This window comes from Mitsuaria sp. MSU3D (genome assembly GCF_056867975.1).
Genome location: NZ_CP200314.1, coordinates 1 through 57671, shown reverse-complemented (window position 1 = coordinate 57671; position 57671 = coordinate 1). Strand labels below are relative to the sequence as shown.

Here is a 57671-nt window from a genome sequence, read left to right as displayed (position 1 = left end):
CCCCGAGCCCAGGTTCTGCAGGCCGGCCCGCAGCGCATCGGCCAACGCCTGCGCGGTGTCGCCGACCACGTTCGGCGCCGGCAACCACAACGCGAAGTCCGAGCCGTTGAGCCGTCCCGCGAGGCAGCCGCGCACCTGCTCCGGATACACCCGCAGCGCCTGCGCGATCGCCGTCAGCGCCTGATCCGTCGCGCCGTGCCCGAGGCGCTGGTTCAGCCCCTGCAGGTCCCGCAGCCGCACCAGCACGAGGCCCGCGCGCAGCGGACCGTCGTCGCGCTCCAGCGCCGAGTTCAGCTCCGCCACGAACTGCCGCCGATGCGACAGGCCCGTCAACTCGTCGCACAGCAACTGGTGATGCAGCGTGCGCAGCTGCTCGGCCTGGGCCTCGAACATCTGCCGCGTGCGCACCACCATCGTGTTCATGGCGCTCGTGAGTTTGCGCATCTCCGGCACGCGCGGCTCCAGCACGGTTTCGAAGCGCCCTTGCGACACGCCCTCGGCCTGCCGCACGGCGGTGTCCAGCGGCCGGCGCAGCCGCGCCAGCACCGCCGCCGCCGCCACGCCCGTCAACACGCCCACCGCGATCAGCCACAGGGCCGTGCTGAGCGTCGCGCGCCACAGCGCCTCGTGCACGTAACCGGTCTGGCCGCGCAGCTCGATCTCGCCGGCGGCCTTCCAGCCGTCCGACACCTTCGCCACGCCCGGCGCCACGTCCAGCGGCAGCAGCGCGACGAACCATCGCGGCGCGTGCGAGACCTGCGGCGTCTCCAGATGGCGCTCGAACACCTGCGCGCCGCTGCCGTCACGCCAGCGCACGCTCTCGTACGCGCCTGCGTCGAATTGCGCCGAGATCAGCAGCGACATCAGCTCCGCGTCGCCCTTCTGCTGCGACAGCGTCAGCGCCAGTGCATTGGCGTTGTCGGCGTTCTTCAGCTGCGCCTGCGTCTGCAGCAGCTCGCGCAGCGACCAGGTGCTCACCGCGACGCCGCCCAGCGCCGAAGCCAGTACAGCGCCCAGGACCAGCCACCAGATTTGTCTTATCAGGGACATGTCTTGAATTCTCCGTCGCCCATCAGAAGCCCTCCGCCTTCGCCTTCGCCAGCAGGTCGCGCCACAGCGACAGACGGACCAGCGGATTCCCCGCCGTCGTGGCGCCGACGCCGCTCCACAGACCTTCGCCGTTGAAGCTGAACACCGGCGTCAGGTCCGGCCGCAGCGACGCGGGCCGGATCTCCGGATTGATATTGTCCAGAATCAAGGGCTCCGCCTCCGGCTGCGCATAGTAGGCCAGGACCATGTGCGCCTGCGGCCGGCCCTGGAACTGCGCCCGCACGTACACCATCCGCAGCCTGGACTGCGGCACGCCGGCGCTCAGCAGGCTCATGTACTTGGCGATCGCGTAGTCCTCGCAATCGCCGGCGCCCTTGTCCAGCATCTCCAGCGGCGTGGCCCAGTAGTCGACCTGACCCCAGACCTCGATGTCGTCCTTGAACGCCACCCGCTGGTTGAAGAAGCTGTTGACCGCCGTCAACCGGTCGCGTTCCTCGGGCATCGCCGCCGCGCGATCGGCCATCTGGATCATGGCCTTCACCGACGCCTGCGTCTTCGGCGACAGCTTCGCCGCGGATTCGGTCAGCTTGTCCTGGTCCCACCCCCAGGCCAGCGCGGACCACAGGCCCGCCGCGGACACCAGCACGGCCAACGCCCGTTGCGCCGGCCGGATTGTCCGGCCTGCGCGTGACGTTGCACGAGTGACGAAACGTGACATGCGCTGCAATGTATCTGCCCCGACGCGCTCCGGCGGGCGAAGTGCGACATGCGATGCGCCCCCGGGGACGCCCCTTCCGACAAGCGGCAATTTGCCGCATCCCCCGCGCGCCTCGGGTCGGAGAGCGCCGGGATAATCCGGCTCTCACATGAAGACCCAAGCCATCCGCCAGGAACTCGATCAGGCACGCGCCAACGGCCCGCTGCGCCAGATCCAGATTCCGCCCTGCCCCGAGCTGCTGCAGCGCCTGCGCGCGGTGATGGCACTGCCTCAGCCTGACCTCCACGAAGTCGGCCGCGTCGCCGCCGCCGACGTCGCCATGTCCGCGACGCTGCTGCGCGTGGCCAACAGCCCCTTGCATCTGGTGGCAGGCAACGTGCCTTGCACGACCGTCGGCCAGGCGATGTACCGCCTGGGCCTGGATGAGAGTGTCGCGCTGATGCAGGCCTTCCTGGTCCGTCATGCGATCCCCGTCAACAGCCCGCACCTGCTGCGCTTCTGGCAGCGATCGACCAAGCGTTCGGTCGCGATGGGCTTCATCGCCGGCCAGTTGCCCGGCATGCGCGTCGACCTGGCGCAGAGCTACGGCCTGTTCTGCCATGTCGGCATGCCGGTGCTGCTGCAGAGCGTGCGCGGCTATGGCGCGACGATGGTCGAAGCCGCCGCCCGCATCGACCGCCCCTTCATCGCGACGGAGAACGCCAACCACCGCACCGACCACGCCGTCGTCGGCGCGCTCGTGATCAAGGTCTGGCACCTCGCGCCCGAACTGATGACGGCGATCCGCCTGCATCACGACTTCGAGGCGCTGAAGGACGGAAGCATCGAGCCGGAGATCCGCTCGCTGATCGCCGCGGGCCTGATCGCCGAGCACCTGATGCGCCAGCACGAGGGGCTGGACGAGGACGTCGACTGGGCCGCCAACCGCGACGCGGCGCTGGCCTGGCTGCACCTGTCCGAGGACGAGCTCGAGCAGTGGGACGACGCACTGCGTCCGTTGCTGGACGAGGCCTGAGTTCGGCTTGCGGGGCCAGGGGGCCGGCCCTCATACGTCTCGCAGGCTCCACAAATCGGGCCGGCCCCCTGGCCCCGCACGCCTCCAGCTCGTGGTGGGCGTCGGCGTGGCGTGCGACGGTCAGGTGGCGCGTACGGCCACACGGGCAGCCGCGAGGTCCCAACGCGCGCAACCGACACTTTTGAACAGCCGCGTGCGGCCGTCGTTCACGGGCCGTTGGCCGAGCACGAGGTCGTCGAGCGCGTCCTGCGGCTCGAAGCGGCCGGCCGCCATCAGGTCGCCGGCCTCGGCCTGCGCGCCGACCGGGTCGTCGACCCAGATCTGCGCGCCGCGGACCAGCTCCTGCGGCAGCTCCACCATGTCGTCGCGGAACGCGCCGACACCGATCACCACCGCGCCCTCGCCCACGCCGGGACGCAGCACCGGCACGCGACTGGTGGTCGCGCACACGATCACGTCCCAGGGGTGACGCGTCTGGGATTCCGCCGGCAGCGGCTCGACGCCGAGTTCCTCGACAAAACCTGGCACCGTCTGGTGTCCTTGCACGTGGATCGTCGCCTGCGGATGCAGCGCCTGGAGCGCCTCCACATGCGCGCGCGCCTGCACGCCACCGCCGACCACCAGCACGCGGCGCGGCGCCTTGCGGATCAGGTGCTGCAGCGCCAGCATGCTGACGGCCGCCGTGCGGCGCGCCGTCAGCGCGGGCCCGTCCAGCACCGCCAGGCGCTGGCCGGTGCGGCTGTCCAGCACGACGACCTCGCCCGAGATCGTCGGCAGGCCGAGCGCCGCGTTGAGCGGATGCACACTGACGAGCTTGGTGATTGACAGCGTGTCGCTCAGGCAGGGCATCACCAGCAACACGCCGTCCTGGCGCAGCGGCAGCACCTGCCGCGGCGGACAGGTGAGCCGGCCGTCGCGATGCTCGCGGCAGACCGTCGCGATCTCCTCCATCAGGGGGGACCACGGGAGCGCGCGCGAAGTCGCGGCGGCGTCGAGGACCAGCATCCGGGCGCGTGCTCCGTGGACGGCGCTTACTTGCGCGGCGGCGGGACGTCGGTGCACGAACCGTGCGCGACTTCCGCGGCCAGACCGATCGACTCGCCCAGCGTGGGGTGCGGGTGGATCGTCTTGCCGATGTCGACGGCGTCGGCGCCCATCTCGATGGCCAGCGCGATCTCGCCGATCATGTCGCCCGCATGCGTGCCGACGATGCCGCCGCCGATGATGCGGTGGGTCTCCTCGTCGAACAGCAGCTTGGTGAAGCCCTCGTCGCGGCCATTGGCGATCGCGCGGCCGGAGGCCGACCAGGGCAGCAGGCCCTTCTTGACCTTGATGCCGCGGGCCTTGGCCTCGTCCTCGGTCACGCCGACCCAGGCCACTTCCGGATCGGTGTAGGCGACGCTGGGGATCACGCGCGCATCGAAGCGCGACTTGGCCAGCGCCTCGTCGCCGAGCAGCTCGCCGGCGATGACTTCCGCCGCCACGTGGCCCTCATGCACCGCCTTGTGCGCCAGCATCGGCTGGCCGACGATGTCGCCGATGGCGAAGACGTTCGCGACGTTGGTGCGCATCTGCACGTCGACCGGGATGAAGCCGCGATCGCTCACGACCACGCCGGCCTTGTCCGCGCCGATCTTCTTGCCGTTGGGCGTGCGGCCCACCGCCTGCAGCACCAGGTCGTAGACCTGCGGTTCCTTCGGGGCGCCCTCGCCTTCGAAGGTCACCTTGATGCCTTCGGGCGTCGCTTCCGCGGCCACGGTCTTCGTGTTCAACATGATGTTGTCGAAGCGCGGCGCGTTCATCTTCTGCCAGACCTTGACCAGGTCGCGGTCCGCGCCCGTCATCAGCGTGGGCAGCATTTCCACGACGTCCAGGCGAGCGCCCAGCGTCGAGTAGACAGTGCCCATCTCCAGGCCGATGATGCCGCCGCCGACGATCAGCATGCGCTTGGGGCGGCTGGTCAGCTCGAGCGCGCCGGTCGAGTCGATCACGCGCGGGTCGTTCGGCATGAAGGGCAGGCGCACCGCCTGCGAGCCGGCCGCGAGGATGATCTTGCGGAACTTCAGCGTCTGGGTCTTGCCGGTGCGCTCCTGGGCCTCGCCTGCGGTCTCCTCGACCGACAGGTGGTTGGCGTCCAGCAGCGTGCCGTAGCCGCGCACGACCGTGACCTTGCGGCCCTTGGCCATGAAGGCCAGGCCGCCGGTCAGCTTGCCGACGACCTTCTGCTTGTGCGCGAGCAGCTTGGGCAGCTCGACGGTCGGCTCGCTGAACGAGACGCCCAGATCGGCGAAGTGCTTGACTTCGTCCATCACCGCCGCGACGTGCAGCAGCGCCTTGGACGGGATGCAGCCGACGTTCAGGCAGACGCCGCCCAGCGTGGCGTAACGCTCGACGATCGCGACCTTGAGGCCGAGGTCGGCCGCGCGGAACGCCGCCGAGTAGCCGCCAGGACCGCCGCCGAGCACGATCACGTCGTACTCGCCTTCGGCCGGGCCGGTGTAGGTCGCGGCTTGCGGAGCCGGCGCCGCGGGGGCGGGTGCAGGCGCAGCCGTCGGAGCGGGCGCCGCTGCGGCCGGAGCCGGCGCAGCAGCGGCCGGCGCCGGAGCAGCGGCGGCATCGCTCTCCAGCACGACCAGCAGGTCGCCCTGGTTGAGCTTGTCGCCCAGCTTGACCTTGAGTTCCTTGACCACGCCGGCGACGGAGGACGGGATTTCCATCGAGGCCTTGTCGGACTCGACGGTCACCAGGCTCTGCTCGACCTTCACCGTGTCGCCGACCTTGACCAGGACTTCGATGATCGCGACGTCCTTGAAGTCCCCGATGTCGGGAACCTTGACTTCAACTTGTGCCATGTTGTCTTTCACTCATGGATTCTTAGCGCGCCCGGCCGGCGCCGGGCCGCCCCAAGGCGGCCGGGCACCCGCCCGGCGGGTGGCGGCGGTATCCCGCCGCCGGGTGCCCATCACAAAACGATGCGGCGGAAGTCCGCCAGCAGGGACGCGAAGTACACATTGAAGCGTGCGGCCGACGCGCCGTCGATGACACGGTGGTCCCAGCTCAGCGACAGCGGCAGGATCAGGCGCGGCTGGAACTGCTTGCCGTCCCACACGGGCTGCGTCGAGGACTTGCACACGCCCATGATCGCGACTTCCGGTGCGTTGATGATCGGCGTGAAGTAGGTGCCGCCGATGCCGCCCAGCGACGAGATCGAGAAGCAGCCGCCGGTCATGTCGGCCGGGCCGAGCTTGCCGTCGCGGGCCTTCTTGGCCAGCTCCGACATCTCCTGGCTGATCTGGAAGATGCCCTTCTTGTCGCAATCGCGGATCACCGGCACGACCAGGCCGTTCGGCGTGTCCGCGGCGAAGCCGATGTGGAAGTAGTTCTTCAGGACCAGCGTGTCGCCGTCGAGCGAGGCGTTGAATTCGGGGAACTTCTTCAGCGCCGCGACCGTCGCCTTGATCATGAAGGCCAGCATCGTGACCTTGATGCCGGACTTCTCGTTCTCCTTGTTCAGCTGGACGCGGAAGGCCTCCAGCTCGGTGATGTCCGCATCGTCGTGGTTGGTGACATGCGGGATCGTGACCCAGTTGCGATGCAGGTTGGCGCCGCTGATCTTCTTGATCCGCGACAGGTCCTTGCGCTCGACCGGGCCGAATTTCTCGAAGTCGACCTTGGGCCAGGGCAGCAGGCCGGGGAAGGCGCCACCACCGGCAGCGCCGCCGGCAGGCGCCGCCGCCTTCTGCGCGACGGTCTGCGTCGTGCCGGCCATGACGGCCTTGACGAAGCCCTGCACGTCGGATTCGGTGATGCGGCCCTTGGCGCCGGACCCCTTCACCTCGTCGAGCGGCACGCCCAGTTCGCGGGCGATCTTGCGGATGCTCGGCGACGCGTGCGGCAGCTTGCCGGAGGGCTTGGTCGGCTCGTGCGGCGGCAGCGCGGCGGTCGGGACCTGACGGTCCGACGGCGCCGCGACCGGCGCGCTCGCGGCGGCCGGAGCCGGCGCGGCGGCAGCCTGCGCCGGAGCGGGCGCGGCAGCAGCCGGGGCGGCGGCACCGCCAGCGGCTTCGATCACGGCGATCTTCGAGCCCTTGGCGACCTTGTCGCCGAGCTTGACCAGCAGCGCCTTGATCACGCCGCCATGCGACGACGGGATCTCCATCGAGGCCTTGTCGCTCTCGACGGTGATCAGGCTCTGCTCCTGCTTGACCGTGTCACCAACCTTGACCAGCACCTCGATCACCGCGACTTCGTCGAAATCGCCGATGTCGGGCACGACGATGTCCACGGCACCCGCCGGTGCAGCAGCAGCGGCCGGCGCGGCGGCCGGCGCCGCTGCGGGTGCAGCCTGCGGCGCGGGCGCCGGAGCAGCGGCCGCCGGAGCGGGCGCGGCGGCGGCCGGCGCCGGAGCACCCGCGGCATCGCTTTCGAGCACGACGATCAGGTCACCCTGGTTGATCGTGTCGCCGATCTTGACCTTCACCTCCTTGACGACGCCCGCCACCGAGGACGGGATCTCCATCGAGGCCTTGTCGGACTCGACGGTCAGGAGGCTCTGTTCGACTTTCACCGTGTCGCCGGGCTTGACCAGCAACTCGATGATCGCGACGTCCTTGAAGTCCCCGATGTCGGGAACCTTGACTTCCACCAATGCCATTTGTGTTGTCTCCGAGTCCGACGCTTAGGCGTACAGCGGGTTGATCTTGTCGACGTTGATGCCGTACTTCTTGAGGGCTTCGGCCACCTTCGCCTGCGGGATCTTGCCCTCGTCGGCCAGGCTCTTCAGCGCGGCCACGACGATGTAGTGGCGGTTGATCTCGAAGTGCTCACGCAGCTTGGAGCGGAAGTCACTGCGGCCGAAGCCGTCGGTGCCCAGCACCTTGTACGAACGGCCGGCCGGGATGAAGGCGCGGATCTGCTCCGCGTAGTTCTTCATGTAGTCGGTCGACGCGATCACCGGACCCTGCACCTTGCTCAGCTGCTGCGTCACGTAGGGGACGCAGGCCAGTTCGGTCGGGTGCAGCAGGTTCCAGCGCTCGGCGTTCTGGCCGTCGCGGGCCAACTCGTTGAAGCTGGGGCAGGACCAGACGTTGGCGCCGACGCCCCAGTCCGCTTCGAGCAGCTTCTTGGCGGCCTGGCTCTCGCGCAGGATCGTGCCCGAGCCCAGCAGGTTCACCGTCAGCGGCTGCGCGCCCTGCGGCTGCACGGCCTCTTCCAGCAGGTACATGCCCTTGAGGATCTGCTCCTCGGTGCCGGCCTTCAGGCCGGGCATCGGGTAGTTCTCGTTGAGCAGGGTCAGGTAGAAGTAGACGTTCTCCTGGTTCTCGACCATGCGCTTCAGGCCGGAGTGCAGGATGACGGCGACTTCATGCGCGAAGGTCGGGTCGTAGCTGATGCAGTTCGGGATCGTGCCGGCCAGGATGTGGCTGTGGCCGTCCTCGTGCTGCAGGCCTTCGCCGTTCAGCGTCGTGCGGCCCGACGTGCCGCCCAGCAGGAAGCCGCGCGCCTGCATGTCGCCCGCCGCCCAGGCCAAGTCGCCGATGCGCTGGAAGCCGAACATCGAGTAGTAGACGTAGAACGGGATCATCACGCGGTTGTTCGTCGAGTACGACGTCGCCGCGGCGATCCAGCTGGCCATGCCGCCCGCTTCGTTGATGCCTTCCTGCAGGATCTGGCCGGCCTTGTCCTCGCGGTAGTACATGACCTGGTCCTTGTCGACCGGCGTGTAGTTCTGACCCGCGGGGTTGTAGATGCCGATCTGGCGGAACAGGCCTTCCATGCCGAAGGTGCGCGCCTCGTCGACCAGGATGGGCACCGTGCGCGGGCCCAGGTCCTTGTCGCGCAGCAGCGTCGTCAGGAAGCGGACGTAGGCCTGCGTCGTCGAGATCTCGCGGCCTTCGGCCGTCGGATCCAGCACGGCCTGGAAGGTCGCCAGGTCGGGCACCTTCAGCGACTCTTCCGCCTGCGGACGGCGCTTGGGCAGGTAGCCGCCCAGCGTCTTGCGGCGCTCGTGCAGGTACTGCATCTCCGGCGTGTCGTCGGCCGGCTTGTAGAACGGGATCTTCGACAGTTCGCTGTCCGGGATGGGGATGTTGAAGCGGTCGCGGAAGGCCTTGATGTCCTCGTCCTGCAGCTTCTTGGTCTGGTGCGCGGTGTTCTTGCCTTCACCGATCTTGCCCATGCCGTAACCCTTGACGGTCTTGATCAGCATGACCGTCGGCTGGCCGACGGTGTTCACCGCCTTGTGGTACGCCGCGTACACCTTCTGCGGGTCGTGGCCGCCGCGGTTCAGGCGCCAGATGTCCTCGTCGGACATGCTCTCGACCATCTTCAGCAGTTCGGGATGCTTGCCGAAGAAATGCTTGCGCACGAACGCGCCGTCGTTGGCCTTGTAGGCCTGGTAGTCGCCGTCCAGCGTCTCCATCATGACCTTGCGCAGCAGTTCCTGCTTGTCGCGCGCCAGCAGCGGGTCCCAGTACGAGCCCCAGATCAGCTTGATGACGTTCCAGCCGGAGCCGCGGAATTCGCCTTCCAGCTCCTGGATGATCTTGCCGTTGCCGCGCACCGGGCCGTCCAGGCGCTGCAGGTTGCAGTTGACGACGAAGATCAGGTTGTCCAGCTTCTCGCGCGCGGCCAGGCCGATCGCGCCCAGGCTTTCCGGCTCGTCCATCTCGCCGTCGCCCAGGAAGACCCAGACCTTGCGCTTGGAGGTGTCGGCGATGCCGCGGGCGTGCAGGTACTTCAGGAAGCGCGCCTGATAGATCGCCATCAGCGGGCCCAGGCCCATGGACACGGTCGGGAACTGCCAGAACTCGGGCATCAGCTTCGGATGCGGGTAGCTCGACAGGCCCTTGCCTTCGACTTCCTGGCGGAAGTTGTTCAGCTGGTCCTCGGTGATGCGGCCTTCGAGGAAAGCGCGGGCGTAGATGCCGGGCGCGCTGTGACCCTGGATGTAGAGCAGGTCGCCGCCGTGCACGCCGCCTTCGCCGGTGTCGTCGCCGTGCCAGAAGTGGTTGAACCCGCAGCCCAGCATCGTCGCCAGCGAGGCGAAGCTCGAGATGTGGCCGCCCAGGTCACCGCCGTCTTCCGGATGCAGGCGGTTCGCGCGCACCACCATCGCCATCGCGTTCCAGCGCATGAAGGCGCGCAGGCGTTCTTCCATCTCGATGTTGCCGGGGAAGCGCTCTTCCTTGTCGGCCGGGATGGTGTTGACGTAGGCCGTGGTGGCCGAGAAGGGCACGTCGATGCCGGCCTGACGCGCGTGGTCGATCAGGGTCTCGAGCAGGAAGTGGGCGCGATCGCCGCCTTCCTCACCGATGACGGCGGACAGGGCGTCCAGCCATTCCTTGGTTTCGAGGGCGTCGGTGTCATTGGCGGCTGCGCCGAGGAACGACTGGGGCTGCGCGGACATGTCTTGTCTCCTAGCTATCTCAATCACGGCCTTCTGGCGGGCTGGTTGCCGCGCGAGGCTCTCGGTTCGAACGGGTCACTGTGCCCGAACTTGCGAGAACCGTCATGCGTGCGCCGTCATGCGTGCGCACGCGGCAAACCCCACCGGAAGGGCTATGGCGGCGGAGTGTCGCATAAGCCGCTCATTTTCCAAATAGCGCGATGCGTTTCCATATCATGAAATGCAATAGCCTTTGGAGGCCTCGTTTCGTGACGGATGTCTTTCACGATGCGATCCGGGAATGCCCGGATCGGGAATGCCCCGGGGCCGCCCGGCCCGGGGCGGGCTGAACGCGCCGGGATAATCGCGCCCATGTTGTCCCGCCTCGATGTCCAAGGCTTTGCGCGCCGTGCCCTGAATCCCGTCAAACGCCTGATCTCGGCGTGGTGGCGCCGGCAGTCCCCGTCCCGGCAGGACCGCTTCGCGACCTTGGGGCCGCTGCTGTCGGTGGTGCTGTTCCTGGCGGCGATCGTGTCGGCCTTCTGGTACCTGCGCAACGAGGAGATCGAGCGCGAGGCCGAGGCCGTCAAGCGCGACACCGAGATGGCGCAGCAGCAGATCCGCTCCCGCCTGATCGAGAACGAGGACTTCCTGATCCCGCTGCAGCGCGATCTGGCCAACCGCTCGATCGACAACCTCGAGTTCACGCAGCGCGCGATGGCGATCGCGCGCAACCGGCCCGAGATCACCCACATCACCTGGCTGAACGCGCGCCGCGAGAAGCGCGTCAGCGTCGCGGCGATCGGCGAGCAGGCCGAGTCGCTGATGACGCTGGAGGGCAGCGACCCCTCCATGCCCAACGGCCACGCCAACAGCGAGCCCGAGCGCGCCTTCCAGGGCGCGCGCGACCGGCGCACGCGGACGTATTCGGCCTCGTTCGCCGACGCCAACAACTCGACCGTCTTCCAGCTGCAGCTGCCGCTGAGCGACCGCGCCGGTTTCGCCGGCGTGCTGATCGCCGAATACGCGGTCGAAGGCCTGCTGCGCTACTCGGTCCCCAACGAGCTGACCTCGCGCCACGCGGTCGCGGTGCTCGATCCCCGCGAACAGGTCGTCGCCAGCACGGTCACGCCGATGCCGGGCAAACGCATCACGCGCGCCCCGATCTATCACGAGGTGCCGATGACCCCCGCGCCCGGCCTGGTGCTGCGCGGCCAGGGCTATCGCACGTCGATCGGCCTGATCTCCAACACGCTGTTCTGGATGGTGATGGCGCTGTCGGTGCTGACCGTCTGGATGCTGCTCGGCACCTGGAAGCACATGCGCCGCCGCGCGCAGGTGCAGAACGCGCTCGCCGCCGAGACCAACTTCCGGCGCGCGATGGAGAACTCCATGCTGACCGGCATGCGGGCGATGGACCTGGAGACGCGCATCAGCTACGTCAATCCGGCCTTCTGCGCGATGACGGGCTTCGCCGAGTCCGAGCTGATCGGCCGCAAGCCGCCCTTCCCCTACTGGCCGCCCGACCGCTACGAGGAGAACCTGCGCCTGCTGCAGCAGGAGATGCAGGGCCGCAGCCCGGCCGGCGGTTCCGAGGTGAAGGTGATGCGCAAGGACGGCAGCATCTTCGACGCCCGCATGTACGTCTCGCCGCTGATCGACCCCAAGGGCAAGCAGAACGGCTGGATGACCTCGATGACCAACATCACCGAGGCCAAGCGTGTGCGCGACCAGCTGTCGGCCTCGCACGAGCGCTTCACCACGGTGCTGGAGGGCCTGGACGCGGCCGTGTCGGTGCTGTCGGTGCAGCAGGGCGAACTGCTCTTCGCCAACCGCAGCTACCGGCTGTGGTTCGGCGCCGATCCGAAGGGGCACGCGATGCTGGCGGGCTCGCAGCCGGCCGCGCTGGCCGGCGCGACGAGCACGCAGGAGGCGGGCTACGCGGCAGGCGCCGGCGGTGACGGCGGTGACGGCGGCCACGGCGAGGAAGAGGACGTCGACGGCTACGGCGGCCTGCCCGCGCAGCACCTGACCGAGGTCGGCGGCGATTCGCGCGAAGTGTTCATCGCGCAGCTCGACATGTGGTTCGACGTCCGCGCCCGCTACCTGCAGTGGACCGACGGCCGCCTGGCGCAGATGCTGATCGCCACCGACATCACCGCGCGCCGGCATGCCGAGGCCCAGCAGCAGCAGCAGACCGAGAAGGCGCAGGTCACCAGCCGGCTGATCACGATGGGCGAGATGGCGTCGAGCGTCGCGCACGAGCTCAACCAGCCGCTGACCGCGATCACCAACTACTGCAACGGCATGGTCTCGCGCGTGCGCGGCGACAACATCCAGAAGGACGACCTGATCGTCGCGCTGGAGAAGACCGCCAAGCAGGCGCAGCGCGCGGGGCAGATCATCCACCGCATCCGCGCCTTCGTGAAGAAGAGCGAACCGCAGCGCCAGCCCGCGTTCGCGGCGTCGATCGTCGAGGATTCGGTCGAGCTGGCCGGCATCGAGCTGCGCCGGCGCAACGTGCAGATCCACACCTACGTCGCGCAGCGGCTGCCGGTGATGCGCGTCGATCCGATCCTGATCGAACAGGTGCTGCTGAACCTGCTCAAGAACGCCGCCGAGGCGATCGACAACGCGGCGCTGCCGCCCTCGCGCCGGCACATCGAGCTGCGCGTCGTGCCCAAGCACACCGCCGAGCTCGGCGCCAACATCGAGTTCTCGGTGACCGACATGGGACCGGGCCTGCCGGTCGAGGTCATCGAGCGCATGTACGAGGCCTTCTTCTCCACGAAGGCCGATGGATTGGGGATCGGCCTAGGGTTATGCCGGTCCATCATCGAGTCCCACCAGGGTCGGATCCGTGCCGAGAACCTCTACAATGGCCCGTCCATCGTCGGGTGCCGGTTCGCCTTCACGATCCCCGTGGACATTCCGCGTCCGGAGTCTTCACTCGCCCCTCTGGACAAGAGCGGCGACGCAGGGACGGGCACTGCACACAACACCGCAGCAACACCATGAGCTTGATTCCGAAGAAGGGTAACGTCTATGTCGTCGACGATGACGAGGCCGTGCGAGATTCCTTGCAATGGTTGCTGGAAGGCAAGGACTACCGGGTCAAGTGCTATGACTCCGCCGAGAGTTTCCTGAGCCGCTACGACCCGCGCGAAGTCGCCTGCCTGATCGCCGACATCCGCATGGAAGGCATGAGCGGCCTGGAACTCCAGGACAAGCTGATCGAACGCAAGAGCCCGCTGCCCATCGTCTTCATCACCGGTCACGGCGACGTGCCGATGGCGGTGCAGACGATGAAGAAGGGCGCGGTCGACTTCATCGAGAAGCCGTTCAAGGAAGAGGAACTGCTGTCGCTGGTCGAGCGCATGCTGGACCAGGCCCGCGGCGCCTTCGCCACGCAGCAGGAAGCGGCCAGCCGCGACGCGCTGCTGTCGCGCCTGACGACGCGCGAGGCGCAAGTGCTGGAACGCATCGTCGCCGGCCGCCTGAACAAGCAGATCGCCGACGACCTGGGCATCAGCATCAAGACGGTGGAAGCGCATCGCGCCAACATCATGGAGAAGCTGAACGCCAACACCGTGGCCGATCTGCTGAAGATCGCGCTCGGCGCGAACACGCAGGCCAAGGCCGGCTGAGTTCCCTCCGCATCCCCCGAGGCCGCCCTGTGCGGCCTCTTTCATTTCAGAGTTTCGTTCTCGAGTTCCGGAGTACCGACATGACCGCACAACTGATCGACGGCAACGCCCTGTCCAAGCAACTGCGCGCCGAAGTGGCGACGCGCGCCGCCGCACTGACGGCCAAGGGCGTGAAGCCGGGACTCGCCGTGGTGCTGGTCGGCGACAACCCCGCGAGCCAGGTCTACGTGCGCAACAAGGTCAAGGCCTGCGAGGACGCCGGCCTGCACTCGGTGCTGGAGAAGTACGCCGACACGATGACCGAGGCGGAGCTGCTCGCGCGCGTCGACGCGCTGAACAACGACCCCACGATCCACGGCATCCTGGTGCAGCTGCCGCTGCCCAAGGGCATCGACGCGCACAAGGTCATCGAGGCGATCGCGCCGGAGAAGGACGTCGACGGTTTCCACGTCGCCAGCGCCGGCGCGCTGATGGTCGGCCAGGACGGCTTCAAGCCGTGCACGCCCTACGGCTGCATGAAGATGCTGGAGTTCATCGGCTATGACACCAAGGGCAAGCACGCCGTCGTGATCGGCCGCAGCAACATCGTCGGCAAGCCGATGGCGATGCTGCTGCTGCAGGCCAATGCGACCGTCACCGTCTGCCACAGCGCGACGCCGGATCTGGCGCACTTCACGCGTCAGGCCGACATCGTCGTGGCGGCGGTGGGCAAGCGCAACGTGCTGACCGCTGACATGGTCAAGCCGGGCGCGGTGGTGCTGGACGTCGGCATGAACCGCACCGAGGAAGGCAAGCTCTGCGGCGACGTCGACTTCGACGGCGTCAAGGAAGTCGCCGGCTGGATCACGCCGGTGCCGGGCGGTGTCGGGCCGATGACGATCACGATGCTGCTGGTCAACACGATCGAGTCGGCCGAACGTGCTGCGGGCGCCGCCGCCGCCCGCTGATCCTCATCGCACCATGACAAACGGGCGGCCAGTGGCCGCCCGTTGTCGTTGAAGAGCGCGTCCGTACTGCCTCCGCCGCTGGCCCTCCCCCCGCCCTCTCCCGCAAGCGGGAGAGGGGGTAAGAAGAGGTCAGTTCGTATCGGCCTCGCGCAGCGTCTGGACGACCGGGCGCTGCAGCACCCCGCGCAGCGCCCACCAGCCCGCGAGTTGCGCCAGCACGGCGCCGCCGATGGTCGTGCCGATCAGCACCCAGGGCTTGAACTGCCATTCGAAGTCGAAGGCGTAGTGCGTCAGCGCCCACCCCAACGCCTGGGCGGCGATGCCGGCGAGGAAACCGGCGAGCGCCCCGAGCCCGAGCAGCTCGGCCCGCTGTACCGCGGCGAGCAGCGCGCTCGACGCGCCGAAGGCCCGCATCAAAGCGAACTCCCGCGTGCGCGCATCACGTGACCCCACCGCCGCCACCAGCAGCACGACCACGCCCAGCGCCAGCGCCACCGCGAACAGCAGCTGCACGGCCATGATCACCTGCTCCAGCACCTGCTGCACCTGCTTGAGCTCGGCCGAGACGTCGATCAGCGTGAGGTTGGGGAACTCCTTGACCAGCTGGCGATCGAGCGCCGCCGCGGCGCCCTGCCCTTCCGGCGAGCGGTACGCGGAGATGAAGCTGACCGGCAGCTCCGGCATCTCCGCGCGCGGGTACAGCACGAAGAAGTTGACCCGCATCGATCCCCAGTCGACCTTGCGCAGCGAGGTGATCTTCGAATCGACCAGCACGCCCGCGATGTCGAAGCGCATCGTGTCGCCGAGCTTCAGGCCGAGCTGTTCCGCGAGGCCCTGCTCGACGCTGACGCCGTCCTTCTCCTCGGCCGTCCAGGTCCCGCCGGCGATCAGGTTGTGCGACGGCAGCGTGCCGCTGTGACTGAGGTTGAACTCCCGCTCCACCAGACGCTGGGCGCGCTCCTCGGTGAAGCGGCTGGCCTTGATCGCCTCGCCGTTGATGGCGACCAGCCGGCCGCGGATCATCGGGTACCAGTCGTAGTCCTTCACGCCGGCCTTGTCGAGATCGCCGCGGAAACCCGGGCCCTGCTCCGGCTGGATGTTGATGACGAAACGGTCCGGCGCGTTCACCGGCGTCGCGGCGCGCCAGCTCTCGATCAGGTCGGTGCGCATCAGCACCAGCAGCGCCAATGCGAGCAGCCCCAGCGACAATGAGCCGACCTGCAGCACCGCGAAGGCCGGCCGCGCGGCGACCTGCCGCGTCGCCAGCAGCAGCCAGCGCGGCGCGCCCGCCTGCGGCACGAGCCGCCGCAGCGCCAGCACCGCGCCGTACGCCAGCAGCGCGAAGAGGCCCAGCGCGACCGCGAAGCCGCCGGTGGCGAACAACCCCAGGCGCCAGTCCGCCGACAGCGCCGTGAGCACCGCGGAGAAGCCGATGACACCGGCCAGCAGCACGGCGATCGACCCCATCTTCGGTCGGCCCAGTTCGCGGCGGATCACGCGCAGCGGCGGCACGGCCGCGAGTTGCAGCACCGGCGGCAGGCCGAAGCCGAGCAGCAGGCTCATGCCCATGCCCAGGCCCAGCAACACCGGCCAGAGGCCCGGCGCCGGCAGATTGACCTCGATCAGTCCCGCCAACATCGCGATGAAGCCGTAATGCAGCAGGAATCCGAGCAGCACGCCAATCGCGCTGCCGATCAGGCCGACGGTGGCGAACTCCAGCGTGAACACCCAGGTCAGCCGGCGCTGCGGCTGGCCAAGCACGCGCAGCATCGCGCAGTCGTCCAGGTGACGGTTGGCGAATTCCCGCGCCGCGAGCGCGACCGCGATGGCGGCGAGCAACGCGGCCAACAGCGCGACGAGGTTCAGGAACTTGGTCGCGCGGTCCAGCGTCTGGCGCATCTCGGGGCGGCCCGTCTCGAGCGACTCCAGCCGTACGCCGCGCCAGTTGCCATCCTTCATCTGCTGGCGGGCCTGCGCGTTGAACTGCTGCACCGAGGTCGCCTGGCCGATCACCGCGAAGCGGTAGGTGATGCGGCTCGCGGGCTGGATCAGCGCGGTCGCGGCGATGTCGGACTGCGCCAGCATCACGCGCGGCGCGAAGTTCATGAAACCGGCGCCGCGATCGGGCTCGTTGGCGATCTCGCCGGCAATCTTCAGCGTCGCGTCGCCGAGCAGCAGCGGATCACCGACCTTCAGCCCAAGCGCGCTCAGCACGCCCGGATCGACCCACACCGTGCCGGCGACCGGCGCACCCACCTGGCGGCCGTCCTTCAGCGCCAGCGCGCCGCGCAGCGGATAACGCGGGCTGACCGACTTCACCGCCACCAGCCGGCTGCCGCCGCCCTGGTCCTCGTTGGCGCGGGCCATGCTGGGGAAGTTGAGCGTCTCGACGCTGCTCAGGTTCAGGCGCTGGGCAAGTTCCTTCAGCGGCGCGGGCGTCGGTTGATCGCTGGCGACGACCGCGTCCCCGCCCAGCAGCTGCGCCGCGTCGCGACGCAGGCCCTGGTCCAGCCGATCCGACAGGAAGGCCACCGCGCACACCGCGGCGACGGCCAGCATCAGGGCCAGGATCAGCAGATGGAGTTCGCCCGCGCGGAAGTCGCGCCAGGTCTGCAGTCCCATCTGCCGCCATAACGACGGCGGTCGGCGGCCGGTGGGAGAACCGGAAGCCGGCCGGGCCGAGGGGGTCCCGGCCGGCGTGCCGGCAGGGGCGCCGGCGGGGGTGGCGGACGGAGAAGACGGGTGCGCGCTCATGCGCGGACTGTAGCGAACCGCATGCCCGCGCGCTGGCACGGGGGTGCGGCCATGCAATCGGCTTGAACAGTCCGTGCAAGCGGTTTTGACGATGCGGCTCCCGCCCGGGCGTTCAATGGAACGCATGAACACCCACTTCCCTCCCCTGTTCGTCTCCCATGGCTCGCCGATGATCGCGCTGGAGCCCGGCGAGGCCGGCGCCTTCATGCAGCGCCTGGGCCGCACGCTGGACGCCGTCTGGGGCCGGCCGAAGGCGGTGCTGGCGATCTCCGCGCACACGACGGCGCGCGAGGCCGTCCTGCTCGGCACCGACCGGCACGAGGCGGTGTACGACTTCGGCGGTTTCCCGCCGGCGCTCTATCAACTGCGTTACGACGCGCCGGGTGACCGGGCGCTGGCGACGCTGCTCGGCGAGACGCTCGCGCTGCCGGTGGTCGATCATGGCGGCCTGGACCATGGCATCTGGACCGCGCTGCGCTACATCTACCCGGACGCGGATGTGCCCGTGATCCCGCTCACGCTGACGCCGCACGCCTCGCCGGCGCAACTGATCGAGCTCGGCGACAAGCTGCAGGCGCTGTCGCGCGAGGGCGTGTTGATCCTGGGCACCGGCAGCATCACGCACAACCTGCGCCTGCTGATGCGCGCGGCGTCCGAGGACATGCCCGAGATGGCCGAATCGGCGGCGTTCAGAGGCTGGTTCGCGGAACGTTCCGCGGCCCGGGACTGGGAGGCGCTGGCGGCCTATCGCACGCAGGCGCCGGCGGCCGCGCTGATGCACCCGACGGACGAGCATCTGCTGCCCTGGTATGTCGCCGCGGGCGCGGGTGGTCGCGACGACGCGCCCATCCGCATCCACGACGGCGTCACCTTCGGCGCGCTCGGGATGGACGCCTATGCGTTCGGCCCGCAGGCCGAGCGCCTGTCCCAGGCGCTGGCCGACTGAGCCTTCAGCGGGCGGTCTGCGCGGCGGTCAGAGGAAGATCGCCGCCAGGATGCCGAGGATCAGCGCCCACTTGACGACGTAGTAGCCGGTGCGGGACTTCGCCTTGAACGCCTTGAAGAACAGGCGCACCTTGTAGGCGTGATAGAAGAACTTGTTGAGGCCGCCGATGGGCTCGCTCTCCAGGTTCTGCGTCGCGGCGGACGTCATCACCAGCTTGCCGAACGCGCGGTTCAGCCAGCGGATCGGCGCGAAGTGGACCGGGCGCTCCACGTCGCAGAACAGGATCACGCGCTGATGCGTCGTGGTGTTCTCGGCGTAATGGATGAAGGTCTCGTCGAACATCACGTCCTCGCCGTCCTTCCAGTGGTACTTCTCGCCGTCGACGTCGATGTAGCAGCCGGGGTCATTGGGCGTCGTCAGGCCGAGGTGGTAACGCAACGAGCCCGCGTACGGGTCGCGGTGGCGCACGAGCTTCGCGCCCGGCGGCAGCGAGGCGAACATCGCCGCCTTCACGCCCGGGATCTGCTTGAGCAGCTCGACCGTCTTCGGGCACAGCGCGTTCGCCGAGGCCATGTCCCGGTCGTACCACTTCAGGTAGAAACGCTTCCAGCCGGTGCGGAAGAACGAGTTGAAGCCGATGTCGTTGTAGCCGGACGCGGCCTTGATGTAGCCCTCGTCGTTGAGCTTGAGGGCTTCCTCGCGGATCACCTGCCAGTTGTCGCGCAGCAGGCTGAGCTCGGGGAATGCCGAGGTCTTCAGGTAGGGCGTGGCGGGGGCGCGGGAGAACAGGTACATGACCGCATTGATCGGCGAGATCAGCACGGTGAAGTCGGTCAGCGCGCGGGCCAGCTTGAAGCGGACACGCCCGCGGAAGTGGGCATACAGCGCCGAGGCGATGAAGATCGCCAGCACCCAGTAACGCGTGGGCGGCAGCCAGTCGGCCATGTGCGGGACTCCAGCAAGAGAAGCCGGCGATTATCGACGATCGAATGCGAGCGACACCGCCCAGAACATCAAGCCCCCGAACGCGAGGGCGACCCCCACCCATCCGGTGGACGTCCAGCCGTGGCCGGCGGCGATCGCCAGGCCGCCCAGCCAGGGGCCGAGCGCGTTCGCCGCGTTGAAGGCCGAGTGGTTCAGCGCCGCGGCCAGCGTCTGCGCCTCGCCGGCGACGTCCATCAGCCGGGTCTGCAGCACGGCGCCGAGACCGCCGCCGCAACCGATCAGGAACACCACCGGCAGCAGGGTCCACAGGCTGCCGGCCGCGAACGGGTACAGCGCCAGCGATGCCGCGCTCCACAGCAGCAGCCCCCCGATGGTGGGCATCAGCGCGCGGTCGGCGGCCCAGGCGGAGACCAGCGTGCCCGCGGTCATGCCCATGCCGAACACGCTCAGCACGACCGGCAGCATGCCGGGGCCGGTGCGCGTGACCTCCAGCAGCGTGGAGCCGAGGTAGGTGTAGACGGCGAACATGCCGCCGAAGCCGATCGTCGCGATCCCGAGCGTCAGCCAGACCTGGCGACGGCCGAGCGCGCCGAGCTCGCGCATGGCACTGGCGCCGGGCTGGACGCGATCGCGCGGCGCATGCAACGCGACCAGCGCGGCGGTCAGCAGCGCCAGCAGCGTCACGACGCCGAAGCCCCAGCGCCAGCCGGCCCACTGCCCCAGCGAGTTGGCCAGCGGCACGCCGACGATGGTCGCCACGGTGAGCCCCAGCATCATGAGACTGACCGACTGCGCGCGGCGCGCCGGCGCGACCAGCGAGGCGGCGACCAGCGCGCCGACGCCGAAGTAGGCGCCATGCGGCAGGCCGCTGAGGAAGCGGAACAGCAGCATCGCGTGATAGCCGGGGGCGAGCGCGCTCAGGCCATTGCCGACGGCGAAGGCCAGCATCAGCGCGATCAGCAGCGTGCGTCGCGGCACCTTGGCGCCGAGCACCGCCAGCAGCGGCGCGCCGACCACCACGCCCAGCGCGTAGGCGCTGATCACGTGGCCCGCCGTCGGGGCATCGATGCCGAGATCGGGCGCGAAGAACGGGACCAGGCTCATCGCTGCGAATTCGGTCGTGCCGATCGCGAAACCGCCGATCGCCAGCGCGAGCAGGGCCCAGCCCGTGTGGGCGGCCGGCGTCGGGTCGTCGGAGAGCTGGGGGGAAGCGATCGGAGAGGCGGCGGACATGTCGGACGGCTGAAAGGAAACGCTCAGGGAGCGTTCAGGAAACGTTCAGCATTGCAACACGGATCGGGTCGCCCCACCGGTGGCGGGGACTGGAGAGCGCCCTGTGGAAGGGGCTGGGGCCGCCTGCCTGGAGCGGGCGCCGAAGGCACTCGTCGCAGGCGTGTCTCTGGAGCGGGCGAAGGGAGTCGAACCCTCGTCATTGGCTTGGGAAGCCAAGGTAATAGCCGTTATACGACGCCCGCGGAGGAGGCGCATTATGGCCCAAGCCAGCGGCGGTCCAGGGCATCCAGGGCCGCCGCTCAGCGGGTGCGCTGACCGATCAGTTGAGACAGCAGGCGTTGGAGTTCTGCTTCGGCCAGCGGGTTCAGGCCCACGAAGCGGCAGCCGATGTGGACCTGTTCGCCGGCAAGGAAGGACCGGAAACTGCGCCGGATACGCACCTCGAGATCGGTCACCAGCACGAGCTGATCGCCAACCATCACCCTCGCCTGCGAGACCTTCTGGCCAAGGAACAGACCGCGCCCCTCCTCGACCGTGCCGCGCAACCCGAGACCGCCCAGCGACACGTCGTCCACGCTCAGGCTGCGGGCGCGGCCCAGCAGCACAAACTCGACGCGCACCGCAGGCCCGAGCGGCACGTCGCGGCGCGGGGTGCTGCGACGCTCGTCGCCGTCGTCGTCGCCATCGACATCCTCGGAAACTGCCTCAGCGTCGGCGTCGGCCTCGGCCGCAATCACATCGACGGCGTCGACGTCGGCGATAGCGGGGGCGATGCCTTCGGCGGCGACTGGCGCTTCATTGGCCGCGGGCGGTTTCGGTCGGAATCGGAGGCGGAACATGGGAAGGTCGGAAAGCACAGGCCCCCGGGTTGTATGCGCTCCGGGTGAACGCCTTCATGTCTGGCCGACCTAGAAACGTGACCGATTTCACGCCCGAGAACATCCGCTTACAGGACCCACCCACCGTCGATCGTGAGGCTGGCGCCGGTCATGTAGCCCGACTCGGGGCCGGCGAGGTAAGACACCAGCGCCCCGATCTCGCGGGGCTGGCCCATCCGGCCCAGCTTCAACTTGTCCTGAAGGTAGTCCGCGAACGGCGCGGTCATGTCCGTGGCGATCGGCCCCGGCTGCACGTTGTTGATCGTGATGCCTCGCGGCGCGAGATCCAGTGCGAGGTTCTGGACCATCGAGGCCACCGCCGCCTTGGTCATCGCGTACACGCTGCTGCCCGGCGACCCGGTGCGGATCGCCGTGTTGCTGCCAATGGTGACCACCCGCCCGCCATCGCGCATCTGCGCCACCGCGGCCTGGATCGCGAGGAAGACGCCACGTACGTTGACGCTCAGAGACAGGTCGAGGTCTTCGAGCGACACGACGTCGATCGTCCCGTGCCGCAGCACGCCCGCGTTGACGACGACCGCGTCCAGCCGTCCCAGCCGCTCGGCCGCCGCGGCGACCGCCGCGCGGATCGCGACCGGATCGGCGCTGTCGGCCTGGATCGCCAGGCCTCGCCCGCCGGCGGCCTCCACCACGCCGAGCGCCGCTTGCGCCGCGTCCGGCCGCGACACATAGGTCAGCGCGACGTCGAAACCATCCTTCGCGAGTCGCTCCACGATGCCCGCGCCGATGCCGCGCGAACCACCGAAGACCAGCGCGACACGTCGAGTGCCCTGCTGATCCGGGTTCATGTTGTCATGCTTCATTGCTTCCACTCTTTTCTGGAACGATCGTTCCATAATTGGTCAAAAAAAACAGACTCACTTCAGAGCCTGCAGGGACAGTCGCGCCAACGCGCGCAATTCGGTGTCCGTCGCGCCTCCGCGCGCAGCCAGACGCAAGGCGGCGATCTGCGCGAAGACGAAGGCCACGGCGTGTTTCGCTTCAACCACCGCGGACAGCTCGCCCTTGGCCTGCGCATCCCGGAGGCGTTCCAGCAGCGCCGCCTGCATCGCCCGGCCGCCCGCCTCGCGGATCTCGACCAGCGCGGCGCTGCCTTCGCTGTCCATGCCGAACTCCTGGACCGAGCCCACGCCCAGGCAGGGCAGGTGTGCCTCGTTCACGACGCGCTTGAGCAATCGCTCGATGCCGTCCAGCGCGGTCTTGCCGCTCTTGAGCGCCTCGATGTGCCGGCTGGTCTCGCTCTGCGCGTAACGCTGCAACGCCGCGCAGTACAGGGGCCACTTGCCGCCGTAGGTGCTGTACAGGCTCTGCTTGCCAATGCCCATCGAAGCGGTGAGCATCTCCGCGGAACTGCCCGCGTAGCCGTGCTCGCGGAACACCGCCACCGCGGCGTCCAGCGCTTCGTCGGGATCGAACTGCTTGGGTCTGGCCATGTGGCGGACTGTAGCGATTCTGGAATGACCGTTCCACAAATGAGGCTTTCACCTCGGACCGGTGCCAGGATCGAACCGACCTCAGTCCCAGGCGGGCGCGAAGTCCGGATTGGCCAGCCGTTCGCCGCGATCGAGCGTGGCGATGCGGGTCATGTCGTCATCGCTCAGGCGCAAGCGCAGCGCCTCCAGGTTCGCGGCCTGGTTGGCGGGCTTCGTCGACGACGGGATCACCGCGAATCCCCGTTGCAACAGCCAGGCCAGCGACACCTGCGCCGGCGTCGTGCCATGTCGCGCGGCGATGTCGAGCAGTACCGGCTCGGTCATGACCTTGCCGTAGGCCAGCGGCATGTAGGCGGTCAGGGGCAAGCCCGCCGCCTTCGCATGGTCGACGACCTGACGGTTCTGCAGGAACGGGTGGATCTCGACCTGGTTGGTCGCCAACTCGCCGACGCCGACGAGATCGATCGCTTCACGCATCTGCGCGACGGTGAAATTGGACAGGCCGATCGCCCGCGTCAGGCCGAGGCGCTTCGCTTCGATCAGCGCGTCGAGCGTGTTCTTCAGCGGCACCGCGCCGCCGGGCGACGGCCAGTGGATCAGCGTGAGATCGACAGCCGCCATGCGCAGCTTCGCGAGGCTCTCACGCAGGCTGGGGATCAGGCGGTCGCCGGCCAGTTGCTCGGTCCAGATCTTGGTCGTGACGAACAGCTCGGCGCGCGGCACGCCGCTCTCGGCGATCGCCTGGCCGACCTCGGCTTCGTTGCCGTAGATCTGGGCGGTGTCGATGTGGCGGTAGCCGAGCGACAGGCCGCTCTTGACCGCATCGATGACGACCTGGCCCTTCAGGCGGAAGGTGCCGAGGCCCAGCGGCGGCATGGGGATGGCGACGGGGTGGGAGGTGGGGTGGGAGGTGGGTGTGCTCATGAGGAACTCCGGAAGATGCGGGACGGGCGCAACGAGCGTGCGCGATCAATGGCCGACGGCGATCGGCGCGGCGCCGGCGGCACGCGCCGGCAGCGGGAAGCGGCGGTCGAGGCGCCCTGCCAGCACGGTGAGCGCGAAGGCGCCGAGCACGACGATCGCGCCGATCCAGGGCGTGTGCAACAGGCCCAGATGCTCGACGATCAGACCGCCGCCCCAGGCGCCGCCGGCGATGCCGAGGTTGAACGCGGCGATGTTCAGGCCCGAGGCGACGTCGACGGCCTGGGGCGCATGCGCTTCGGCCTGCTGGACGACGTAGAGCTGTAGACCCGGCACGTTGCCGAAGGCGAAGGCGCCCCAGGCGAGCACGGTCAGCACGGCGAAGACCGGCGACTGCGCGGTGAGGCTCAGCACGAACAGCACGGCGGCCAGCCCCAGGAAGATCAGCTTGAGCGCGCCGATGGGGCCGCGCTTGTCCGCGAGCTTGCCGCCCCAGACATTGCCGACCGCAACCGAGAGGCCATACACGAGCAGCACGAGGCTGACGCCGTTGGCGGAGATGCCGCTGACCTGCTGGAGGATCGGGGCGAGGTAGGTGAAGGCGATGAACGAACCGCCGTAGCCGACCGCCGTCATCGCGTAGACGAGCAGCAGGCGCGGCTGACGCAGCGGCTCGAGCTGGTGAAGCAGGCTGGCCGGCGCGGGCTGGGCGAGCTTGCGCGGCACGAAGGCCAGGCTGGCGACGAAGGCGACGAGGCCGAGCGCCGCGACGGCGAGGAAGGTTGCGCGCCAGCCGAAGTGCTGGCCGACGAAGGTGCCCAGCGGCACGCCGGTGACCAGCGCGACGGTGAGCCCCGAGAACATCGTCGCGATGGCGCTGGCGGCCTTCTCGCGGGGGACGAGGCTGGTGGCGATGGTCGAGCCGATCGAGAAGAACACCCCGTGCGCCAGGCCGGTCAGCACGCGGGCGACGACGAGCGCGCCATAGCCCGGCGCGAGCCATGCGAGCAGGTTGCCGGCGGTGAACAGCAGCATCAGCGCGAGCAGCAGCCGCTTGCGCGGCCAGCGGCCGGAGAGCGCGGTGAGGACGGGGGCGCCGATGGCGACGCCCAGCGCGTACAGCGAGACCAGCAGGCCCGCGGACGGCAGGCTGACGCCGAGGTCGGCGGCCATGGTCGGGATCAGGCCCACGATGACGAATTCCGTGGTCCCGATGGCAAAGGCACTGACGGTCAGCGCCCACAAGGCGATCGGCATGAGGGGCTCCTGCAAAGCGTGGAAAGTGAGGGAACGGTCGCCAGTGTTCCCTGTTCCAACTTGCAGAAAAAGCCGTCAATCTTCAAAACATTGTTGATTAAAAGGCAAGTTTCAGTGAGCCAACCGATGCGGCGCACCCTTCAACTGGCGAACCAATTTCACGGGCGCATCACTGCGAAGCTTCCTTCCTGCAAGAGCGCCCGCCATGCCCCTTTCATTTCCAGCTTCATTCCGGAGCATCCCCTCTTCATCCGCTCAGATTCAGCACCCGACCACTGGACAGAGCCATTCGTACGGACCAGACCCCTACAAGCTGCAACGCTTCCTCGATGCGCAGAAGCAGAGGGACAGCGGGCGTGACCTGATCGACGTCGACATCAACTCAGGCCAGGTGCAACACGACTGGATGTGGTACGTCTTTCCCCAGGTCAAAGGCCTCGGGAACTCAGCGCTCTGCAATGACTACGGCATCAATTCATTGGCGGAGGCTGAAGCATTCTTCAAGCACCCCGTCCTTGGCAGGAAGATGATGGACCGGCTCGACACGATTGACCATGCCCTCAGGACTCAGTACTGCATGAACGCCGACATCTACCTCGGAAAGCAGCGTGCCCCGAAGCTCGCGGCGTGCCTGACGCTCATGTTCCAGGCGACCGGCGACAAGAAGATCGAACGCTTTCTGAAGGACCACTTCGGCTCAAACCATGAGCAGACCATGAAAGTCCTGCGCGGATGGCAAGACTGGCACTACCGCCAGACGAGCGTGGACCCGTACAACCTCGAGCGATTCTTCGATCGCGATCCAAAGCGGTTTGACCGGATCGTCCAAAACCTCAGCAGAGGCTCGATGGAGCTTCAATCCTTGCCTTACATCTTTCCGCGGATGCGTCGCGCCGGCGAAACGCAACGGATGGATCGAGCAGGCATGACCTGCGAGGATGAGATGTGGACCTACGCGTACCGTCCCGAACTCCGCCGCAACTTGAACTTGGCCATGGATGCGCTGCTCGCCAACAGGGCGGGCGTCACCGCGCAGGACATCTTTGGCAAAGCCGGTGCCACGCAGGTCGAGGCGTCGATGAGATTCATCAACAGGAGCGTGGATTTAACGGACTTGTTCGACAAGTCAAAGGAGATTCTTGAACGATTCTTCGGCGCGGAGGACCGCCGAGCGCCCAAGGCCTCGCCATCCGTCGCCGACGCCACGACGGCACGTCCACACGCGCAGCCTGATCGGAACCAACGCGTCAACGCGCAGCGACTCCCGGCTGCTCATATCGGCACTTCCAAGGCGGCAAGCTCGCACGCCACGCTTGGGCAGACCGGTCCTTTCAACCCGGAACGCTTCCTGAAGACCCACGGTCGGACGATCGACAACTTCGTCAACGAGTTGCGGGCAGGCCGCAAGCAGACGCACTGCATGTGGTACGCGTTTCCTCAGCTCGAAGGCCTGGGCAAAAGCAAGGAGGCCAGGACCTACGCGCTCAGGTCGATGGACGATGCCCGTCTCTACCTGGCTGAGCCCCTCTTGAGACGGAACTACGAGCGCTGCCTCGATGCGTTGATGGATGACAGGAACAAGGGCCGCGACGCCTTGTCGATTCTGGTGAATCCGATTGACGTGCAGAAGCTCCAATCCTCGCTGACCCTCTTCCGGTATGCCGCTGACGACGACACCTTGATCACGAAGATCGACGACGTCCTGGCGCGCTACTTCGGCCACCACCTCTGCCAGCGAACGAGGGACGCCTGCTTGAATCAGCCAAGGGCGCACTGACGCAGGCGCGGCGCCATCACGCGCCTTGCGACCGTCTGGCGCGGGGCCGGCTCTATCATCCGGCCCTCCCCGCGCCCTCACGCCGTCGATGAAAAGCTCCCTCGATGAACTCGCCGTCCTCGCCGCCATCGTCGATGCGGGATCGATCAGCGCGGCGGCGGAGCATCTGGGGCAGACGGTCTCCGCTGTCAGCCGCTCGCTGAGCCGCCTCGAGCAGAAGCTGGGCACGACGCTGATGCGGCGGTCCACGAGACGTCTGGAACTCACCGAGGAGGGCCAGTTCTTCCTCGCCCGCGCCCGCAACGTGCTGGCCGCCGTCGAGGACGCCGAGGAACAGCTGGCGCTGCGCCGCGACCAGCCCGCCGGGCGGCTGCGCGTGAATGCGGCCTCGCCGTTCATGCTCCATGTGCTGGTGCCGTTGATCGGCGGCTTTCGCGAGCGCTATCCGCAGATCGAGCTCGAACTCAACAGCAGCGACCAGATCATCGACCTGCTGGAGCAGCGCACCGACGTCGCGCTGCGCATCGGCACGCTCGCCGATTCTTCGCTGCATGCGCGGCCGCTCGGCAGCTTCCGGCTGCGGGTGCTCGCGAGTCCCGCCTACCTCGCCGCGCGCGGACGTCCGACCCAGGTCGAATCGCTCGCGAACCACTCGCTGCTCGGTTTCACCGCGCCGGAAAGCCTCAACACCTGGCCCCTGCGCTGGTCCGGCGGCGAGGGCTATCCGATCAAGGCCGCGGTGAGCGCGTCCTCGGGCGAGACGCTGCGCCAGCTGGCGCTCGCCGGCCAAGGCCTCGTGTCGCTGTCCGATTTCATGACCGCACGGGACCGCGCCGACGGCACGCTGGTGCAGGTCCTCGCGACGCACACGGTCGACACGCGCCAGCCGGTGCACGCGGTCTATTACCGCAACACCGCGCTGGCCTCGCGCATCAGTTGCTTCCTCGACGACCTCGCAGCCCAGATGGCGAACCTCACTGCCTGACCCACCCTGTCGTGCCCGCGTCGATGCGCGCCGGACCGCGCCATGCGACCTTCACTTGTTCAGGTCGCCCATGCACAGGTACTTCGTCTCGACATATTCGTCGATGCCCTGGTGCCCGCCCTCGCGGCCCAGGCCCGATTGCTTGACGCCGCCGAACGGCACCTCCGCCGTCGAGATCAAGCCGGTGTTGATGCCGACCATGCCGTACTCCAGGCCTTCGGACACGCGCGTGATGCGGCCGATGTCGCGGGCGTAGAAGTAGCTCGCCAGGCCGAACTCGGTGGCGTTGGCCAAGGCGACGCCCTCGGCCTCCGTGCCGAAGCGGAACACCGGCGCCACCGGACCGAAGGTCTCCTCGCGCGCGCACAGCATGTCGGCCGTCGCGTCAGACAGCACCGTCGGCTGGAAGAAGCGGTCGTGCAGCCGCGCGCCGCCGACCAGCACCTTCGCGCCCTTCTCCACCGCGTCGGCGACGTGGCGCTCGACCTTCTCGATCGCCGCGTCCTCGATCAGCGGCCCCTGCGTCACGCCGGCCTCGAAGCCGTTGCCGACCTTCAGCCCGCCGACCTTCTCCGCCAGCTTCGCCACGAACGCGTCGTACACGCCCGCCTGCACGTAGAGCCGGTTCGCGCACACGCAGGTCTGGCCCGCGTTGCGGTACTTGCTCGCAATAGCGCCCTCGACGGCGCTGTCGATGTCGGCGTCGTCGAAGACGAGGAACGGCGCGTTGCCGCCCAGCTCCAGCGACAGCTTCTTGATCGTCGGCGCGCATTGCGCCATCAGGATCCGGCCGACCTCCGTCGAGCCGGTGAACGACAGGTGCCGCACCACGTCGCTCTCGCACAGCACCTTGCCGATGGCGATCGAGTGCTCCCCGTCGCCGGTGATCACGTTCAACACGCCGGCCGGCATGCCGGCGCGCTGCGCCAGCTCCGCCGCGGCCAGCGCGGTCAGCGGCGTCTGCTCCGCCGGCTTGATCACGACCGGGCATCCGGCCGCCAGCGCCGGCGCCACCTTGCGGGTGATCATCGCCAGCGGGAAGTTCCACGGCGTGATGGCCGCGCACACGCCCACCGGCTGCTTGATGACCATGTAGCGCTTGGTCGCGTCGGTCGTCGGCACGATCTCGCCGCGCACGCGCTTGGATTCCTCCGCGAACCATTCGACGAAGCTCGCGCCGTAGACGATCTCGCCGCGCGCCTCGGCCAGCGGCTTGCCCTGCTCCGCCGTCAGGATGCGCGCCAGGTCGTCCGCATGCTGGATCAGCAGGTGGTACCAGCGCATCAGGATCGCGGCCCGCTCCTTGGCCGTCTTCGCCCGCCAGGCCGGCCAGGCGGCATTCGCGGCCGTCACCGCCGCGTCGGCCTCGGACGCGCCCAGGTTGGCCACGTGCGTCAGCAGCGCGCCGGTCGCCGGGTCCTCCACATCGAAGCGGCTCGTGCCGCCCACCCACTCGCCGTTGATCAGCGCGTCGGTCTTCAGCAGGCTCGGGTCCTTCAGCTGCGCCAGCGGGGAGGTCTTGGGGTCCATCGTCGCCATGTCATATCTCCGCGTCCCGTCTCCGGGCAAGGCAGGCATCCTAGCGGCGCCACCGGGGCCGCCATGTCAACGCCGCGTCACCTCCTGTGCGCCCATGTACGGCTTCCCGGCCGGTAAGCCGCGCCTGCGGCGCGGGTTGACTCCGCATCACAACACTGCGGCGAGGGCCGGAAGGGCCCGCTCCTATAATCGAAAGCTTCGCGAAATCAGGCGCTTGCAGGCGGCCACCCGCCGCCCCGGCGTCGATCACGGGCGGACATGCGCCCGGATCGGAACCGGCAAGCCGCGCACCCGCGAAGACACAACTGGATTCACATCGCAGCGTCGTCTGCGCCACACCCGACCCGCCAGGCCCATCAAGCAAAGGACAGGCATGAAAGCCGCAGAGATCCGCCACACCTTCCTGAAGTTCTTCGAGTCCAAGGGCCACCAGATCGTCGCGTCCAGCCCGGTCGTGCCCGGCGACGACCCGACGCTGCTGTTCACCAACGCGGGGATGAACCAGTTCAAGGACGTGTTCCTGGGCTTCGACAAGCGCGCCTACTCGCGCGCGACCACGGCGCAGAAGTGCATCCGCGCCGGCGGCAAGCACAACGACCTGGACAACGTCGGCTACACCGCGCGCCACCACACCTTCTTCGAGATGCTGGGCAACTTCAGCTTCGGCGACTACTTCAAGAAGGACGCCATCGGCTACGCCTGGGAACTGCTGACGCAGCACTTCAAGCTGCCGGCGGAGAAGCTGTGGGTGACGGTGTACTCGGAGGACGACGAGGCCTACGAGATCTGGAACAAGCAGGTCGGCGTGCCCGCCGAGCGCATCGTGCGCATCGGCGACAACAAGGGCGGCCGCTACATGTCCGACAACTTCTGGATGATGGGCGACACGGGCCCCTGCGGCCCCTGCACCGAGATCTTCTACGACCATGGTCCGGACGTGGCGGGCGGCCCTCCGGGCTCGGCCAATGAAGACGGCGACCGCTACATCGAGATCTGGAACAACGTCTTCATGCAGTTCAACCGGACTGAAGACGGCGTGATGCACAAGCTGCCCAAGCCCAGCGTCGACACCGGCATGGGCCTGGAACGCCTGGCGGCCGTGCTGCAGCACGTGCACTCCAACTACGAGATCGACCTGTTCGTGAACCTGCTGGCCGCGGCCAAGCAGAGCGTGGACGCCGCAACGCCTGGCACCGGTGACTGCGACAAGGAATCCCCGTCGCTGAAGGTCATCGCCGACCACATCCGCGCCTGCTCCTTCACCGTCGTCGACGGCGTCATCCCGGGCAACGCCGGCCGCGGCTACGTGCTGCGCCGCATCGCCCGCCGCGCGATCCGCCACGGCTACAAGCTGGGCGCGCGCGCGCCGTTCTTCCACAAGCTCGTGGCCGCGCTGGCCAAGGAGATGGGCGAGGCCTATCCCGAGCTGCGCCGCGATGAAGCGCGCGTCACCGAGGTGCTGAAGCAGGAAGAGGAGCGCTTCTTCAAGACGATCGCGACCGGCATGGAGCTGCTGGAATCGGCCCTGGCCGGCGGCGCGACGCAGATCGACGGCGACACCGCCTTCAAGCTGCACGACACCTACGGCTTCCCGGTGGACCTGACCGCCGACGTCTGCCGCGAACGCGGCGTGACCGTCGACGAGGCCGGCTTCAACCGCCTGCTGGAAGAGCAGAAGGACCGGGGCCGTCAGGCCGGCAAGTTCAAGATGGCGCAGGGCCTGGCGTACACCGGCGCCGCGACCACCTTCCACGGCTACGACCACCTGGCGCGTGACGAAGCCCAGGTCGTCGCGCTGTACGTCGACGGCAGCGCGGTGCAGAGCGCCGATGCCGGCGACGACGTCGTGGTCGTGCTCGACCACACGCCGTTCTATGCGGAAAGCGGCGGCCAGGTCGGCGATGCCGGCGAGCTGCGCAACGCCACGACCCGCCTGGTCGTCGACGACACGCTGAAGATCCAGGCCGACGTGTTCGGCCACCACGCGCAGGTCGTCGAAGGCACGGTCAAGGTCGGCGACGTCTTCGCCGCCAAGGTCGACGCCGAGCGCCGCGCGAAGACCATCCGCAACCACAGCGCGACCCACCTGATGCACAAGGCGCTGCGCGAGGTGCTGGGCGCGCACGTCCAGCAGAAGGGCTCGCTGGTCAACGCCGAGCGCACCCGCTTCGACTTCGCCCACACCGCGCCGATGACCGCCGAGGACATCCGCAAGGTCGAGGCCATCGTCAACGCCGAGATCCTGGCCAACGCCGACACGCAGGCCGCCGTCATGGCACTGGACGACGCGCAGAAGAGCGGCGCGATGATGCTGTTCGGCGAGAAGTACGGCGAGACCGTGCGCGTGCTGAGCATCGGCTCGTCGAAGGAACTCTGCGGTGGCACGCACGTGCGCCGCACCGGCGACATCGGTCTGTTCAAGATCGTCGCCGAGAGCGGCGTCGCGGCCGGCATCCGTCGCGTCGAGGCGGTCACCGGCGACAACGCGCTGCACTACCTGCAGTCGCTGGAGACGACCGTGCAGGCCGTCGCCGGCACGCTGAAGGCCGCGCCCGCCGAACTGGAACCGCGTGTCCACGCGGTGCTCGAGCAGCTCCGCGCGCTGGAGAAGGAACTGGCCGCCGCCAAGAGCAAGCTGGCTTCCGCGCAGGGCGACGAACTGCTGTCGCAGGCGGTCGACGTCAAGGGACTGAAGGTGCTGGCGGCGACGCTGGTCGGCGCCGACGCCAAGACGCTGCGCGAGACGATGGACAAGCTCAAGGACAAGCTCAAGACCGCCGCGATCGTGCTGGCCGCCGTCGACGGCGACAAGGTCCAGCTGGCCGCGGGCGTCACCGCGGACAGCATCGGCAAGGTCAAGGCCGGCGAGCTGGTCAACTTCGTCGCGCAGCAGGTCGGCGGCAAGGGCGGCGGCAAGCCGGACCTGGCGATGGCCGGCGGCACCGACGCCAAGGCCCTGCCCGCCGCGCTGGCGAGCGTGCAGGCCTGGGTCGGCGAACGCGTCTGACTCCCCCCTCGAACAGACTCCGGGACACGGGCGACGATCGAACCGCCCACCCCGGAGTTTCGACGAACAACCTCTTCAAGGGCCCCGGTCGGGCCCTTGTCGTTTCAAGCCACTGGAGCAACCATGACTGACACCCCGATGGACGACGACTTCGGCGACTCGATCGACGTCGAGAACGCGCAGCGCCTCGGCGAGCTGCTGGCCGTGCTGGCCGGACAGGCCGATCCGGATGCGCCGGCGATCACGCTGGACACGATGGACGGCTACCTGACCGCCTTGCGGGTCGGACCGTCCGACGCCGCGCCCATCCAGGCGATGGACGCGCTGTTCGGCGAGGACTGGCCCGCCGGTCTCGACGAGCAGGACCTGACCGACGCGTTCATGGAAGCCTTGCACGTGCGCTGGAACGAGATCGGCGACAGCCTGGAACCCCAGCCCCTGCTGGAAGCGCCAGAGCAGATGCACCTGACGCCGCTGATCTCCGAGTTCGACGAGGAGACCAAGGCCGAGCTAGTCGCGCAGGGCACGATCACCGCGGAACTGCTGGAGCGCATGCCCGCGCCCGGCGCGATGTGGGCGCAGGGCTTCCTGCAGGCGGTCGAGGACACGAACGCATGGTCGCTGCCCGCCGGTGACGGCGCCGACGACCTGCAGGCGATGCTGGAAGCGATCGAGGCCGTGACACTGGCCGAGGACGCCACGCCGCGCGCCGAGTACGTCCAGCGGGCCTACGAGGAGCCGGAAGGCATCGACCAGAACGCCCTGATCGACGACATGCTGTTCACCGTGCAGGACCTGCGCCTGTTCTGGATGCAGCAGCGCGTGATGAAGGAAGCGATCTCCGGACTGACCTCGGATCCGGACACGACGCACTGATCGCGCGGATCAGACGGGCCCACGCATCGAAGGCGGAATCGGGCCGCCTCGCACAAACGCCGGCCTTGCGCCGGCGTTTTTCATGGCGCCGGCGACGAGGCAGCGCTCAACGCCGCTCGCCTCAAAGCCGGCCCTTGCAGTTCGGCGCACCGCAGCGGCAACGCAGTCGGCCTTCGTGATGGCTCTCGCCATAGTCGGCGCAGATCTCCTCGCCCGGGTCGATGTCGCGGATCGCGTAGAACTCGGCGCGTCCTTGCCGGATGCGCAACACGGCATTCGGCGCGCAGCTGTGATTCACGTGGCGCAGCGCGCAATCGGACTTCGTCGCATCGATGGCGGTCTTGTCGGTCACCTCGACCACGTGGATCCGACGCCGCCCCTCGATGCGCCGCCTGGCCTCGCGCACCGGGACGATCTCACCGCGCATCTCGCCGATCTTGCGGCGCGCAGGGATGGACTCGGCGGCGAAGACCCCGAGCCCGTCGATCGGACTCTTGTCCACGGCCAGCGCGAAGCGCTCAGCCGGTTGCGGCTCGCCCTTCGGGCGCGAGGCCGTGTCGGCGGCGGAGGCCGGGGCAGGAGCGGCAGCGACGGAACTCAGTCGAGGCATGAAGGCGACGCGCGGCGCCGGCCGCGACGAAATGGGGAAACGCACATTGTCGCGCCCTTGCCACTGGTCTCAAGAAGAGCGCGCTTGACGCATCCGTCGCGTCGCCAAGATACTGGTTCGCATGTCCTTCGCGCTCCGCACCACCCGCCTCGTCCAGATGTGCTGCCTGCATCCGCTGCAGGCGCACCTGTGCGCACGCGGCCAGGGACGGCGTCGAACGCGGCAGACGCCCCCAGGATCCCGGACCCCACGGTCCTGAAGCGATCCACCGGACTCCCCCTGACAAGGCCCGCGCAACCCGCGGGCCTTGTTCATTTCCGCCCCCTCGGTCCTTCCATCCCACCAGGAGAACCCCGATGCAGACCCCGACGAATCCGACCCGCTCCACCGACGATCGCGACGCTGGCCGCCGCGCCGTGCGCATCGCCGAAGGTCTCACGCTGCGCCGCCCTCGCCCCGAGGACGCCCGCGCGCACGCCGAGCTGGTAGGGCACCCGGGCGTGCAACCGTCGCTGCTGCAGGTGCCTTACACCTCCGAGCTGCTCTGGCACGAGCGCTTCTCGAAGGTGCCCGACACCAACAGCGGCGAGTTGCAGCTGCTCGCATTCGACGGCGAACGATTGCTGGGGTCCGCCGGACTGCATCCGGTCGGACCGCAGGCGCGGCGCCGGCACGCGATGATGCTGGGCATCGGCGTGCATCCGGACGCGCAGGGTCGCGGTGTCGGCGCGGCCCTGATGGACGCGCTCATGCGGCAGGCGGACGACTGGCTCGGCGTGCTGCGGATCGAGCTCACCGTATTCGCCGACAACACGCGCGCCATCAGGCTCTATGAACGTTTCGGCTTCGAGCACGAGGGCCGCCTGCGCGGCTACGCGTTGCGCGACGGACGTTACGTCGATGCCTTCACGATGGCACGGCTGCATCCGCGGCCGCCCGTGATCGAGCGGACCGCGGCCTGAGCCGGGAGCGCGACGGGCCCAGCCCGTCCGCGGCGGTCAATCGGCAGCCAGCGCGGGCACCTGCGCCTCGACCACGCCGTTGACCAGGCGCCACAGGTCGTCGCCGTCCAGCAGGGTGAGCATCTGCGGCCCGTGGCCCTTGAGCAGGTGCACCTGCGCCTGCGCGGCCCAGCCCGGTCGCGTCGGGCTGGGTTGCAGCTGCTCCGCGCCCGCGACGAAGACCTGCCCCAGCTGCTGGACCGCCAGCACCAGACGTTGTCCGGCGCCGGTCTGGCACACCATCAGCGCGGCTTCGTCGCCGCAGGGGCGGTGGAACAGCAACTGACCGAGATCCAGCACGGGCAACATGCGGCCCTCGAAGCTCAGCATGCCGCGCACGGCCGCGGGGGCCGTGGGCCAGGCGGTGATGCGCTGGCGCTCCAGCGCCGCGACCACCTGCACCGCGGGAAGTCCCAGCCACTGGTGGTCGACGAGGAAGCTCGCCACGTCCAGCGTCTTCGCGCCGGCTGGCGGCATCGGCTTGAACGCCACGGGCATCGCGCCTGCGCCGGTCGACTCGCCGGCCGCCAGACGCCCGCCCAGCGGCAGCATCACCAGCGCGGCAAGATCGTTCGCGTCAGGCGGCGTGAGGCGACGGTACTCCCGGTAGCCGCCCGACATCGCCAGACCATAGGCATGGACACAGCCATCGAGGTCCAGCTCGCCGGTCACATGCTGATCCGACGGCAACGTGGAGAGCGCGGGCAGCGCCATCGGCAGTCGATCGCCCGGCGACCAGCGCGCATCGCTGCTCGCCACGACCTCGCCCGCGCGCGTCACCAGCAGCGCCGCCGCACCGGCCTGGTCAGGCAGGGCCGCACGCAGCATCGCGCGGAACTGCGGCGCGCCGTCGAACACGATCGCGATGCCGCCCACCATGGCCGCGCCATCCGGATGCGGCACGCCGGCCGCGTAGACAAGACAAGGCGCATGGCCGTCGTCGCCGTAAAGGCCGGAAGGCGCATGCGACGACACCACATACTGCCCGGCATCGCGCAAGCCGAGCGCACCGGATACCCAGTCCCCTTGCAGGGAACGCCCGACGTGATGCGCCTGGCTCGGGTCCGACACGGCGACGACACGTCCGGCGCTGTCGAAGACCAGCAGCAACGAGTAGACGGTGTAGAGCGCGTGGATGCTCGCGAGCACCGCTCCGGCCGATGCGGCGTCGCCGTCGGCGAGCGCACGTTGCAGTCGCGCGTCGAGCGCCCACCAGCGGCAGTCGTTGGCGCGTTCATAGAGGTTGCGGTTGACGATGGAGATCGCCAGTTCCGCCTGGAAGCCGGCACCGTCGAAGACGGCGTCCAGCGCGCCGTCCTCGAGCTGCGCGATCGCGCGTTCGAACACCTGGCGCAGTTGGTCTCCCGTGCGTTCGACCTCGTTGAGCAGGGTCACGGCGAAGGCGTTCCCGCCGGCCTGGCCGGCCACGGCGCCCTCGCCGGCGCGGGCGCCGGGCTGCGCATGGGCGCGGCTCTTGAGCTTGCCGTTCCACAGCGAGCGCGACAGCTCGCGCTGGATGCGGCGCGCTTCGACGGGGATGCTGCGCAGTTCCTCGTCGAACAACTCGCGCGTGTCGAGGTCGCGCGCGCGGCCGGCCTGGCGCTCGGCGGGCGCATCCGCGAAGGCGTGCTGCAGCGGCTGCAGCATCTGCGCCCGCCAGCCGGGTCCGAAGTAGCCTTCATAACCGCTGGCCGTGCTGTCGCAGGCCAGGTAGTCCCGACCGGCGAAATCGAGTCGCCAGCCTTGCGCTTCGCCGGCATCGGCCAGCGGCGCGCCGAGCGGGATCTGCCAGGGGTCCGAGGTCAGCAGCACGCGCCCTTGCGCGTCCTTGAGCACCAGGACCGAGCGTGGCACGCCCGAGCACAGCGCGCGGAAGAGGCCGAGCATCTCGTCCTCGAGCTTGAAGGACAGGCACAGCAGACCGCGCGCGCCGCCGGAGTCGGCGCCGTCATGGCCGCTCACCGCCGCTGCGTAGATCAGGCCGCTGCGGCCGCCGAGCAGCCCGGTCGGGCCGTGCACTTCGACGAAGGCGCGGCCGGGCTCGAAGGCCCCCTGCAGCCGCGCGTCATCGACGACGGGAGCACAACTCGATTCATCCAATGCCGCCAGACGACGCCCGTCGGCGGCCAGCAGCGCGACCTGGTCGTAGACGGAGTACTTGGCGACATAGGCGGCAAAGCGGCGACGCAGCGCCTCGACCTCGCCGGCATCGACATCTCCGGCCGCATCCGCCTGGAGCAGCGCACGCAACGGGCCGTCGCTGGCGAGGAAACCGACGTCGGCGGTCCGTTCGAAGAGGTTGCGCACCAGGATGTCGATCGCGACCTGCGAACGCCCTTGCAAGTGCCCGACCGCATGTCGCAACTGCCGGCGGGCCAGGCTGTCCAGCAGCCGTCCCGTCAGCGCCTCGAAGGCGGTGCGGGTGTCGGCCATGTCGGTGGCCGCGCCGCTCATCTGGCCCAGCAGCGCCAGGCTGTCCCAGGCGCCCTGCAAGCGCAGCAGCGGCTCGCGGTATTCCTCCAGCAGCGGCATGGCGGCCAGCAACGGCGCCACTTCGGCGCTGAACGGCAGGCCTTTCCGATAGACCTTGTTGGATCCCTGCGTCATCTCATTTCCTCCCAACGACCACGCCCTCGTGAGGCGACGCGCGGCAGTGTGGCGCGCGTTGACGACGTTGTCAGGGGGAGAAACGCACGGTTTCCGAGAGTAACTTCGTTGATCGCACGGCGATCAGAGATGAAGTGCCGCGCTGGTGCGGCAATGCCGCGAGTTGGGGAGAAAACCCCCGGCGATGCGACAGGCTGGTGCGTCAGTCCATCGACACCGCGGCACCTTCCGAGGTGCGGCGCTGTGTCTGGGCATGGAGTTCGCCGTCGGATGCACGGCTCTGGGGCTGGCTGGTGGCATCGGTGCCGCGTTCCGGCGCCGCCGGTTGCGGCGCGGGCGGGCGACTCGGCTGGCGCTTGCCTGTGATCAGCAGCCGGGCCAGCTTGACGACCTCGCTGGCCTGGGCAGGCGCGGCCGGCACCCACAGCGCAGCGCCGAGCACGGCGACGCCCAGCACCCTCCAAAGGGGCCGATAGGCGGTCAGCGCTTGTTGTTGTCGGCTTTGCATGGTCTCCCCGCGCGAATCTGCATCTTAGCGACGATGAGAGGAGTATCGAAAGTCAGCCCCCTGGCCGCCAGGGGGCGGCGACGAACTGCGCCTTGGAGCGGTTGACTTGCGGAATGGGGGACGAGAGTCGCCCTTGGGCAGGAGCGCCTGTTTCAGGCCGGCTCCGCGCACCTCGAAGCGCACCTCCTGCAGCACCCGCCCCCGTGCATCGAGCAGCGCCAGTTCATGCCGTCCCGGCATCGGCAGCCAGTCCCAGATCGCACCGCGCCCGATGACGCGGCCATCCAGCCGCCATGCCGCGAGGGCGCCACGTTCGAGTCGACCTTCGTGCGTGAATCGCAGCCGCTGCGCCTCCGGCGGGATGTCCGGATCCAACGCGTAGATCGCGCCGTCGATCGGATTGCTGAGCGCCACGGAGGTGCCCGCCGACTGGATGACCGCCTGCTCGGTGCCCGCGACGAACCACTCGCGCCGCACAGGCTCCTGGCTGCCCTCGAAGCGCGTGTCTCGCGGCACGACACCGGCCGGCGGCCTGATCGCCGGCGGCACACCGCCAGCATGAAGCGCCAGCATGATCTCGCGCCACACGGGCGCCGCACCGCTCACGCCAGACACCTGGTGCATCGCTTCGCCGCTCGAGTTGCCGACCCAGACGCCCACCGTGAACCGGCTGGTCCATCCGATGCACCAGTTGTCGCGCATGTCCTTGCTCGTGCCGGTCTTCACCGAGGCCGGGAAAGGCAAAGCCAGCGCGCTGGACAGTCCGAAGGTCAGCGCGCGGGCGTTGTTGTCGGCCAGGATGTCGCCGACGATGAAGCTGGCCTTGGGATCCGCGACCCGACGCGATTCGACCGGCGGCGTTCCGGCCTGCTGGCGCGCATCGCTCCGAGGCGCACTCACTTCGGCATATCGCCCCCCATTGGCCAGCGCACGGTACGCGTTCGTGAGGGCCAGCAACGTCACGTCGGCGCTGCCCAGTGCCAGCGAGGGGCCATAGAAGCCGCCCGTTTCCGGCAGTTGCAGGCCCAGCGCGTTGAGCCGCTCGAAGACCGCCTCCGGCGTCAGCATCAGCGCCAGCCGCACCGCCGGCACATTCAGGCTATTGCCGAGCGAGGCCCGGGCGCTGATCCAGCCGCGGTACTGCTTGTCGTAGTTCTGAGGCAAGTACATCCCTGCCCCCGTCGCGATCTGCGCCGGCGAGTCGTCCAGCAGGCTGGCCGCGGTGATCAGGCGACGCTCGATCGCCAATTCATAGAGGAAGGGCTTCAGCGTCGATCCCGGCTGCCGGCGAGCAAGCACATGATCCACCTGGGCCGCATCCGACAGTTGGCTGCCACTCGATCCGACCCAGACGCGGATCTCGCCGCTGGCGTTGTCCAGCACGAGCACCGCCCCGTCCTCGACCTGCCGGCCGGACAGCTCCGCCAGGTGCCGCCGCAGCGACAGCACCGCCACGCGTTGCCAGGTTGCATCGAGCGTGCTGCGTTGGGTCGGCGGCCCGTCCGCTCGCAGTGCGAGGCGCGCGTAATGCGGCGCCCACTGCGGCGCATCCGCGACTGACAGCGCCTTGCGCCGCAGCACGGCGCCGACCTCGTCGACGAGACCGTCACAGCCCTGCCCCATCACGCGCAGCACGCCGCAGGCGCGCGTCGCGAGGGTCTCGCTCGCGGCGTTCGGTCCGCGCAGCATCGCCGCGAGCAATGCGGATTCGCGCGCGTCGAGCCCGCTGGGGCGCTTGCCGAAGAGCGCCTGGGCCGCTGCGGGCACGCCGACCAGCTCGCCACGAAGAGGCACGCGGTTCAGGTAGGCCTCGAGGATCTGCGCCTTGGTCCACCGCTTCTCCAGCCGTGCGGCCACCCACGCCTGCCCGAGCTTCTGCGTCACGCTGCGTCCGCCGCGCCGGGCCAGATCCTGATCGAGGAGGCCCGCGAGCTGCATCGTCACCGTCGATGCACCGCGCGTGCGGGTGTTCCACAGATTGGCCCAGGCGCTGGCGGCGACGGCCGACCAGTCGACGCCGCTGTGCTCGTAGAAGTGCTGGTCCTCGGAGACCAGCATCGCTCGCAGCAGCGAGGGCGACATCTGGTCCAGCGGCACCCAGGCGAGCACACGCCGGCTGGGGTCGACGCGCAAGGTCTGCAGCAGCTCGCCTCGACGGTCCAGCAGTTGGAAATCCGACACAGGATGCACTGCGCGCGTCTGCGCGAACGAGGGCAGATCCGCGGCCGGCGCCGCGACGGCGGCTCCGGCGCCGAGGAGCGTCACGGCCAGCGTGCGCCTCCACCGCGCCAGTCCGCGCAAGCGCCCGGCCCCGGGCGTCTTCAAGGTTGGACCTCCAGGGTCGCATTCGGGACCTCGCCGAAACGGTCGGGCGAATACATCGCCTCGGCGCGCGTCGTCGGCATCTGGAAGCGTCCGGCGTTGTTCAGGCGGATCGTGTACTCGAGGACATGCCTACCGCGCGGCAGGTAATCGAAGTAGGCGCGCCACGCCGTGAAGCTGCGTTCGATGAAGCTGGGCCACGCCTGACCCTCGGCACGCTCGCCCTGCGTATCGATCGTGCCCTCGACCACGGCCGCGCCTGTCGGCATCGGGTCGCTGAGCACCACCCAGGACATGTCGGCGGCCGCGTCGACCTCCAGCCGCACACGCATCACGTCGCCGCGCGACCATCGCGGCGCCGCCTTCTGCGACACGGCAGTGATCGTCCGCTTGATCGCATAACCGGCCGTGAGCGGGGCCTTCAACGGGACGGCGGACAGGGCCTGCACGGTGGCCCAGGGCCGGCCGTCGCCCGTCTGCGTCACGGTCAGCGTGCCGTTGCCGGAGGCGGGCCATGGCAGACGCAACTCGCCGCCCTCGGGCTTCGTCGTCCAGTCGAGCGCGACACTTGAAGCCGCCAGCTTGGCCTCGGTTTTCCCCTTGACCGGCTGCGATTCGAAACGCGCCGAGAACTTCTCGAGCGCCAACGCGCCCCACAGGTTCGCCGTCGTGTTGAACCAGGCGCCCCGCTCCTGACGCGCCAGCGCGCCGACGACCATTCGGGGCAGGTCCTCCTTCCAGCCGGGGTCGTCCACCAGCGCCAGGATCGCGCGCGCCGCCGTCGCATCGCCGCTGCCCATCAGCCACCACCAGGCGTCGGACTCTTCGTTGACGAAACGCAGCGTCGTCCCCGCGAAGCTCAGTCGACTGCGCAACTGGTTCTGCGCCGCGGCGATCTGATTGGCGCGGTCGGGCGCATCGGTCATCCGCTGGTGCAGCACCAGCCAATCCACGACGGTGCCGGTCGGCCAGGTCGTCAGGTTGCGGCCCTCCACGGTGCCCAACTGTCGAGGCGTCGCTTTCCCATACCGTGCCAAGGCGGCCAGCGCCGCAATGCGCCTCGGTTCATCGTCCGGGCGCGGGGCCCAGTGGCGACGCTCCAGTCGTCCTTCGACGAATGCAGCCAAGCCATCGAGCGCCTTGCCCAGCTGCGACGCAGGCAAGGGGCGGCCGGCCTCTTGCGCCACCGACAGCAGATGGGCCGTCAGGACGTCGCTCCCCTGCGTCAGATGCTTCGAAAGCGGGAAATAGGCGAAGAGTCCATCGGCGTCCTGGTAAGTCGCCAGCTGCCCCATCAGCCCATCCCATGCGGCGCTGTCATGCAGCGCGATGAACTTCGAACTCTGCTGCTCGAGGCAGGTATACGGGTATTGCTCGAAATAGCGACGGATGCCCGGCAGCGCCGTCGACAGCTTCGGTTGCAGGCCGATCTGGAGCCCGCCCCGCTTGATGCCTTGCGCAGGGAGCGCGTCGGCGGGCGCGCCGACCGGGATGCTGATGGGCGCGTCGAGTTGACGCAGCGTCGCCTGCAGCACCCGTACAGGCACCGCGGGCTGGACAGCCTGCGTGGTCCGCATGGCGTCCTTCGCGCCACCGCCCTGCTCCTGGGCCTGCGCCTCCCAGACGATGCGCTGGGCGCCTTCGGGGATGACCACGTCCCAGGTCAGCTCCTGGGCTTGACCCGCGGCCAGCTTGACGGTTCGCGCCTCGGCGGGCACCGCCTGGTCGCCGCTCTCGCCGCTCGCCTTGCCCGTCAGCGTCACCTTGAGGTCCATCGCACGAGTCGTGGCGTTGCGAAGCGTGAGCATGGCCTGGACACGGTCGCCTTCGCGCACCAGCGGCGGCAGACCGGAGAGCAGCTGCAGATCCTGACTCACGTTGATGCTGCCCTCGCCAGTACCGAACCGTTGTCCTGGCGCATCGGCAACGGCCACCAGCCGGAAGCGCGTGAGCGAATCGTTCAGCGGCACGCGCACGAGCGCCTCGCCCCGTGCATCGACGGTGACCAGCGGCTGCCAGGTCAGCAGCGTGTCGAACAGCTCGCGCGTCGCGAACCCGCCCCCGCCCCCGGCGGCCACGGCCTTGCGACCGTAATGCCGCCGGCCAATGATCTCGCTGTGGCCGGTGGCCGTCGTCACGCCCCAGGGGCGCGTCTGGATCATGCCGTCCAGCAGCTTCCAGCTCGGGTTGGGCGCAAGGGCCAGCAGCCCCTCGTCCACCGCCGCGAACGCGATCTGGGCGTCAGGAACCGGCTTGCCATCCTGGGTCACGCGCAGCTTCACCTGCGCGCTCTGCCGCACGCCGTACTGCGCCTGCTGCGGTACGACTTCAACCTGCAACCGGTGTTTGGCCTGGCCGATCTCGATCGGTGCCATGCCCAGCTTGAACGACGGCTTGGACAGGTCGACCATGGCGGTGGGGGCCTGATAGTCGCCCGAGGCGCGCCACTCCCGCCACCAGTTCACCGGCTCGCGCCAGCCCCACGAGAAGAACGAATACCACGGCACTTCGCGCAATCGGCCGCGCAACACCATCACGCTGACAAAAGCGTTTGGCGTCCAGTTGCTGTCGATCTTCAATTCCAACCAGGGGTCGCGCCCCCATAGACGGCGGACCTCGCTGTACAACACGCCTTCCCGCTCGACGGTGATCAGCGCAGTGGCGTCGCGATAGGGCATGCGCACTTGGAACCGGGCCGTTTCGCCGGGCTCATAGCGCCGCCGTTCCGGGATCACATCGATACGATCGTCGTTGTCCTGCGCGAACCAGAGTTCTCCGGCCTTCGTCACCCACAGGGATCGGGCGGCACGTGCGGTGCGGCCGCCATCGTCATTGGAGGACCCGATCAATTCGATCTGCCCGCCTTGACTCAGCTTGACTTCGCAGTGCATGAGCCCGAGCGCATCGGTCTTGCCGCTGCAGAGCTCGCCCAAGTCCTTCAGGTTCCGTTGATGCTCATAGGCATAGAAGCCGCCCACCAGTCGCTTGCGCGTGCTGAGCGTCTGGATCTGGCGTGCACTGAGCGTGATCTTCCGATTGGCCATCGGCTTGCCATTGGTGTCCAGCGCCACCGCCTGGACCGACAACGCCTGGCCGTTGGCCACCCAGGTCGCGGCGCGCAGACCGACGATCACATCGGCGGGCCAGACGACCTGGGACGCGGAGCGCGTGTGCGTCTGACCATCGGGGTCGCGGTAGTTCAGCTCAACACGCAGTTCGGCGGGACGGTCGATGTTTCCCTTCAGCGGCACCTTGAACGACGCACCGCCTTTCGCGTCCGTCTGCAATGCGAGCTTGTCCAGAACGAGTCGGCTCGCCCCTGGCGTGCCGCCACTGGATTCGCCGTCGCCCTCGTCCATGTCGCCCGCAGACCCGGAATCCTGAGGCCCCTCCGGCGACGGTGGCTCGAAGGCGTAATCATCGAACCCGGGGAAGTTGGTCCAGCGGGGCTGCAGCATGGCACTGACTTCCACCGGAGACTTCGCCATCGGGCCACCGGCCATGTAGTTCAGTTGGGCCGTCCAGGCCTGCTCTTTCGCACCTGTCGCTGGTGTTTTCGGCGGGATGAGGCGTGCATCGACGAGCGGCACGCGGAATTCCTCAACGCGTACGCTGCCACTGTCCCAGGTACGACGCCCACCGCGCGCGTCCCCTCGCTCCATCACGAAGCGATATCGGCCAAGCTTGGCCTCCGGCGGTACCTTCCATGAGCTCAGCGCGTAGCGAGCCCCTTGCCATCGCAGGTCCAGCGTCGCGATGTCCTCCCCGGTGCCTTCAAACACGACACGCAGCTTGTCAGGCAACTGGTCTGGTGTCGCATCCGTCAGCCCCTGCACGGTTTCCAGGCGGAAGAAATGCTTCATCGACAGCGTCTCGCCGGCGCGCAACAGCGGGCGGTCGGTGACGGTATGGGCGCGCGCTGCGCGCTCTGATCCCCATGCAATCGGCACATTGAAACGCCACGGCTCGATGCCACGGCTCCAGCCGCTGAACATGAACGACTGGTCCAGAGCCTTCCCTGGCTGAGCGAGCCTCGCCGTGATGAACAGACCCGCCTCGGCGATGCACTCGCCGCCCCCGCCGTCGCGGTCCAGGTTCGGCCGATCAATGCGCGCCAGGCCTTGCCCATCGGTTCGGCCGCTCCAAAGGGCCTTGCCGCGGCAGTCGTAGACCGACACCTGAGCCCCATCGACTGGCCGCCCCTTGTCGAGCGATGTCACCCACACCAAGCTGTCATCCTTCCCGAGCTTGAAATGCAAGCCGAGATTGGTGACGAGCGTCCCCGTCCGCACGAACATGGGCTGGATCGGATCAAGGAGCGATTGGCCCAGGCGCGGCGACTTCAGCTCGAGCACGTGATAGCCAGGCTGCGACAGCGGAATGCCGATCACATCAATGACCTTGTCCGGATTCGGCGGGGGCACTGTCATCGACTGCAGGTCCGAGACATCTTTCAACCACTCAGCCTTGCGGTCCTCCCACTCGTTCTGTCGGAACAGGCGCCCGTACCAGCGCAGGATCTCAACATCGTCAGTCAATCTTTTGATTCGCAAGCGCCCACTGGCGCGCGGCTGCAAGTCGGTCTGCACGTGCCGCAAGCTCAGAGGGACCAGACTAGGTCCGGCCGCTTCCCATTCGACGATCCCGAAGGGCGCCGCGGCGAACTTCGCCAGAGGCGGCGCCTCCGACGTTCGGACTTTCATCGGAAAACTGGCAGCGTTTGAAAGAGGCCGGCCGCTCTCGTCCTTGATCCCGCTGGGAAGCTCGAGCAGATATTCCTGCTGCTCCGCCAACGGCGCAGGGAATCGCACTGTCGACAACCAATGGGCCGATTGCTGCTCCTGATCGACCGGCGCCAAAGGCGCCACGCTTACACCATTCGCTCCCTTGAGGCGAACCTTCAGCGCAAGGTCTCGCGCAATCGGCTCCGAGAAACTCACCGTGATCGGACGGATCGACAGGCATGGCGCATTCGCGCGCTCACGCTCACACGAAAGCTCCGCAGTCAGCGGCCCTCGGACTGAGAAGCGGATTCGTCGGTCGGCACGCGTCCTCACGGAATCGTTGGCGGCGGCCGCGATGCCTGCCCCCCACACCAAGGTTGCCTCCGCGCCGGCCGGCAAGGGACGCGCGCAAGCCACCAGGATCCAGCTCTGACGCTTGACGTCGCCCATCTTGAGGGAGCGGAGTAGCTCGTCTCGATCAGACGCGCTGCGAAGCTCGACCGGAATGCGCTCGCCAAGTGCCTTCGATTCGCACCACATGTGTGGCGCAATCGTCTCGGATTTGGCGTCACCGGAGAGTTGCAGGAGGAATCGTTGGTCTTCCTCGATCCTGCTGCCCTCCCAAGGACTGACTCGCCGTATGGCGGGCGCTCCCAACTGAAACGAGAATTCGCGCGCTCCGCTCCATCCGGTAGGCGCGCCAGGCGCTGTGGGGCGGAAGTCGTCCTTCGCTGCCACCAGACACTTCGATCCAGCAGGCAATGGACGGGAGAAGTCGAAGGCCCACTCCCGATCGTTGATCCAGCGTCCGCTCCCCTGCGGTGTCGAATCTCCACAGCGGACCGTGACGGGATCGGGTAACCGCAAATCGCCCAACCTCGATGTCGGCGCTTTGAATCGCACGACGATGTTCTGGACCTGCGCCACCTCACCCTGAGGCGAGACTGACGCGATTTCCGCCGCATGCCCCTCTGGATTCCCCAACAGCAAGCCAATTGCCGCCCATGCTGGCAATGAAACAAATTTCGCTTTTTTCCAGAAACGCTGCATACGCTCCCCGTCATGCTCGAACGAGGGAGTCAGTCTATTCTGAGGTCGATCAAAAATCAGTCCCACAAAAGGGGCGGGTTCCAATCCACTTCCGCCATGTTCCTGCAATCAGCCCCTCAAATCAGTGATCTGATGGCAGAGGAGCCAGGTCAGGAAAAATTACTCGCAGAAAAGGCAAAACCCCTCGACCATGACTGATCGAGGGGTTTGGCGGGGTATTAGCCTGACGATGACCTACTTTCACACGGGAATCCGCACTATCATCGGCGCTGAGTCGTTTCACGGTCCTGTTCGGGATGGGAAGGGGTGGGACCGACTCGCTATGGTCATCAGGCTTGACTGGTTGGCTTGCTGAGGAACTCAGCAGGCCCAATTCGGTAGAGTCAAATCAGCTTGGTTTGATTGCGTCTTCAGGTTTGAAGAACGGTTTTGATCGGGCATTCCCAGCATGAGCGGGATGCGCGTCGATCTGCGTGACCACTCACCTTGACGTTTTGAGTGTCAAAGTTATAGGGTCAAGCCTCACGGGCAATTAGTACTGGTTAGCTTAACGCATTACTGCGCTTCCACACCCAGCCTATCAACGTCCTGGTCTTGAACGACCCTTCAGGGGGCTCTAGGCCCCGGCAAGACTCATCTTGAGACGAGTTTCCCGCTTAGATGCTTTCAGCGGTTATCTCTTCCGCACTTAGCTACTCGGCGATGCCACTGGCGTGACAACCGATACACCAGAGGTGCGTCCACTCCGGTCCTCTCGTACTAGGAGCAGGCTCTCTCAATCTTGCAGCGCCCACGGAAGATAGGGACCAAACTGTCTCACGACGTTTTAAACCCAGCTCACGTACCTCTTTAAATGGCGAACAGCCATACCCTTGGGACCGGCTACAGCCCCAGGATGAGATGAGCCGACATCGAGGTGCCAAACACCGCCGTCGATATGAACTCTTGGGCGGTATCAGCCTGTTATCCCCAGAGTACCTTTTATCCGTTGAGCGATGGCCCTTCCATACAGAACCACCGGATCACTTTGTCCTACTTTCGTACCTGCTCGACTTGTCAGTCTCGCAGTCAAGCACGCTTATGCCAATGCACTATCAACACGATTTCCGACCGTATTTAGCGTACCTTCGAACTCCTCCGTTACACTTTGGGAGGAGACCGCCCCAGTCAAACTGCCCACCATACACTGTCCCCAACCCGGATAACGGGCCAAGGTTAGAACCTCAAACACACCAGGGTGGTATTTCAACGTTGGCTCCACCTGATCTAGCGACCAGGTTTCAAAGCCTCCCACCTATCCTACACAGATCTGTTCAAAGTCCAATGTAAAGCTACAGTAAAGGTTCATGGGGTCTTTCCGTCTTTCCGCGGGGAGATTGCATCATCACAAACATTTCAACTTCGCTGAGTCTCTGGAGGAGACAGTGTGGCCATCATTACTCCATTCGTGCAGGTCGGAACTTACCCGACAAGGAATTTCGCTACCTTAGGACCGTTATAGTTACGGCCGCCGTTTACTGGGACTTCAGTCAAGAGCTTGCACCCCATCATTTAATCTTCCAGCACCGGGCAGGAGTCACACCCTATACGTCGACTTTCGTCTTTGCAGAGTGCTGTGTTTTTAATAAACAGTTGCAGCCACCGATTCTCTGCGGCCTCATTGGGCTAACCAAGTAAATGGATCACCTACTAAAGGCACACCTTCTTCCGAAGTTACGGTGTCAATTTGCCGAGTTCCTTCTCCAGAGTTCTCTCAAGCGCCTTAGAATACTCATCTCGCGCACCAGTGTCGGTTTGCGGTACGGTCGTCAATAGCTGAAGCTTAGTGGCTTTTCCTGGAAGCAGGGTATCACTCACTTCGTCTGCAAGCAGACTCGTTATCACCCCTCATCTAAGCCCGGCGGATTTGCCTACCAGGCACGACTACAGGCTTGAACCGGGACATCCAACACCCGGCTGAGCTAACCTTCTCCGTCCCCACATCGCACTATTGATCGGTACAGGAATATTGACCTGTTTCCCATCAGCTACGCATCTCTGCCTCGCCTTAGGGGCCGACTCACCCTACGCCGATGAACGTTGCGTAGGAAACCTTGCGCTTTCGGCGAGGGGGCTTTTCACCCCCTTTAACGCTACTCATGTCAGCATTCGCACTTCTGATACCTCCAGCAGGCCTCACGACCCACCTTCACAGGCGTACAGAACGCTCTCCTACCACGCACAGTAAACTGTGCATCCGCAGCTTCGGTAACTGGCTTAGCCCCGTTACATCTTCCGCGCAGGACGACTCGATCAGTGAGCTATTACGCTTTCTTTAAATGATGGCTGCTTCTAAGCCAACATCCTGACTGTTTTAGCCTTCCCACTTCGTTTCCCACTTAGCCAATTTTAGGGACCTTAGCTGGCGGTCTGGGTTGTTTCCCTCTTGAGTCCGGACGTTAGCACCCGGTGCTCTGTCTCCCAAGCTGTACTCTTCGGTATTCGGAGTTTGCATAGGTTTGGTAAGTCGCCATGACCCCCTAGCCTAAACAGTGCTCTACCCCCGAAGGTAATACTTGAGGCACTACCTAAATAGTTTTCGGAGAGAACCAGCTATCTCCAGGTTTGTTTAGCCTTTCACCCCTATCCACAGCTCATCCGCTAGTTTTGCAACACTAGTCGGTTCGGACCTCCAGCACCTGTTACGGTACCTTCATCCTGGCCATGGATAGATCACCTGGTTTCGGGTCTACACCCAGCGACTAAATCGCCCTATTCGGACTCGATTTCTCTACGGCTACCCTATTCGGTTAACCTCGCCACTGAATGTAAGTCGCTGACCCATTATACAAAAGGTACGCAGTCACCCTTGCGGGCTCCTACTTTTTGTATGCATGCGGTTTCAGGATCTATTTCACTCCCCTCCCGGGGTTCTTTTCGCCTTTCCCTCACGGTACTTGTTCACTATCGGTCGATTACGAGTATTTAGCCTTGGAGGATGGTCCCCCCATATTCAGACAGGATTTCACGTGTCCCGCCCTACTCTATTCGTGCCTAGTTCCACAATCGACATTTCTCATACGGGGCTATCACCCGCTATGGCCGGACTTTCCATTCCGTTCTGATATGCCAACTGCTAAAACACGAGGGCTACTCCGATTTCGCTCGCCACTACTTTCGGAATCTCGGTTGATGTCTTTTCCTCGAGCTACTGAGATGTTTCAGTTCACCCGGTTCGCCTCGCACACCTATGTATTCAGTGTGCGATACCTCTAAACGAGGTGGGTTTCCCCATTCGGAAATCTCCGGATCAAAGCTTATTTGCCAGCTCCCCGAAGCTTATCGCAGGCTATCACGTCCTTCGTCGCCTGTAATCGCCAAGGCATCCACCACATGCACTTAGTCACTTGACCCTATAACTTTGACATCCGCAGATGTCGTCAAGGACAGATGCTCAACAACTTGAGCATTTATTTGAGTATCACGCGTTCGCCGTTCTTCAATTTCTACTCTTTTCAGAGTTGAAGTTTGTTGACGCAATCAAATGTCGCTGGCGGCACGGTGCCGCGCCCCTTTACGAAGCGCTAAGCTTTCCGCCAGCAACGCTGATTCGACTCTACGAATTGTTAAAGAACAACAGCCGACTAAAAAGTCGAGACTGGCAAACCACAACGTCATGCTTGACGCTGTGGTTTGCCACCCTTGTGAAGTGATTGGTGGAGGATGACGGGATCGAACCGACGACCCCCTGCTTGCAAAGCAGGTGCTCTCCCAGCTGAGCTAATCCCCCAAGATCTTGACGATCCTCGTGGTGGGTCTGGCTGGATTCGAACCAGCGACCCCCGCCTTATCAAGACGGTGCTCTAACCGACTGAGCTACAGACCCACGCGTTTCATGCGTGCTCCTGTATCGCGCCAACCGGCAAGGCCAGCTCGCCAGGCTCACGCGTTTTCTCACTCACTGTTGTGTGTCTACAGCCGATAAGTGTGGGCGCGCTGAACTCGCATTTTTCGACTCGACTCTCCCGAGCTGCCTAGGCAACCCGACGGTCTCGTCATTCTCTAGAAAGGAGGTGATCCAGCCGCACCTTCCGATACGGCTACCTTGTTACGACTTCACCCCAGTCACGAACCCTGCCGTGGTAATCGCCCCCCTTGCGGTTAGGCTAACTACTTCTGGCAGAACCCGCTCCCATGGTGTGACGGGCGGTGTGTACAAGACCCGGGAACGTATTCACCGCGGCAAGCTGATCCGCGATTACTAGCGATTCCGACTTCACGCAGTCGAGTTGCAGACTGCGATCCGGACTACGACCGGGTTTCTGGGATTAGCTCCCCCTCGCGGGTTGGCAGCCCTCTGTCCCGGCCATTGTATGACGTGTGTAGCCCTACCCATAAGGGCCATGATGACCTGACGTCATCCCCACCTTCCTCCGGTTTGTCACCGGCAGTCTCATTAGAGTGCCCTTTCGTAGCAACTAATGACAAGGGTTGCGCTCGTTGCGGGACTTAACCCAACATCTCACGACACGAGCTGACGACGGCCATGCAGCACCTGTGTCCAGGTTCTCTTTCGAGCACTCCCACATCTCTGCAGGATTCCTGGCATGTCAAGGGTAGGTAAGGTTTTTCGCGTTGCATCGAATTAAACCACATCATCCACCGCTTGTGCGGGTCCCCGTCAATTCCTTTGAGTTTCAACCTTGCGGCCGTACTCCCCAGGCGGTCAACTTCACGCGTTAGCTACGTTACTGAGAAGAAACCCTCCCAACAACCAGTTGACATCGTTTAGGGCGTGGACTACCAGGGTATCTAATCCTGTTTGCTCCCCACGCTTTCGTGCATGAGCGTCAGTACAGGTCCAGGGGATTGCCTTCGCCATCGGTGTTCCTCCGCATATCTACGCATTTCACTGCTACACGCGGAATTCCATCCCCCTCTACCGTACTCTAGCCATGCAGTCACAAATGCAGTTCCCAGGTTGAGCCCGGGGATTTCACATCTGTCTTGCATAACCGCCTGCGCACGCTTTACGCCCAGTAATTCCGATTAACGCTTGCACCCTACGTATTACCGCGGCTGCTGGCACGTAGTTAGCCGGTGCTTATTCTTCAGGTACCGTCATGAACCCCCAGTATTAGTAGGAGTCTTTTCTTCCCTGACAAAAGCGGTTTACAACCCGAAGGCCTTCTTCCCGCACGCGGCATGGCTGGATCAGGGTTGCCCCCATTGTCCAAAATTCCCCACTGCTGCCTCCCGTAGGAGTCTGGGCCGTGTCTCAGTCCCAGTGTGGCTGGTCGTCCTCTCAGACCAGCTACAGATCGTCGGCTTGGTAGGCCTTTACCCCACCAACTACCTAATCTGATATCGGCCGCTCCAATTGCGCGAGGTCTTGCGATCCCCCGCTTTCACCCTCAGGTCGTATGCGGTATTAGCTGCTCTTTCGAGCAGTTATCCCCCACAACTGGGCACGTTCCGATATATTACTCACCCGTTCGCCACTCGTCGCCAGGTTGCCCCGCGTTACCGTTCGACTTGCATGTGTAAGGCATGCCGCCAGCGTTCAATCTGAGCCAGGATCAAACTCTACAGTTCGATCTTGAATAAACTCAACGGAATCGAACAAAGACTACTTTCATAGCTTCATTCATATCTTCCGTGAGCATCTAGCGATTTAACCTTCTCAGGCCGCTCGTCCAGACGCCCACGCTTATCGGCTGTAAATTCTTAAAGAACATCGAAGCAGCTTTCGCTTCAGGCTTTCCGCCTTGCTTCGTCGCACCGCTGATTTGTCGTCAGAAGCGCAGAGATGAGACTATAAACGAGTTCGTTTGAACTTGTCAAGCGTCTTTCACGATCATTCTCATGATCTGATCGACACCGCCTCAGCTCCAGAGATCAACGCTCCGCGAAGCGCTGATCTCTGCAAGCAGAGAAAGGAACGCCCGGTCATCCGACCGGGCGTCTCCGGATATTAGCCTGACGATGACCTACTTTCACACGGGAATCCGCACTATCATCGGCGCTGAGTCGTTTCACGGTCCTGTTCGGGATGGGAAGGGGTGGGACCGACTCGCTATGGTCATCAGGCTTGACTGGTTGGCTTGCTGAGGAACTCAGCAGGCCCAATTCGGTAGAGTCAAATCAGCTTGGTTTGATTGCGTCTTCAGGTTTGAAGAACGGTTTTGATCGGGCATTCCCAGCATGAGCGGGATGCGCGTCGATCTGCGTGACCACTCACCTTGACGTTTTGAGTGTCAAAGTTATAGGGTCAAGCCTCACGGGCAATTAGTACTGGTTAGCTTAACGCATTACTGCGCTTCCACACCCAGCCTATCAACGTCCTGGTCTTGAACGACCCTTCAGGGGGCTCTAGGCCCCGGCAAGACTCATCTTGAGACGAGTTTCCCGCTTAGATGCTTTCAGCGGTTATCTCTTCCGCACTTAGCTACTCGGCGATGCCACTGGCGTGACAACCGATACACCAGAGGTGCGTCCACTCCGGTCCTCTCGTACTAGGAGCAGGCTCTCTCAATCTTGCAGCGCCCACGGAAGATAGGGACCAAACTGTCTCACGACGTTTTAAACCCAGCTCACGTACCTCTTTAAATGGCGAACAGCCATACCCTTGGGACCGGCTACAGCCCCAGGATGAGATGAGCCGACATCGAGGTGCCAAACACCGCCGTCGATATGAACTCTTGGGCGGTATCAGCCTGTTATCCCCAGAGTACCTTTTATCCGTTGAGCGATGGCCCTTCCATACAGAACCACCGGATCACTTTGTCCTACTTTCGTACCTGCTCGACTTGTCAGTCTCGCAGTCAAGCACGCTTATGCCAATGCACTATCAACACGATTTCCGACCGTATTTAGCGTACCTTCGAACTCCTCCGTTACACTTTGGGAGGAGACCGCCCCAGTCAAACTGCCCACCATACACTGTCCCCAACCCGGATAACGGGCCAAGGTTAGAACCTCAAACACACCAGGGTGGTATTTCAACGTTGGCTCCACCTGATCTAGCGACCAGGTTTCAAAGCCTCCCACCTATCCTACACAGATCTGTTCAAAGTCCAATGTAAAGCTACAGTAAAGGTTCATGGGGTCTTTCCGTCTTTCCGCGGGGAGATTGCATCATCACAAACATTTCAACTTCGCTGAGTCTCTGGAGGAGACAGTGTGGCCATCATTACTCCATTCGTGCAGGTCGGAACTTACCCGACAAGGAATTTCGCTACCTTAGGACCGTTATAGTTACGGCCGCCGTTTACTGGGACTTCAGTCAAGAGCTTGCACCCCATCATTTAATCTTCCAGCACCGGGCAGGAGTCACACCCTATACGTCGACTTTCGTCTTTGCAGAGTGCTGTGTTTTTAATAAACAGTTGCAGCCACCGATTCTCTGCGGCCTCATTGGGCTAACCAAGTAAATGGATCACCTACTAAAGGCACACCTTCTTCCGAAGTTACGGTGTCAATTTGCCGAGTTCCTTCTCCAGAGTTCTCTCAAGCGCCTTAGAATACTCATCTCGCGCACCAGTGTCGGTTTGCGGTACGGTCGTCAATAGCTGAAGCTTAGTGGCTTTTCCTGGAAGCAGGGTATCACTCACTTCGTCTGCAAGCAGACTCGTTATCACCCCTCATCTAAGCCCGGCGGATTTGCCTACCAGGCACGACTACAGGCTTGAACCGGGACATCCAACACCCGGCTGAGCTAACCTTCTCCGTCCCCACATCGCACTATTGATCGGTACAGGAATATTGACCTGTTTCCCATCAGCTACGCATCTCTGCCTCGCCTTAGGGGCCGACTCACCCTACGCCGATGAACGTTGCGTAGGAAACCTTGCGCTTTCGGCGAGGGGGCTTTTCACCCCCTTTAACGCTACTCATGTCAGCATTCGCACTTCTGATACCTCCAGCAGGCCTCACGACCCACCTTCACAGGCGTACAGAACGCTCTCCTACCACGCACAGTAAACTGTGCATCCGCAGCTTCGGTAACTGGCTTAGCCCCGTTACATCTTCCGCGCAGGACGACTCGATCAGTGAGCTATTACGCTTTCTTTAAATGATGGCTGCTTCTAAGCCAACATCCTGACTGTTTTAGCCTTCCCACTTCGTTTCCCACTTAGCCAATTTTAGGGACCTTAGCTGGCGGTCTGGGTTGTTTCCCTCTTGAGTCCGGACGTTAGCACCCGGTGCTCTGTCTCCCAAGCTGTACTCTTCGGTATTCGGAGTTTGCATAGGTTTGGTAAGTCGCCATGACCCCCTAGCCTAAACAGTGCTCTACCCCCGAAGGTAATACTTGAGGCACTACCTAAATAGTTTTCGGAGAGAACCAGCTATCTCCAGGTTTGTTTAGCCTTTCACCCCTATCCACAGCTCATCCGCTAGTTTTGCAACACTAGTCGGTTCGGACCTCCAGCACCTGTTACGGTACCTTCATCCTGGCCATGGATAGATCACCTGGTTTCGGGTCTACACCCAGCGACTAAATCGCCCTATTCGGACTCGATTTCTCTACGGCTACCCTATTCGGTTAACCTCGCCACTGAATGTAAGTCGCTGACCCATTATACAAAAGGTACGCAGTCACCCTTGCGGGCTCCTACTTTTTGTATGCATGCGGTTTCAGGATCTATTTCACTCCCCTCCCGGGGTTCTTTTCGCCTTTCCCTCACGGTACTTGTTCACTATCGGTCGATTACGAGTATTTAGCCTTGGAGGATGGTCCCCCCATATTCAGACAGGATTTCACGTGTCCCGCCCTACTCTATTCGTGCCTAGTTCCACAATCGACATTTCTCATACGGGGCTATCACCCGCTATGGCCGGACTTTCCATTCCGTTCTGATATGCCAACTGCTAAAACACGAGGGCTACTCCGATTTCGCTCGCCACTACTTTCGGAATCTCGGTTGATGTCTTTTCCTCGAGCTACTGAGATGTTTCAGTTCACCCGGTTCGCCTCGCACACCTATGTATTCAGTGTGCGATACCTCTAAACGAGGTGGGTTTCCCCATTCGGAAATCTCCGGATCAAAGCTTATTTGCCAGCTCCCCGAAGCTTATCGCAGGCTATCACGTCCTTCGTCGCCTGTAATCGCCAAGGCATCCACCACATGCACTTAGTCACTTGACCCTATAACTTTGACATCCGCAGATGTCGTCAAGGACAGATGCTCAACAACTTGAGCATTTATTTGAGTATCACGCGTTCGCCGTTCTTCAATTTCTACTCTTTTCAGAGTTGAAGTTTGTTGACGCAATCAAATGTCGCTGGCGGCACGGTGCCGCGCCCCTTTACGAAGCGCTAAGCTTTCCGCCAGCAACGCTGATTCGACTCTACGAATTGTTAAAGAACAACAGCCGACTAAAAAGTCGAGACTGGCAAACCACAACGTCATGCTTGACGCTGTGGTTTGCCACCCTTGTGAAGTGATTGGTGGAGGATGACGGGATCGAACCGACGACCCCCTGCTTGCAAAGCAGGTGCTCTCCCAGCTGAGCTAATCCCCCAAGATCTTGACGATCCTCGTGGTGGGTCTGGCTGGATTCGAACCAGCGACCCCCGCCTTATCAAGACGGTGCTCTAACCGACTGAGCTACAGACCCACGCGTTTCATGCGTGCTCCTGTATCGCGCCAACCGGCAAGGCCAGCTCGCCAGGCTCACGCGTTTTCTCACTCACTGTTGTGTGTCTACAGCCGATAAGTGTGGGCGCGCTGAACTCGCATTTTTCGACTCGACTCTCCCGAGCTGCCTAGGCAACCCGACGGTCTCGTCATTCTCTAGAAAGGAGGTGATCCAGCCGCACCTTCCGATACGGCTACCTTGTTACGACTTCACCCCAGTCACGAACCCTGCCGTGGTAATCGCCCCCCTTGCGGTTAGGCTAACTACTTCTGGCAGAACCCGCTCCCATGGTGTGACGGGCGGTGTGTACAAGACCCGGGAACGTATTCACCGCGGCAAGCTGATCCGCGATTACTAGCGATTCCGACTTCACGCAGTCGAGTTGCAGACTGCGATCCGGACTACGACCGGGTTTCTGGGATTAGCTCCCCCTCGCGGGTTGGCAGCCCTCTGTCCCGGCCATTGTATGACGTGTGTAGCCCTACCCATAAGGGCCATGATGACCTGACGTCATCCCCACCTTCCTCCGGTTTGTCACCGGCAGTCTCATTAGAGTGCCCTTTCGTAGCAACTAATGACAAGGGTTGCGCTCGTTGCGGGACTTAACCCAACATCTCACGACACGAGCTGACGACGGCCATGCAGCACCTGTGTCCAGGTTCTCTTTCGAGCACTCCCACATCTCTGCAGGATTCCTGGCATGTCAAGGGTAGGTAAGGTTTTTCGCGTTGCATCGAATTAAACCACATCATCCACCGCTTGTGCGGGTCCCCGTCAATTCCTTTGAGTTTCAACCTTGCGGCCGTACTCCCCAGGCGGTCAACTTCACGCGTTAGCTACGTTACTGAGAAGAAACCCTCCCAACAACCAGTTGACATCGTTTAGGGCGTGGACTACCAGGGTATCTAATCCTGTTTGCTCCCCACGCTTTCGTGCATGAGCGTCAGTACAGGTCCAGGGGATTGCCTTCGCCATCGGTGTTCCTCCGCATATCTACGCATTTCACTGCTACACGCGGAATTCCATCCCCCTCTACCGTACTCTAGCCATGCAGTCACAAATGCAGTTCCCAGGTTGAGCCCGGGGATTTCACATCTGTCTTGCATAACCGCCTGCGCACGCTTTACGCCCAGTAATTCCGATTAACGCTTGCACCCTACGTATTACCGCGGCTGCTGGCACGTAGTTAGCCGGTGCTTATTCTTCAGGTACCGTCATGAACCCCCAGTATTAGTAGGAGTCTTTTCTTCCCTGACAAAAGCGGTTTACAACCCGAAGGCCTTCTTCCCGCACGCGGCATGGCTGGATCAGGGTTGCCCCCATTGTCCAAAATTCCCCACTGCTGCCTCCCGTAGGAGTCTGGGCCGTGTCTCAGTCCCAGTGTGGCTGGTCGTCCTCTCAGACCAGCTACAGATCGTCGGCTTGGTAGGCCTTTACCCCACCAACTACCTAATCTGATATCGGCCGCTCCAATTGCGCGAGGTCTTGCGATCCCCCGCTTTCACCCTCAGGTCGTATGCGGTATTAGCTGCTCTTTCGAGCAGTTATCCCCCACAACTGGGCACGTTCCGATATATTACTCACCCGTTCGCCACTCGTCGCCAGGTTGCCCCGCGTTACCGTTCGACTTGCATGTGTAAGGCATGCCGCCAGCGTTCAATCTGAGCCAGGATCAAACTCTACAGTTCGATCTTGAATAAACTCAACGGAATCGAACAAAGACTACTTTCATAGCTTCATTCATATCTTCCGTGAGCATCTAGCGATTTAACCTTCTCAGGCCGCTCGTCCAGACGCCCACGCTTATCGGCTGTAAATTCTTAAAGAACATCGAAGCAGCTTTCGCTTCAGGCTTTCCGCCTTGCTTCGTCGCACCGCTGATTTGTCGTCAG

The 57671-nt window shown here is 65.4% G+C and carries 30 protein-coding genes, 5 tRNA genes and 6 rRNA genes (1 of these 41 running past the window's edge); 10 read left to right on the top strand and 31 right to left on the bottom strand.

Annotated elements, in window-relative coordinates; translation table 11 throughout:
• Together AC1VNM_RS00205 and AC1VNM_RS00200 are read right to left on the bottom strand one after the other, a co-directional pair.
• A protein-coding gene (locus AC1VNM_RS00205) for an EAL domain-containing protein (protein WP_483105450.1) crosses the window boundary here: on the bottom strand, window positions 1–1050 show its 5' portion. 879 nt of this gene lie to the left of the window's left edge; the window shows 1050 of its 1929 coding nt (coding positions 1–1050); its start codon is at window positions 1048–1050; the stop codon falls past the left edge of the window.
• A gap of 22 nt (window positions 1051–1072) precedes the next feature.
• Entirely contained in the window at window positions 1073–1696 is a 624-nt protein-coding gene (locus tag AC1VNM_RS00200) for a transglutaminase-like cysteine peptidase (protein ID WP_483105449.1), read from the bottom strand.
• Window positions 1697–1916: 220 nt separating this feature from the next.
• Between AC1VNM_RS00200 and AC1VNM_RS00195 the strand changes: the two genes are divergently transcribed.
• Window positions 1917–2783 carry an HDOD domain-containing protein gene (locus tag AC1VNM_RS00195; RefSeq protein ID WP_483105448.1) on the top strand — a complete coding sequence of 289 codons (867 nt, stop codon included), beginning with the start codon at window positions 1917–1919 and terminating at the stop codon, window positions 2781–2783.
• 120 nt (window positions 2784–2903) lie between these two features.
• Here the strand turns inward: AC1VNM_RS00195 and AC1VNM_RS00190 are convergent, their stop codons facing one another.
• From AC1VNM_RS00190 to aceE, 4 genes are all read right to left on the bottom strand, one after another.
• Window positions 2904–3788 carry a delta(1)-pyrroline-2-carboxylate reductase family protein gene (locus AC1VNM_RS00190; RefSeq protein WP_483105447.1) on the bottom strand — a complete coding sequence of 295 codons (885 nt, stop codon included), beginning with the start codon at window positions 3786–3788 and terminating at the stop codon, window positions 2904–2906.
• A 26-nt stretch (window positions 3789–3814) separates the two neighbouring features.
• Window positions 3815–5635, bottom strand: a complete 1821-nt coding sequence (gene lpdA / locus AC1VNM_RS00185; protein ID WP_483105446.1) for a dihydrolipoyl dehydrogenase — start codon at window positions 5633–5635, stop codon at window positions 3815–3817.
• 110 nt (window positions 5636–5745) lie between these two features.
• Entirely contained in the window at window positions 5746–7437 is a 1692-nt protein-coding gene (gene aceF / locus AC1VNM_RS00180; protein WP_377156782.1) for a dihydrolipoyllysine-residue acetyltransferase, read from the bottom strand.
• Between the two features lie 24 nt (window positions 7438–7461).
• Window positions 7462–10191 (bottom strand): pyruvate dehydrogenase (acetyl-transferring), homodimeric type, encoded by a 2730-nt coding sequence (aceE, locus tag AC1VNM_RS00175; RefSeq protein WP_377156784.1) that lies wholly within the window; start codon window positions 10189–10191, stop codon window positions 7462–7464.
• 351 nt (window positions 10192–10542) lie between these two features.
• On the opposite strand from aceE, the gene AC1VNM_RS00170 reads away from it, so the two are divergent.
• The 3 genes from AC1VNM_RS00170 (at window position 10543) to folD (ending at window position 14764) form a co-directional block, all read left to right on the top strand.
• Window positions 10543–13188, top strand: coding sequence for a PAS domain-containing sensor histidine kinase (locus tag AC1VNM_RS00170; RefSeq protein WP_483105445.1), 2646 nt, complete (start codon window positions 10543–10545; stop codon window positions 13186–13188).
• Window positions 13185–13817, top strand: coding sequence for a response regulator transcription factor (locus tag AC1VNM_RS00165; protein WP_067268997.1), 633 nt, complete (start codon window positions 13185–13187; stop codon window positions 13815–13817). The genes AC1VNM_RS00170 and AC1VNM_RS00165 overlap by 4 nt, the downstream gene beginning before the upstream one ends.
• Before the next feature lie 80 nt (window positions 13818–13897).
• Complete coding sequence (gene folD, locus AC1VNM_RS00160; RefSeq protein WP_377156786.1) at window positions 13898–14764, top strand: bifunctional methylenetetrahydrofolate dehydrogenase/methenyltetrahydrofolate cyclohydrolase FolD; 867 nt, start codon at window positions 13898–13900, stop codon at window positions 14762–14764.
• A 129-nt stretch (window positions 14765–14893) separates the two neighbouring features.
• Here the strand turns inward: folD and AC1VNM_RS00155 are convergent, their stop codons facing one another.
• Entirely contained in the window at window positions 14894–17386 is a 2493-nt protein-coding gene (locus AC1VNM_RS00155; RefSeq protein ID WP_483105444.1) for an ABC transporter permease, read from the bottom strand.
• A 256-nt stretch (window positions 17387–17642) separates the two neighbouring features.
• Here AC1VNM_RS00155 and AC1VNM_RS00150 point away from each other — a divergent pair, with 256 nt between their 5' ends.
• Complete coding sequence (locus tag AC1VNM_RS00150; protein WP_483105443.1) at window positions 17643–18464, top strand: dioxygenase family protein; 822 nt, start codon at window positions 17643–17645, stop codon at window positions 18462–18464.
• A 27-nt stretch (window positions 18465–18491) separates the two neighbouring features.
• Here AC1VNM_RS00150 and AC1VNM_RS00145 read toward each other — a convergent pair whose 3' ends face one another.
• From AC1VNM_RS00145 to AC1VNM_RS00110, 8 genes are all read right to left on the bottom strand, one after another.
• Window positions 18492–19409: an aspartyl/asparaginyl beta-hydroxylase domain-containing protein gene (locus AC1VNM_RS00145; protein WP_377156791.1), complete on the bottom strand. Its 918-nt coding sequence runs from the start codon at window positions 19407–19409 to the stop codon at window positions 18492–18494.
• 30 nt (window positions 19410–19439) lie between these two features.
• The gene (locus AC1VNM_RS00140) at window positions 19440–20642 is read right to left on the bottom strand and encodes an MFS transporter (protein WP_483105442.1); all 1203 of its coding nucleotides are present in this window, start codon (window positions 20640–20642) and stop codon (window positions 19440–19442) included.
• A gap of 167 nt (window positions 20643–20809) precedes the next feature.
• A tRNA-Gly gene (locus tag AC1VNM_RS00135) sits at window positions 20810–20884 on the bottom strand.
• Window positions 20885–20941: 57 nt separating this feature from the next.
• Window positions 20942–21481 carry a PilZ domain-containing protein gene (locus tag AC1VNM_RS00130; RefSeq protein WP_483105441.1) on the bottom strand — a complete coding sequence of 180 codons (540 nt, stop codon included), beginning with the start codon at window positions 21479–21481 and terminating at the stop codon, window positions 20942–20944.
• 107 nt (window positions 21482–21588) lie between these two features.
• Complete coding sequence (locus AC1VNM_RS00125; protein WP_483105440.1) at window positions 21589–22344, bottom strand: SDR family oxidoreductase; 756 nt, start codon at window positions 22342–22344, stop codon at window positions 21589–21591.
• Between the two features lie 54 nt (window positions 22345–22398).
• Window positions 22399–22974, bottom strand: a complete 576-nt coding sequence (locus AC1VNM_RS00120) for a TetR/AcrR family transcriptional regulator (RefSeq protein WP_483105439.1) — start codon at window positions 22972–22974, stop codon at window positions 22399–22401.
• An 81-nt stretch (window positions 22975–23055) separates the two neighbouring features.
• Window positions 23056–23898 (bottom strand): 2,5-didehydrogluconate reductase DkgB, encoded by an 843-nt coding sequence (gene dkgB / locus AC1VNM_RS00115; protein WP_483105438.1) that lies wholly within the window; start codon window positions 23896–23898, stop codon window positions 23056–23058.
• A gap of 45 nt (window positions 23899–23943) precedes the next feature.
• Window positions 23944–25152, bottom strand: a complete 1209-nt coding sequence (locus AC1VNM_RS00110) for an MFS transporter (protein ID WP_483105437.1) — start codon at window positions 25150–25152, stop codon at window positions 23944–23946.
• A gap of 205 nt (window positions 25153–25357) precedes the next feature.
• Here AC1VNM_RS00110 and AC1VNM_RS00105 point away from each other — a divergent pair, with 205 nt between their 5' ends.
• Together AC1VNM_RS00105 and AC1VNM_RS00100 are read left to right on the top strand one after the other, a co-directional pair.
• On the top strand, window positions 25358–26929 hold the full coding sequence (locus AC1VNM_RS00105) for a DUF1810 family protein (protein ID WP_483105436.1): 1572 nt from the start codon (window positions 25358–25360) through the stop codon (window positions 26927–26929).
• 88 nt (window positions 26930–27017) lie between these two features.
• Window positions 27018–27914, top strand: a complete 897-nt coding sequence (locus AC1VNM_RS00100) for a LysR substrate-binding domain-containing protein (protein WP_483105435.1) — start codon at window positions 27018–27020, stop codon at window positions 27912–27914.
• Between the two features lie 51 nt (window positions 27915–27965).
• Here AC1VNM_RS00100 and AC1VNM_RS00095 read toward each other — a convergent pair whose 3' ends face one another.
• Window positions 27966–29444 (bottom strand): NAD-dependent succinate-semialdehyde dehydrogenase, encoded by a 1479-nt coding sequence (locus AC1VNM_RS00095; RefSeq protein ID WP_483109215.1) that lies wholly within the window; start codon window positions 29442–29444, stop codon window positions 27966–27968.
• Window positions 29445–29826: 382 nt separating this feature from the next.
• On the opposite strand from AC1VNM_RS00095, the gene alaS reads away from it, so the two are divergent.
• Both alaS and AC1VNM_RS00085 read left to right on the top strand, forming a co-directional pair.
• On the top strand, window positions 29827–32460 hold the full coding sequence (alaS, locus tag AC1VNM_RS00090; protein WP_483105434.1) for an alanine--tRNA ligase: 2634 nt from the start codon (window positions 29827–29829) through the stop codon (window positions 32458–32460).
• Between the two features lie 123 nt (window positions 32461–32583).
• Window positions 32584–33336 carry a UPF0149 family protein gene (locus tag AC1VNM_RS00085; RefSeq protein WP_377156807.1) on the top strand — a complete coding sequence of 251 codons (753 nt, stop codon included), beginning with the start codon at window positions 32584–32586 and terminating at the stop codon, window positions 33334–33336.
• 121 nt (window positions 33337–33457) lie between these two features.
• Here the strand turns inward: AC1VNM_RS00085 and AC1VNM_RS00080 are convergent, their stop codons facing one another.
• On the bottom strand, window positions 33458–33946 hold the full coding sequence (locus tag AC1VNM_RS00080) for an SET domain-containing protein (RefSeq protein WP_377156809.1): 489 nt from the start codon (window positions 33944–33946) through the stop codon (window positions 33458–33460).
• A gap of 356 nt (window positions 33947–34302) precedes the next feature.
• Between AC1VNM_RS00080 and AC1VNM_RS00075 the strand changes: the two genes are divergently transcribed.
• Window positions 34303–34908 carry a GNAT family N-acetyltransferase gene (locus tag AC1VNM_RS00075; RefSeq protein WP_377156811.1) on the top strand — a complete coding sequence of 202 codons (606 nt, stop codon included), beginning with the start codon at window positions 34303–34305 and terminating at the stop codon, window positions 34906–34908.
• 36 nt (window positions 34909–34944) lie between these two features.
• On the opposite strand, the gene AC1VNM_RS00070 is transcribed toward AC1VNM_RS00075, so the two are convergent.
• The 14 genes from AC1VNM_RS00070 to AC1VNM_RS00005 all read right to left on the bottom strand — a co-directional run bounded on the left by AC1VNM_RS00070 (window position 34945) and on the right by AC1VNM_RS00005 (window position 57467).
• Window positions 34945–37554, bottom strand: a complete 2610-nt coding sequence (locus AC1VNM_RS00070) for a chemotaxis protein CheW (protein ID WP_483105433.1) — start codon at window positions 37552–37554, stop codon at window positions 34945–34947.
• 202 nt (window positions 37555–37756) lie between these two features.
• The gene (locus AC1VNM_RS00065) at window positions 37757–38062 is read right to left on the bottom strand and encodes a hypothetical protein (protein ID WP_377156816.1); all 306 of its coding nucleotides are present in this window, start codon (window positions 38060–38062) and stop codon (window positions 37757–37759) included.
• Between the two features lie 24 nt (window positions 38063–38086).
• Complete coding sequence (gene pbpC / locus AC1VNM_RS00060) at window positions 38087–40387, bottom strand: penicillin-binding protein 1C (RefSeq protein WP_483105432.1); 2301 nt, start codon at window positions 40385–40387, stop codon at window positions 38087–38089.
• Window positions 40384–46158 carry an alpha-2-macroglobulin family protein gene (locus AC1VNM_RS00055; protein ID WP_483105431.1) on the bottom strand — a complete coding sequence of 1925 codons (5775 nt, stop codon included), beginning with the start codon at window positions 46156–46158 and terminating at the stop codon, window positions 40384–40386. The genes pbpC and AC1VNM_RS00055 overlap by 4 nt, the downstream gene beginning before the upstream one ends.
• 221 nt (window positions 46159–46379) lie before the next feature.
• Window positions 46380–46492, bottom strand: a 5S ribosomal RNA gene (gene rrf, locus AC1VNM_RS00050).
• A gap of 177 nt (window positions 46493–46669) precedes the next feature.
• Window positions 46670–49550: ribosomal RNA gene (locus tag AC1VNM_RS00045) — 23S ribosomal RNA — on the bottom strand.
• A gap of 301 nt (window positions 49551–49851) precedes the next feature.
• Window positions 49852–49927 (bottom strand) — tRNA-Ala (locus tag AC1VNM_RS00040).
• A 19-nt stretch (window positions 49928–49946) separates the two neighbouring features.
• Window positions 49947–50023, bottom strand: a tRNA-Ile gene (locus AC1VNM_RS00035).
• A 180-nt stretch (window positions 50024–50203) separates the two neighbouring features.
• Window positions 50204–51732: ribosomal RNA gene (locus tag AC1VNM_RS00030) — 16S ribosomal RNA — on the bottom strand.
• 382 nt (window positions 51733–52114) lie between these two features.
• Window positions 52115–52227 (bottom strand): 5S ribosomal RNA (rrf, locus tag AC1VNM_RS00025).
• A 177-nt stretch (window positions 52228–52404) separates the two neighbouring features.
• Window positions 52405–55285: ribosomal RNA gene (locus AC1VNM_RS00020) — 23S ribosomal RNA — on the bottom strand.
• A gap of 301 nt (window positions 55286–55586) precedes the next feature.
• Window positions 55587–55662, bottom strand: a tRNA-Ala gene (locus tag AC1VNM_RS00015).
• 19 nt (window positions 55663–55681) lie between these two features.
• A tRNA-Ile gene (locus AC1VNM_RS00010) sits at window positions 55682–55758 on the bottom strand.
• A 180-nt stretch (window positions 55759–55938) separates the two neighbouring features.
• Window positions 55939–57467 (bottom strand): 16S ribosomal RNA (locus AC1VNM_RS00005).
• The 16S, 23S and 5S rRNA genes sit together here with 4 tRNA genes alongside, the layout of an rRNA operon.
• Window positions 57468–57671: the final 204 nt, after the last annotated feature.

Excerpts from the sequence above, each read along its gene's own strand:
- AC1VNM_RS00110 (WP_483105437.1), bottom strand. The coding sequence starts at position 25,152 with ATGCCGATCGCCTTGTGGGCGCTGACCGTCAGTGCCTTTGCCATCGGG.
- AC1VNM_RS00095 (WP_483109215.1), bottom strand. The coding sequence starts at position 29,444 with ATGGACCCCAAGACCTCCCCGCTGGCGCAGCTGAAGGACCCGAGCCTG.
- AC1VNM_RS00165 (WP_067268997.1), top strand. The coding sequence starts at position 13,185 with ATGAGCTTGATTCCGAAGAAGGGTAACGTCTATGTCGTCGACGATGAC.
- AC1VNM_RS00075 (WP_377156811.1), top strand. The coding sequence starts at position 34,303 with ATGCAGACCCCGACGAATCCGACCCGCTCCACCGACGATCGCGACGCT.
- AC1VNM_RS00190 (WP_483105447.1), bottom strand. The coding sequence starts at position 3,788 with ATGCTGGTCCTCGACGCCGCCGCGACTTCGCGCGCGCTCCCGTGGTCC.
- aceE (WP_377156784.1), bottom strand. The coding sequence starts at position 10,191 with ATGTCCGCGCAGCCCCAGTCGTTCCTCGGCGCAGCCGCCAATGACACC.
- AC1VNM_RS00065 (WP_377156816.1), bottom strand. The coding sequence starts at position 38,062 with ATGCAAAGCCGACAACAACAAGCGCTGACCGCCTATCGGCCCCTTTGG.
- AC1VNM_RS00055 (WP_483105431.1), bottom strand. The coding sequence starts at position 46,158 with ATGCAGCGTTTCTGGAAAAAAGCGAAATTTGTTTCATTGCCAGCATGG.
- AC1VNM_RS00150 (WP_483105443.1), top strand. The coding sequence starts at position 17,643 with ATGAACACCCACTTCCCTCCCCTGTTCGTCTCCCATGGCTCGCCGATG.
- alaS (WP_483105434.1), top strand. The coding sequence starts at position 29,827 with ATGAAAGCCGCAGAGATCCGCCACACCTTCCTGAAGTTCTTCGAGTCC.
- AC1VNM_RS00195 (WP_483105448.1), top strand. The coding sequence starts at position 1,917 with ATGAAGACCCAAGCCATCCGCCAGGAACTCGATCAGGCACGCGCCAAC.
- AC1VNM_RS00120 (WP_483105439.1), bottom strand. The coding sequence starts at position 22,974 with ATGGCCAGACCCAAGCAGTTCGATCCCGACGAAGCGCTGGACGCCGCG.
- lpdA (WP_483105446.1), bottom strand. The coding sequence starts at position 5,635 with ATGGCACAAGTTGAAGTCAAGGTTCCCGACATCGGGGACTTCAAGGAC.
- AC1VNM_RS00140 (WP_483105442.1), bottom strand. The coding sequence starts at position 20,642 with ATGTCCGCCGCCTCTCCGATCGCTTCCCCCCAGCTCTCCGACGACCCG.
- AC1VNM_RS00145 (WP_377156791.1), bottom strand. The coding sequence starts at position 19,409 with ATGGCCGACTGGCTGCCGCCCACGCGTTACTGGGTGCTGGCGATCTTC.
- AC1VNM_RS00070 (WP_483105433.1), bottom strand. The coding sequence starts at position 37,554 with ATGACGCAGGGATCCAACAAGGTCTATCGGAAAGGCCTGCCGTTCAGC.
- dkgB (WP_483105438.1), bottom strand. The coding sequence starts at position 23,898 with ATGAGCACACCCACCTCCCACCCCACCTCCCACCCCGTCGCCATCCCC.
- AC1VNM_RS00155 (WP_483105444.1), bottom strand. The coding sequence starts at position 17,386 with ATGGGACTGCAGACCTGGCGCGACTTCCGCGCGGGCGAACTCCATCTG.
- AC1VNM_RS00085 (WP_377156807.1), top strand. The coding sequence starts at position 32,584 with ATGACTGACACCCCGATGGACGACGACTTCGGCGACTCGATCGACGTC.
- folD (WP_377156786.1), top strand. The coding sequence starts at position 13,898 with ATGACCGCACAACTGATCGACGGCAACGCCCTGTCCAAGCAACTGCGC.
- AC1VNM_RS00100 (WP_483105435.1), top strand. The coding sequence starts at position 27,018 with ATGAAAAGCTCCCTCGATGAACTCGCCGTCCTCGCCGCCATCGTCGAT.
- aceF (WP_377156782.1), bottom strand. The coding sequence starts at position 7,437 with ATGGCATTGGTGGAAGTCAAGGTTCCCGACATCGGGGACTTCAAGGAC.
- AC1VNM_RS00105 (WP_483105436.1), top strand. The coding sequence starts at position 25,358 with ATGCCCCTTTCATTTCCAGCTTCATTCCGGAGCATCCCCTCTTCATCC.
- AC1VNM_RS00080 (WP_377156809.1), bottom strand. The coding sequence starts at position 33,946 with ATGCCTCGACTGAGTTCCGTCGCTGCCGCTCCTGCCCCGGCCTCCGCC.
- AC1VNM_RS00130 (WP_483105441.1), bottom strand. The coding sequence starts at position 21,481 with ATGTTCCGCCTCCGATTCCGACCGAAACCGCCCGCGGCCAATGAAGCG.
- AC1VNM_RS00170 (WP_483105445.1), top strand. The coding sequence starts at position 10,543 with ATGTTGTCCCGCCTCGATGTCCAAGGCTTTGCGCGCCGTGCCCTGAAT.
- AC1VNM_RS00125 (WP_483105440.1), bottom strand. The coding sequence starts at position 22,344 with ATGAAGCATGACAACATGAACCCGGATCAGCAGGGCACTCGACGTGTC.